The following is a 57,671-nucleotide window of genomic DNA, read 5'->3' on the forward strand; positions in this document are numbered from 1 at the left end:
GCCGAGACCCTCAAGCAGGTGGCCACCGAGATCCATTTCGCCAGGCGGACGGTGGGGAACCACTGAGCAGCCGCCGAGACGCGGTACGAGCCGGTCACGGTGGTGCGCCCGAGGCTGAGCGGCTCCTATGCTGCGGTAATGGTCGATCCCCGCTACATCGGCGTGTTTCACGAGGTGGTGCGCACCGGTTCCTACACGGCGGCGGCACGTAGTCTCGGCTACAGCCAGCCCGCCGTGAGCCAGCAGATGCGTGCTCTGGAGCGAGCGCTGGGGACTCCGCTGTTCCTGCGCGCGAGCGGGGGGCTGGAACTCACCGAAGCGGGCCGCATCCTGGCCGGACACGCCGACTCGGTGGTCGAGGACCTCACCGCGGCCGCGAACAAGATCACCGCGGTTCGCGAGCTGCGCCGTGGCAGCGTCCGGCTGTGTGCCTTCCCCAGCGCCAGCGCCACGCTGGTGCCCAGCGCGGTCGCGCGGATCACGGCAAGCCACCCTGAGCTGCGCATCCAGCTCAGCGAGGCCGAACCCCCCGACTCACTGGAGGCGCTGCGTCGGGGGGAGTGCGATGTCGCGCTGGCTTTCAGCTACCCCGACATCGAGGAGCCCGCCGGGAACGACATCACGGGGACCGACGTGCTGGACGACCCGATGGTGGCGGTGCTGCCGGTGGCGCACCCGCTGGCCGAGCGCGAGTCGGTGGCGCTGCGGGAATTGGCCGGACAACGCTGGATCGCGGGTTGTCCGAGATGCCGGGACCACTTCCTGCGTTCCTGCGAGAGCGCGGGGTTCGAGCCGGACGTCGCCTTCACGACGGACGACAACCTGGCGGTGCAGGGGCTGGTGGCCGCGGGGGTGGGGATCGCGTTGATGCCCTCGCTGGTGCTTTCCTTCCTGCGGCACCCCGATGTGGTCGGCATACCGGTGGAAGGACTGCGTCCCCGCAGGGTGACGGCCTACGCGTTGTGGGAGCAGCACCGGATACCGGCCACCGCGTTGTTGCTGGAGACGTTCGGCGGACTCGGTGCGGAGATCGTCGCCGAGGGGTGAGCGGTGCGACCGCGTTCACGCCGGTCCTCGGCGGTTCCCGTGGCGCCCGCCCTGTCCCCGGTCCCCGCCGCTCCTCGTGGGGTTCCCTCGGTTCTCGGTAGTGGTGTGGATCATGCTTCCTTCCCGGCGCGGTGCCCGTTCCGTGCGGCTATAAGCCCGGTTAGCACCCGCCAAAGAATTCGGTGGTCGACCGGGGACCGGTCGGCTGTGCATGGTTTCGACATGACCACCATGCGGAGCGAGCTATCGAGCCCTCGGCTGACCGAGCTGACTGACGTGATCCGTGACCGCGTGCGCGCCGGAGTGAACCAGGCCCACACCGCCGACCTGGTAAAGGAGGCGCTGCGGCCGTTCCTCGACGTTCCCGGGCTGCTCACCGAGGAGCAGCGACGCGGCGACCCGGAGCGCTATCTGCAGCACGTGCTGCACGTGGAACCGGACGCGAGTTTCTCCGTGGTGGCGCTGGTCTGGCTGCCCGGACAGCAGACCCCGGTACACGATCACGTCGCGTGGTGCGTCACCGGCGTCTACCAAGGGGCCGAGAGCGAACAGCACTACCGGGTGCGCGAATCCGAGCAGGGCGCCTGGCTGGTTCCGACGGAGCTGGTCACCAACCAAGTGGGGGAGACCTGCGGATTCGCCCCTCCCGGGGACATTCACCGTGTCCGCAACTGCGGCACCGGAACGGCGATCTCGCTGCACGTCTACGGCGCCGACATCGGAGAGCTGGGCACCAGCGTGCGGCGGGTCTACGAGCTCCCGGTGCACGAGTGATCGGAGTTTTCCGGTCGGGTTGTACGGCTGTTCGCACGGCGAAACCTCCCGAGGTGGGGTGAGCGGAGGGCTGCTCCGGTGGCCCACCGGTCGCCGGCCTCAGGAGCGCAACGCGCGCAGTGCCTCCCGGACGTGCCCGGCTGCCTCGCGCAGCGCGTCCGAGGCGCTTTCGACGTCCACCTCGCCCAGCAGATGGACCAGGGCGGTCTTGAGGTCGCCTCCCGCTCGGTGCAGCGCGGGCTCGCAGGTTTCCGCGGGCGCCCCCGTGGCCTCGCACAGGATCCGTACGGTGCGTGCCCGCAACTTGGCGTTGGTGGCCACCATGCTGACCATCAGGTTGGAGTAGGTGCGTCCCAGCCGGATCATCACCGCGGTGGAGAACGAGGTCAGCACCAGCTTCTGGGCCGTTCCCGCCTTCATCCTGGTGGAGCCGGTGATCGGCTCCGGTCCGGTGTCCACGGTGATCGCCGTGTCCACCGCTGCCGCGGCCCGCCCGTGCGGGTTGGAGGAGACCAGACCGGTTCCGGCGCCGAGCGTGCGCGCCGCTTCCAGCGCACCGAGCACGTAGGGCGTGTTCCCCGAGGCGGCCAGGCCGAGCACGAAGTCGTTCGCGGTGGCGTCGCGCTCGATCGTGCTCGCTCCGGCGGCGTCGTCGTCCTCGGCGTTCTCCACCGCCTCGCGCAGCGCGGCTTCGCCCCCGGCGAGATGAGCCACGAACCAGCCCTCCGGCACGTTGAACGTCGGGACGAGTTCGGCGGCGTCCAGCACGGCCAGCCTCCCGGAGGTGCCGGCGCCGACGTAGTGCACCCTGCCGCCGGATTCCAGCGCCTTCACCGCGAGGTCCACGGCGTGCGCCAACTCGGGCAGTGAGCTCCCGACGGCTTCCGGCACCGAGCGGTCCTCGGTGTTGAGCCGTTGCAGCAGGTCGAGCGTGTTGAGCAGGTCGATGTCCGTGGTGCGCGGATTGCTCCGTTCGGTCGGCGACTCCCCGGGCGTGGGGTGGCCACCGCGATCGGCGGACCACTCGGTTCGGGAGTCCCGGGGCGCACCGTTCCGGCTCACGGGCTGTCCTCCCGGTGTCTGCGCTTGTCGGGCCGCACCCGCAGTCGGTGGTTGCCGACGGCCTGAGAAGTCGCCTGCAGCGCTGTCTTGGCGTCTTCGATGTGGCGCTGCGCCACCCCCACGAACAGGCAGTCGATCACGGTCAGCTGGGCGATCCTGCTGGCCATGGCGCCTGACCTGTAGGTGGTTTCGCGGGCGGCCGTGGTCAGTACCAGGTCGGCGATCTCGGTCACCGGGGAACGTTCGAAGTTCGTGATCGCGGCCGTGGTGGCGCCGTGGGTGCCCGCTTCGCGCAGCACCTCCACGGTTTCGGTGGTCGCGCCGGTGTGTGAGACCCCGAGGGCCACGTCGCCGGGCTCCAGGATGGCCGCCGAGGTCAGCGCGTTGTGCGTGTCCGGCCAGGCGAAGCAGGTCAGGCCGATCCGGTGCAGCTTCTGCTGCAGGTCCAGAGCCACGAACCCGCTCGCCCCGACTCCGTAGACGTCGATCCGGCGTGCCCGGGCCACCGCGTCCACCAGCGAACGCAGCGCGGTGACGTCGAGCTGCTCCGTCGTTTCCTCCACGGCACGCGCGTCCGCGTACCCGATCTTGTCGACGATCTGGCCGAGGTCGTCCGTTTCGGAGATCTCGCTGCCCAGGTCGCGGTCCCTGCTGGTCGTGCGCGCGGTCTCGGCGGCGAGCGCGATGCGGAGCTCGGGGTACCCGCTGACCCCCACGGCCTTGCAGAACCGGGTGACGGTGGTCTCGCTCGTCTCCGCCGCCTCGGCGACGTCGGTGATGCTGCGGTGCGCGATCGAGTAGGGGTCGGCCAGCACTATGCGGGCCACTCGCTGCTCGGCGCGCGCCAGGCCGGGCAGCAGCGAACGAATCCGGACGAGCGGGCTGTGCTCACCGGATTCGATGCCGGATTCGTCTGGAGTGGCCATGTGGGAAAGTTACTAACATCACTGTTGCTCGGTCAAACGGAGCGGTGGGCGGGAACCACGTACACCACCATCAGACTAGGCCACCGGGGGCGGTTTCCGCCGCCTTTTCGGGATGATTACCGGAAGCAGCGGCTACGGCGCGGTGAGGTTCTCCGAGTGTTCTCACACGACCGGGGCGGATGCTGGTCAACGCCGCGACGGCCGCTGCGGCTCGGGGACTCACGCGGTGGCTTCCGGTGGGCACGGCGTTCCCTGGTGGTGGCGCAGGCGCCAGTCGTCGCCCTGCCTGAGCCACACCGAACTGCGAATGGTCTTCACTTCACCCCGGTGTGCCGTGTAGGTGAGCAGGATCGTGTCGGAGTCGATCCGCGCCGGTCGAAGTTCCGTGGCCGTGATCCGTTCCGAGCTGTCGGAGCCCGTGGCAGTGGTGATCGTATCCCGGTCCCACACCGCTCCGGAGGCGCCGAACTCGGTGAACTCCGGGTGCAGCAGCGCGCGAACGGTTTCCGGATCGTCGCGCACGCGGGGCTCGAGCAGTTCCAGTTCGTGCGCGACGACCTCGTCGAAATCCGTTCCGGGATCCACCATGCGCGGAGCGTAGATGGCTCCGCCGTCGCCGGTCGAGCCGGTTCCACCGACGTGCGCCCGCTCCGCGCTCACATCCGATCAGTTCTCACATTCGGGTGGTGTGCTGCGGCTCCACGTAGACGATCACCCGGTGATCACCCGGCTGGTCGTAGGGGTACTCGTCGGCGTCCATGTACTTCTTCGCCATCCGGTTGATGAACGCACGGTCCGGGTCGTCCTCCACCCGGGCGACCCTGCCGCGAACCTCGATGTAGCGGTAGGGCTGTTCCGGGTCGAGTGCGGAAATCGCCAGTCGCGGCTCCCGCTGCAGGTTCCGGTACTTCTGGCGCGTGGTGGTCTGACTGAACTTGAGGTACTGCCCGTCCCAGTCGATCCACACCGGACTGGTGTGTGGTTCTCCCTTCGGTCCGATCGTGGCGATGTGCGCGAACGAGCGCTTGTTCAGGATGTCCTCTAGGTCCTCCGGAATCACGGACAAGGCCTTTTCCCTCCTGCCGGGTGAACACGGTCGACATCGGGCACGCTATCGCGAAATCACGCCGGGTGCCCGCATCGAAAAGCTCCGTGTTCGACCCGTTCGAAGGACTCGGCCTTTCCCGGTGGATTCCCGCGACGAGGCGGCCGGCGGCCCCCGACTCAGCGTTGTGCCACCAGGAACCCCGATCCGCGCAGCCTGCTCGCCTCGGCCTCGCCGTCGAGCACCGTCCGGCCCCCGGCCGAAAGCCTGATGCCGTCCAGATAGACCCCCCTGCCCACGTACCGTTCGTCCGGCACGAAACGCCACCGCACCAGCGTTCGCCCGGAACGCCCCTCCGGAACGGTGCCGCGCACCCGCCACCAGGCGCGGTGACCGGAACCGGCCAGTTCGGTCACGGGATGCCTCGGGGATCCCGGACCTCTGGTGTGCAGCCGCACCGGGTGCCAGGAGGTCCCCTCGTCGTCGCTGTACTCCACCAGCAACCGGTCGGCCCCGTCGGTGTCCCGCTGGGTGTCCACGAACGCCTCGAACGACACCCGCAGCCGCCCGCCGGTCGCCACGGAATCGGTGGTCAACGTGGTTTCCGCCTCCGAGGCTCCACCGCCCGTGAACCAGGCGGTCGGGCCGCGCCGTGGCTCCACGGCCATGGAGCGGGCCAGGCCCTGTGCCAGTGCCACCCGCGCCGGGTTGTTCGACCCCCACTCCCGCGAGGGGTGGACGCGGTTGGTCAACAGGATCGCCATCGAGCGTGACCGCGGATCGAGCACCATCGACGTCCCCGTGTACCCCGTGTGCCCCGCGCTGCGAGGACCGGTCAGCCCCGCCATGTACCAGCGCTGCGCCAGCTCGAAGCCGAGGCCGTGCGAGTGCTCCGGGAACTCGGTGTTGTAGTCGGTCAGCATCAACTCCACGCTGCGCTCGCGCAGGATGCGCTCGCCGTCGTAGCTTCCCCCGTTGAGGATCGCCTGCCCGAGCACGGCCAGGTCCTCCGCCGTGCCGAAAATTCCCGCGTGTCCTGCTATGCCTCCCAGTGACCAGGCGTTCTCGTCGTGCACCCCGCCACGCACCATGCCGCGGGGCGGATCGCTCTGGAACTCCGTGGCCGCGATCCGGCGCAGCTTGGAAGACGGTGGCAGGTAGCCCGTGTCGGTCATGCCCAGCGGTTCGGTGATCCCCCGGGAGATCACGCTGTCCAATCGCCGTCCGGTCACCCGTTGGAGCAGCTCACCGAGCACGATCATGTTCGGGTCGGAGTAGTTGTAGGTGCTGCCCGGCTCGGCGACCGGTTCGAGGTTCATCACGTGCGGAATCCGCTGTCGTTCCGGCAGTTCCCACAGTTTCACCACCGACTGCAGTCCGGAGGTGTGGGTCAGCAGCTGGCGCACCGTGATCTCCGACTTGCCGTGGTTGCCGAACTCGGGCAGGTACCGCGCGACCGGTTCGGTCAGCTCGACGTGCCCGGCCTCGACCTGCTGCAACACCGCCACGGAGGTGAACAGCTTGGTCATCGAGGCGAGATCGAAGATCGTGTCCGGGGAGGTTCTCTCCTGGCGCCCCGCGGGAAGTTCGGTGCCCGCGCCGTCGGCGTAGCGCAGTTCGTATCCCACCGCCTCGTGGCTGACCACCATGCCGTCGTGGGCCAGCAGGCTCACCGCGCCCGCGTACATCGGTTTCTCCCGCTCCGGAGTGGATTCGCTCCACTCGGCCAGACGAGCGGTGGCTTCCCGGATCGGTGCGGGCGCCAGCCCGGCCCGGCGGGGGGTGGCGTCGCGCAGGCGCGTGTCCGCGGCGGAGAATCCCTCGTGCGGCAGATCGAAGCGTCCGCTCGACCGCACTCCGGGCGCGGGCGCGGAAGCGCAGGTCGTCACGGTCAGCATCGACAGCAGTGCCGTCACCAGCAGCGGGTTGCGCATCCTCACCTCACGGCGCTGGAACTTCATCGACTCGGTTCCCGTGTTCGGTCGGTGGTGTGTGGTCCCCTGTCCGGTGCTTGCTCCCCTGTCCGGTGCTTGTTCCCCTGCCGGTTCCTGCTCCACTGCCGGGTCCCCCGTGATGCCGGTTCACCGGTAGAGCAGGTAGGGCCGGCGTCGCCGCCGGAAATCGGCCAGCTCTTCCTCCCAGGCCCCGACGACGTCGGCGGTGTCGGCGCCCGCGTCGATCATCTCGCGCAGCCGGGCGGATCCGGTGAGGTTGTCGATCCAGTGGTCCGAGCGCCACCCGAACGCGTCCGGATAGAGCCGTCGGGCCTGCACGAGCATCCGCACCGCGGTGCCGATCGCGTCGAACTCCGCCTCCCCGGTGCGGTAGAGCTGCACTCCGCCACAGGTCTTTCCCCGGTGCTTGGAGAAGGTCGGCACGAAGTGGGTCTCCCGGAAGTAGGCCCCGGTCGTGCCCTCCGAATTGAGTCGTTCCGCCCAGCGCCGGTCCACTCCGGGCGCGCCGATGATCTCGAAGGGTCTGGTGGTTCCTCTGCCCTCCGAGAACACCGTGCCCTCGAACATCCCGGTACCGGGATAGACCAGGGCGGTGTCCGGTGTGGGCATGTTCGGGCTCGGCGGTATCCACGGCAACCCGGTTTCGGTGAACGAGTGTTCCCGGGACCAGCCGGACATCTCGACCACGTCCAGCCCGGGGAGTCGCTCCTTCTCCCGCTCGGGCAGGAACTCGGCGTCGAACATGCGTGCCAGCTCGCCGACGGTCATGCCGTGTTGCTGTGCGATCGGCAGCTCACCCACCCCGGAGGCGAACTCGGGATCGAGCACCGGCCCGGCCGCGCGCCCGCCCAGCGGGTTCGGCCGGTCCAGCACGGTCAGCGGCACCCCAACCCGCACTGCCGCCCGCATCGCGGTGTACATCGTCCAGACGTAGGTGTAGAAACGCGTTCCGACGTCGGCGATGTCGAACACCAGCCGGTCGACCGAGGCCTGCCGCAGCATCCCGGCGAGTTTCGCCGTGTCCGCCCCGTAGGTGTCGTAGACCGGTATCCCGGTTCGGGGATCGGTGTAGTCACCTTCCGAACCGCCCGCCTGCGCGGTGCCCCGGAAGCCGTGTTCCGGGCCGAAAACGGCCACCACCTCGACGCCCTCGGCGGAGTGCATCTCGTCGACGATGTGTGGCAGCCCCGCCCGCGGCCGGGTTACCACGGAAGTCGGATTGGCGATCACGCCGAGCCGGGGGCCGCGGAGACGTTCCCATCCCGCGGCGGCGAGTTCGTCGGCTCCGGTCCGTACCGGTCGGCGGCCGGCTCCTCGCCCGGAGTCCCGTTCGGAGTCCTGTTCGGTACTGGCGGCCGATGCCCCGGTGAGCCCGAGCATCGGAGCCGTCACTGCGGAGGAGAGCAGGAACCTCCTGCGGTCAAGTTCACCCAACTCGCTACCTCACCAGGTGATTCCGTGGCCGAACGGATAACGCGGTGCGTCGGGGCGGTCCGGATCGGGGACCGGCACCGGCAACTTGCCCGAGGGGGACACCACACCGAACAGCACTCTTGTCAGGGATCGCATCGACACCTGCCGGTAGGAGTAGGTGGCCAGCCAGGTGCCGATTTCGTCGACGCAGGCGGCGTCGTAGGGGTCGCGCACCGCCACTGCGATCACGCGGTCGCCCGCCCGGCTCAACGAGCGGAGCAGCTCGCGTTGCGCACCGCCGGAGTCCCGCCAGGCACCGTTGGTCAGCACGATCGTCACGTCGTGTCGTTCGGCGCGGTCGGCCGCCTCGCCGATCAGTCGCTCTTCCGGGGATTCCCCGGTGTGCAGCGTTTCCGTCATCCGATGCTGCCGCCGGACCTCGGCGGCCAGTTCGGCGGTGGTTGTTTCGCCCCACCCCGTGACGAACACGCTTCCCACCGCTGTCCGCAGTGGCAGCAGGCCGGTGTCGTCGCGCAGCGCCGTCACGGAGTCGTCGGTGATCCGCAGCGCCTGCCGCCGGTGTGAGGCAGTGCCGACCGTCCGTTCCACCTCCGCCGGGTCCACCAGGGGGGTCGAGACCGTCCCACGGCGGTCCTTCATGCTCAGGATCCGCAGTACGCTGTTGTCTATGTCCCGTTCGGCCAGCCTGCCCGAACGCACGGCATCGGTCACCGCCCCGATCGCGGCGGAGAGGTCTCCCGGCATCAGCAGCTGATCGGCGCCAGCCTCCAGCGCCAGCACGGGAACGTCCTCGGCGGGGTGGAGCTCGTGCACTCCCGCCATCCGCAGCGAGTCGGTGACCACCACCCCCTGGAAACCGAGTTCCTCGCGCAGCAGCCCGGTGAGAATGCGGTGCGAAAGCGTCGCCGGTTCTCCGGAGGGGTCGAGTTCGGGGAACTTCAGGTGCCCCGTCATCACCGCGTCGGTGCCCTCGTCGATCGCGGCTCGGAACGGCGGCGCGTCCAGCCGTCGCCACTGCCGTTCGTCGTGGTCGATGACTGGAAGGTCGGTGTGGCTGTCCACGCTGGTGTCGCCGTGACCGGGGAAGTGCTTGACGGTGGCCGAGACGGTGTTTCGCGCCGCTCCCGCGCGCTGGTAGCCGCGTATCTGGGAGCGGGTCAGTTCCGCGGCCAGTTCCGGTGAGGAGGCGAAGGAGCGCACCCCGATGACCGGGTTCTCCGGATTGACGTTGACGTCCCCGACCGGCGCGAAGTTCTGGGTGATGCCCATGGCGCGCAGCTCTCGGCCGGTGATGCGTGCCGCCCGCTCCGCCGCGCCCGTCTCGCGGGCCGCGCCCAGCGCCATGCTGCCGGGCAGTACCGTCGCGGGTTCGTCTATCCGGGTGATGGCGCCCTGTTCCTGGTCGGTGGCTATGGTCAGTGGAATCCCGGCCCCCGAATCCAGCGCGGCCCGCTGCAACCCGTTCGAGAGTTCGGCGATCTGCCGGGGCTCCCGCAGGCTGTCCGTCCAGGAGAAGTGGATGACGCCGCCGAGCCCGAACCGCCGTACCACCTCGGCGGGGGAGCCCACCCCGTACTCCGTGCGGTTGGTGGGGTGGTCGGTGTCGGCCGTGGCCCCGTACACCACCGTCACGAAGAGTTGCCCCACCTTCTGCGGTAGCGACATGTTCCGCACCGTGCGGCGGGCCCAGTCGGTCGTCCCCGTCAGCGGTGGCCGGTCGGTTCCTGCCGCATCGAACGTGCCCGGGGGGTGCTGTCCGTTTCTCCCGTCGGCGGCGGCCAGGGTGCCCAGCGTCGCCGTTCCCAGCGCGACAGTACCGAGCTGCCGCCTGCCGAATGTCGCTGCCACGAGGGAGCTCCCGTTCCACGGAACTTGGATTCGCCGGTGGCGGCCGTCGTTGGTTCTGGGACGCGGCGGAGAACCGAACGCATGGGAGAACCGTGAGTGTCCCACCGGATACCGGATCGGGGTGTAAGTTACCCACGGTGTGTGAGGCGGTCAACGCTACGCGCCGGGCTGGTGACTTTTCGGGTGAGTGGTTCCAGCCCGCACGACTCGGCCAGGGCAGGACTCGCCCGCGGCAGGACGTGCCAGGATTCGATCCCCGGACATGATGGTGGCGCCCGCCAGTTCGACTGACGAGCGCCACTCTCCCGGCGCGAACCTGCGGGTTACCAAGCGTGTGCTAGTTGTCGTATCCTGCGGGCTCGGCGCCCGGCGTCCCGGTACGCAACCCTGAGAACGACTTTGCCTTTATTCAGCGGCTGCGCGTGGGTTCCCGCCATCGCGCCCGGAGCCCCGTCGGGAGGACGCTGCTTCTCCTCCGCAACGTCCCTGGCCAACCAGGGTTCCGTACTTCCTTTTTAGACCGCGCGGCGAGCTCTCGCAAGTCCCGGAGCGAGATCCTCTCCCGGGATCGGGCCAGGTGGGTGGGGAAGGCGACGCGTCGGGGTCGGGCGCTCCCCCAGCGGTGCCGGCGGCGATCCGGCTCACGGGTTGGGCACTCGGCCACCGACTTCACCGCTTCGCGTGCCATCGCCGCCACCACAGCCCGTAAACCACTCCGGCGGCGACGACGCCCAACGCCACGACGGTGGTGGTGACGGTGGTCGCGGACGGAGTGGGGAACCGTGCCCGCAGCGACACCGGGTGTTCGAACACCAGCGCGGGCCAGCCGCGCTGCGCCGCCTCCTTGCGGAGGCCCCGGTCCGGGTTGACCACGGTCGGGTGGCCCACCAGCTCCAACAGCGGCAGATCGGTGAGCGAGTCCGAATAGGCGTGGCACTCCGACAGCCGGTACCCCTCCCGCTCGGCGATCTCGACCGCCGCGCGTGCCTTCTCGGCGCCGGTGCAGTAGAACTCCAGCTCGCCGGTGTAGCGCCCGTCCTCGATCCGCATCCGGCTGCTCGCCCAGTTGGTGACGCCGAGCAGCCGGGCCACGGGGGCCACCACCTCTTCGCCGGACGCCGAGAGCACCACCACGTCGTCGTCCTCGGCGCGGTGTTCGGAGATGAGCTGGGTGGCTTCCCGGTAGACCAGCGGATCCACGATGTCGTGCAGCGTCTCGTCGACGATCGCGTCGACCTGCTCGACGTCCCACCCGGCGCACAGCGAGGTCAGGTGCTGCCGCATTCGTTCCATCTGGTCGCTGTCCGCGCCCGCGAGCATGAACATGAACTGGGCGTAGGTGCTCTTCAGGACTGCCCGACGGTTGATCAGCCCTTCCCGGAAGAACGGTTTGCTGAACGCGAGCGTGCTCGATCGGGCGATGATCGTCCTGTCCAGATCGAAGAACGCCGCCCCGCGTCGTTCGCGGTTCTCGGGAGCATGCTGGGTCACCCCGTCAGCATAAGAGCCGTCGCGCCGGGAAGCGTTCCAGTCGGTTCGAGGAGCTCGCGAGCCGTTCCGAGCTCGTCCACCGGTCCGGACGGCCGTCCTGGAGTCGGCCGCGAACGAGCCGTGGCGGTTAACTCTTTCGGGTGAAATTGCTCCCGGCTTCGAGCACGCAACGTACAGATGCAGCTGCATGTGAACGGTTCGATTAGTCCGAATGCAGGTTTTCAGTCCGCTACATTCCTCCTAATGGACGCAACGCGTCCGTTCGAGGGTGAGCGATACAGTGGGGAGGTCCGGTACACCGGACAGTTCAGCCCGACCCCCCGGGGCTGAACCACTGGCGGCCCTCGTCCCTCCCCCCTGGCGAGGGCCGCCCTTCTTTCTCCGATTCCGTGGTTCCTCGGTTTTGTCCACGAGGCCCCCGCTCGTCCACAGCGCCTCGATCTCGTGCTGGCGCACCGGCCCCACCCGGCCACACGGTGGACGGGACAGGGATGTGGACAAGGTGAACGCGGCGGTCGTTGTTGGCACCGAGGGAACTCGCCGTGCCCCGGGCAACACCGCTATCGGGGGTGCCAGTGGGATGCCGGAAGACGCGGAGCAGGGTCGGGAGAAGCAGGGCCGGGAGAAACACGGCCGGACGGGGCAGGGCCGGACGGGGCAGGGCCGGACGGGGCAGGGCCGGGCGAGGTCGGGGGGCGCGGTACCGGCTCACGCGGTGCGGGCGCGTGGGACGCCGGGAGAACCGCTGATCGTCACCGACGACCCGGGGCTCGCCGAGGAACTGGCCGGAGTGGCCGCGGCCGCGGGCTGTGAGCCGCGCCGGGTCGCCACGGCACGGGAGGTGGGTGGGTCCTGGCACGAGGCTCCCGTGGTGCTGCTGGATACCAGGGCGCTCGAGGAGTGTTCGGCAGTGGGGCTCCCACGGCGCCCCGGGCTGATTCTGGTCACCGCTCGGGCGGAGCCGGAGTTCTGGCGAGCCGCCTTCCGGAGCGGGGCGCAACACGCCGTCGAACTGGTTTCCGAGGAGCAGCGTCTGGTGGGGCTGCTCACCGAACTCACCGAGGACGTCCCAACCCGGGAGGGAAGCCTGCTGGCGGTGCTCGGCGGCAGCGGCGGCGCGGGGGCCTCGGTACTGGCCGCCGTCACCGGCGTGCTCGCCGCTCGCAAGGGCGGCCACTGCACGTTGCTCGACTGCGACCCACTGGGCGGAGGTCTGGATCTGCTGCTGGGGGAGGAACACACTTCCGGGGTGCGGTGGTCGGAACTGTCGCTGGGCACCGGGAGGTTCACCGCGGCGGCGCTGCGGGAGGCCCTGCCCTCCCGGCGGCTCGGTTCCGGCGAGATCGCCACCCTGAGCTGTTCCAGGGAGGACGTGCCGCGCGGCATGACACCCGAGTCGGTGTGCGCCGTGCTCGACGCGGCCCGCAGAGCCGGTCAGACCGTGGTGTGCGACCTGCCCCGCGTGCAGAACGAGTCCACCCTGGCTGTGCTGCGTCGCGCCGATCTCACGGTGCTGGTGGTTCCGGCCGAGATACGTGCTTGCGTCGCGGCGGGCGGAGTGCTCGACGCCGTCCGGGACGCCGTGCCCGGACAGCTGCGAGCGATCGTGCGGGGGCCGTCGCCCGGAGGATTGCGTCTGGTGGACATTCGCAGAGCCCTGGGGTTGGAAGTGCTCACCGCGATGCGAACGGACCGTGGGCTCACCGCGCTCATCGATCGGTTCGGATTGTGTGCCGTTCGGCTCGGTGAGCACCGGCCACCGGTTCGGGCGGGCAGGAAACTGCTCACCCTGCTGGACGAGATCACCGGCGAAGCCTCGGGAACGGCTGATCGGTGGGAGTTCTTCGGTCGGCACGGCCGTTCCCCGCTGCGGTTCGCTTGCGGTGCTACCGGCGGGGAGGATCGTCCGATTCGATAGCTCTACACGGCGAACCCCGTTTTACGTTTCGTGTTCGGCTTTTCGGTGCTCCCGCTTCGCGTGGACGCGGAAAGATCACTGAAGTGCGCGGTCAAAATCGCGCTTCTTTTCGGTTGCGATTCGGGATACCCGACCGCGGAACACCGTGATGGTTCCCGAGGTCGAAATTCGACACGAGTGTTGTGCCGGATCCGCCTCGCAGCGGTGGTGTCGACGATTTCGCGGTGCTCCCGGCGCGCCGCGTGCCCGACTCTCGGTTCCGACCCACTTCCGGGCCCCGGTTCTCCTCGCGAGGGAGCCCTCACCGCGAGCCGGTACTCTGCACCAGCGGCGAAACGCGCTCACCGCTCCGTATCGAACTGAGCACGCGCCGGTGTCCGGCAGTGTCCCCCGTGTTCGGTCACGGTGTTTTCCCTGCTCTTCCCCGATTTCCCCCAGGTGGATCCGTGTCTTGTGGGCTCTCCGCGGACACCTTAGCTCCGTTCGCGACGGTTCGCACGATGGAAGGAATCGGTACGGTATCGCTCTCGAGTGCGGGGGCTTTCGGGCGCCCGGTTCTCGGAGTGCGTTCCGGCCCGGGGGATTGTCGATCTTCGAGGAAGATTCTTTTTGGTTGATGTCGAATTTGACCCGGCAAAGTTCGGGGTAATACCGGTAAACTCGCCGAAGAGTTCTTGCGCGAAGGCCGCGAATGCGACGAGGGGTGCCGTGTTCCGTGGCCACATGCTCGTGGATCCCTTCCGGGGCCACGACTATTTCGGACAGTTGTCGGGAGGAGGTTCGCGGTGTCCGAGTCTTCCAGCTCCAGCCCGCGACCCATGGACGTCACGATCGCCGAGAGTGTTGTTCGTACGGCTACCGGAACCGTGGATTCCGAAATGGTGGACCAGATCGCCAGAGTGCTGGCTCGTCACTCCGCGTTCAGTTCCGAGCTCGCCGATACGGCTGCCAGGGGAATGCTCTCGGCAGAGGAAGTCAGCGCCGCGAGTGCGCGTGCACACGAAGTGACCGAGCGCGAGATCCAGCGTGTGCTCGCCAGCGCGCGGGCGCACGAGACGGATGCTCCGGTGCCGCCGCAGCCGCGTGGCAGGCCGGCAGTGGAAACCTACGAGGAGAGCTACGAATCGGAGCCCTCGTTGCCCGCGCAGACCGCGGCGGCGATGTTGGGAGTGCATCCCTGACCGGGCTTCTTCGCTCCGGTGGTCGGGTGCCCCTCCGGGCGGCAGGTCCGGCCCACCGCGGCACTTCGCGGTCGATTCGCGACTGTGGACCGATGTTTCAGTGCTCGGGCTGGTGGATCCGGGACGAGAGCGCGTCGATCGCGTCGTCCAGTTCCGCCAGCCGGAGGCGGAGGGTCGCGGCGAGCCGCGGATCCTCGGTTTCCTCCAGTGTCGCGGCGAGCTCGCCGTAACGGGTCAGCAGCGCGGCGATGTCGTTGCCCGATGTCTCCCACCCCTGCTCGTTCAACTTGACTCCCACCCTTTTCGCGTGAGTTTCGCCGACCCCGCGTGGACCCCGTCGGTACGGCACGGGTCCCCGAAGTCCGGCTTCGGTTGTCGTAGCCCGCGGCCGGATTCCTCGTCGCCGGCTCCGTTGCCGGTTACCCGAACCGAGCGCCCGTCATTCCCTCCCGGACACGTGTCCGTTCGCCGACCGTGCGGAACCGGTGTTTCGGGAGTTCGTTGCTCGCCATCGCTGTGTGCCGTGAAGAGTCCTAACACGAATGGCCTAACGGTGCCATGCGACTCGGGCTTCGCGACCCCGTTGCCGCTGACTCGGCAGCGGTGACTCCCGCGCCGCTCGGTCCCGTCCCCGGCTGGGCGGCGACCGCTTGTCCACAACAGACCCGTTTTTCCCCAGGGAGCGAGGTTCGGGATTGGCGCCGGGGCCGTATCGGAGCAGCGTGATCGGTGCGGACGACGACGCGGTGCGGGTAGTTCCCCGGCCGCCGAACCGAACTGAGGTGGGAACGATGCCGCTGTCCACCGAGCGAGGCTCCACCACGGACTCGCCCACACCCTGCTCCGAGCTTGTGGACGAGGATCTCGTGAACCGGGTACGGGCACGTCTGGTCTCCGAGGGTGGCGACCTCACCGCACACGCCATAGCCGTTGCCGTACGTGAGGAGGCCGGGGCTCCGCTCGGTGACGGCGAGGTTCTCCGCACGATCCGCAGGCTCCACCGCGACTTCCTGGGGACCGGACCGCTGGAGTCGTTACTGCGACGTTCCGACGTCACCGATGTGCTGGTGAGTGGTCCCGAGGAGGTGTGGATGGACCGCGGTTCCGGCCTGGAACGTGCCGGGGTGAGCTTCGCGAGCGAGGAGGAGGTGCGCAGGCTCGCCCAGCGTCTGGCCCTGGCCGCGGGCCGCAGACTGGACGATGCCCAGCCCTGGGTGGACGGGTGGTTGCCCGAGAGCGTGGCGGGCACCACGGTGCGGTTGCACGCGGTGCTCGCTCCCGTGGCCGCGGACGGGACGTGCGTTTCGCTGCGAATTCTGCGACCCGAGGTGCACGATCTTGCGAGTCTGTGGCGACTCTCGACGTTCGACTCCGAGACCTGGTCGTTGCTTCGCTCGATAGTGGCCGCCCGCCCGGCCTTTCTGGTCACCGGAAGTACCGGCTCCGGGAAGACGACACTGCTCGGCGCGCTGCTGGGGGAGGTGCCCGCCACCGAGCGCATCGTGTGCGTGGAGGAGGCACGGGAACTCAACCCGGTGCACCCTCACGTGGTCCGGCTGGTGGCCCGGCCGCCGAACATCGAGGGCAGCGGACAGATACGGATGAACGAACTGGTGCGGCAGGCGTTGCGCATGCGACCGGACCGAATCGTGGTGGGAGAAGCGCGCGGTGCCGAGATCCGGGAGCTGCTCGACTGTCTCAACACCGGTCACGAGGGCGGCGCCGGCACGGTACACGCCAACTCGCCCGCGGAGGTCCCGGCACGACTGGAGGCGCTGGGGGCGCACGGCGGTATGGGTCGTCGAGCGCTGCACAGCCAGCTTCTCGCAGCGATCCGGGTGGTGCTGCACATGCGTCGTACCGCCCACCGTGGCAGACACCTCGCGGGGATAGGCGTGCTGCATCGGGCCGGTTCGGAGACCCGGGTGCGGCCGGCCTGGGAAATCGAGTCCGGTTGGGGACCGGCACGTGGACAACTGCTGGACCTGCTCGCGGCGGGAGCGGAGCGGGCCGAATGTTGACCTCGCCACCTGTCCAGGGGACACCGGCGGTCCCGATGTCCGTGGTGCTCGCTTCGGCGGCGTTGCTGCTCGGTTGGCCCGACCGAGCGGCCGTGAACAGGCTGGCGCTGCTGCGTGGTCCGGTGGGTTCCGCTTCGCGCTCGTGGCCGCGGCCGATCCTGCCCGTTCTCGGTCTCGGCGGCGTGGTGCTGCTCGTGTCCGCAGTGGACCTCACGGTGATCCTCGTCCTCGTGCTGCTGGCCGCGCTCGCCGAGCGACACCGCAGGTGGCGGGCGCGCTCCGCACACCGGCTGCGGGTGTTGGAAGCGCTGGTAGCGGGACTGCGGGTGCTGGTGAGTGAACTGGAGGTGGGAACGCATCCCTACGCCGCCGCCGAGAGTGCCGCCGCCGAGAGTGCCGCCGCCGAGAGTGGTGCCGCCGAGAGTGGTGCCGCCGACAGCACGACCGAGGTGAGCGGGTTTTTCACCGACCTCGCGAACTCGGTGCGCCTGGGAGGACTCCCCGACCGGGAGTTCGGCAGCGGACCGCTCTCCGCCGAGCTGCATCGGGATACCGCCCGGATAGCGCGTCGCTGGCGGCTCGCCGAGCGATACGGCGTTCCGCTGGCGCGCTTGCTCGAAACCGCTCAGACGGATCTGGAGCATCGGCTCCGGGCAGAGCGGGACGTCGAAGCCAAGCTGGCCGGGGCACGGGCCACCGCCGCCGTGCTGCTCGCCCTGCCCGCGCTCGGACTCGCGCTCGGGCAGGCGAGCGGAGCCGGGGCCCTGGCCGTACTCACGACCACCCCGCTCGGACACGTCCTGCTGCTGTCGGGAACCGGTTTGCTGTGTGGCGGCGTGCTGTGGGTGCAGCGACTGACCGACAGGGGAGCACGGCAGTGACCCCGGCCCTGTCGATGACCCCGGCCCTGTCGATGACCCCGGCCCTGGCGATGATCCCGCCCCTGGCGATGCTCGACCCACCGGTACTACCGCTGGTGAGCGTGGCGCTGCTGCTGCTGGGCAACGGATCCACCGCTCGGAGGCTGCGTGGCGTGCTGCCCCCGCACCGGACGACCGGTTCGCGGAACGCGTCCCACGCGCCGGGTGCCGGACGCGGGAAGGTCGGCCGTGTGCAGCCTCGCTCGGCGTCGCGGCAGGTGCTCCCGATCGGACTCGGCTCGGCGGTCGGGACCGGCGTGCTCCTCGTACTGCTGGGTTCGCACGGCCCTGCCGTGGCCGTGCCCGTTGCGCTCGGCGCGGGTGCGGCGGCGGTCCGGGGGTGCCGCCTCGCGCTCGGTCGTGGACGCAAGCCGAACCCCACTCCGCCGACTCGGGTGGCAGCGGGTTGTGAACTGTGGGCCGCGGGACTGCGGTCCGGGTTGCCGCCGACGGCCCTGTTGCACGAGATGGCAACCGAGTTCGAGACCCCCGCGGCCGACGGACTCCGCGAGGTCTCCCGAGTGCTCGCGCTCGGGGCCGATCCGGATGCCGCCTGGGAATCCGCCGTGGCGCAACCGGATACCGCCGAACTCGCCAGGGCGGCCCGTCGCAGCGCGGGCAGCGGCAGCGGCCTCGCGCGAGTCGCCGAGCAGCTCGCCGCCCGACAGCGAGCAGCAGCACGGGAAAAGGCGCTGGCCGATGCGGAGCGAGCGGCTGTCCGGGTGACGGCACCGCTGGGGCTGTGCTTTCTGCCGTCGTTCTTCTGCCTCGGCGTGCTGCCGATCGTGCTGGGGATGGTGCAACGGCTCCAGGGCCACTGGTGAGCGGGCCCCCGCTCGAAGGCGGGACGAGCTCGGAGTTCCGGGCGTGAACCCGCTCGAACGCAACGCTCGGTCCATGCGGATCGAGCACGCGGAGGAATCGAACCCCGGTTACCCGAAAACCTCCGCTTACCGGAAAACACCGATGTTCGACGAAACGGAGGGAGAACATGACATCGATTCGACGAGCGTGCCGGCATCCCCGCGCGGTGCCGTTCCGGAGGATCCGGGCCGGATTCCCCCGGCGTCTCCGAGGCGTGCTGCGCGGGGAGTCCGGCATGAGCACGGCTGAGTACGCGATCGGCACGCTGACCGCGGCGGCTTTCGCCTCGGTGCTGTACATGCTGGTGACCAGTGACTTCGTCACCGAAGCGCTGACCTCGCTGCTGCGGCAGGCGCTGTCGGGGCACTCGCGTTGACCGGCGCTGGTTCGGGCGGTGCGGTGCGCGTCGAACGCGACGCCGAACCCGCTTCCGCCCCCGACGCCGGAAGCGTGACCGTGGAAGCCGCACTGGGAATCTGCTCGGTGGTGGCCGTTTTCCTGCTGGTGCTGGGGGCGATCACGGCCGTTTTCCTCCAGCTCCGCTGTACCGATGCCGCTGTCGAGGCTGCCAGGCTGCGTGCCCGTGGGGACGTCGTCCGTGCGGAACGAGCCGTGGAACGCGTCGCCCCGGACAGCGCGCGGCACCACACCACCGTCGCGAACGGATACGTGACGGTCACCGTCGATGTTCGGCCGCTCGGAAATGTCCTTCCGATCCGGCTGCGCGCTCGTGCGCACGCGGCGCTCGAACCCGGCGTGGCAGGCTCGGGCACTCCGGAAGGCGGGCGGCACGAGGCCCCGAGCGGCGTTCCGGAGGCTCCGGGATGAGTTCGGTGGGACGCGTTCGCTCCGGTGGTGACTCGGGTGACGAGGGCAGCGCCACGGTTCCGGCCGCGGTGCTGACCTTGGCGGTACTCGCGGCGTGCTGGCTCGGGGTTCAGTTCGGTGCGGCGCTCGTTGCCGGTCATCGGGTTAGTGGCGCGGCCGATCTGGCGGCCCTGGCAGCGGCCGCACACAGTCACCAGGGGCGCTACGCCGCCTGTTCCCGCGCGGAGGAGGTGGCACGGCGGATGAACGTCGTGCTGCACGAGTGCCTGCTGCACGGCAGGCGGGCACGGGTCCGCACCGAACTGGAGATCCCCGCGGCACCACCGGGAATCGGGCATGTGAGCGGGCGGGCGATGGCCGGACCGGTCGACGATCGGCGGGACTGATCGAAGCCTCCCGTTCACCGCCGCGGTGCCGGCTGCAGCGGCGGGCTCCGGTGCGAACCAGCGGTTCGGCGAGCACGGCGTCGAACCGGACGGAGAACCGGCCGTGCCGAACGCGGCGTCCACGGGGGAATTCGAACGCGTCCTCGGGAGTGCGGTTCGTCCGCTTGGCGCGGAAACCGTCCACTTCGTGGAGACCGCTCGTCACGCGACGAGTGGTAGCGACGGGACCGCTCGTTACCGCTTCGAGTTCGGCCGCTCTGTTATCCGGATCACGCTCGTCGCCTTTCGGTGACCGGTCGTCGACGCGGGGGTGTACGAAACGCCTTCGCTTGCCGTTATTTGGGGATACCAGCGCGGAACAAGGAGGCGTGACGAAATGGATTTGGCGACGGAAGGTTGGCGCAATGCCTTCCGGATCGAGCTGCGGGTGCAGGTCCTCGAACTGGCTTCGCACGGCTGGCCGGTGTTTCCGGGGAGCTACCCCTCGGCCGATGGATGGGTCGGTGGCGAGAATTCGCCCGACGAGACCGGGCCCGGGCCGCTTCCGGTGCACCGCGACTGGCGGGGCCTGCTCCGCGCCGACGCCGACGACGTCGCCGGTTGGTGGACGGCGCAGCCCTACAGCGTGCTGCTGGCCACGGGGGACGGGATCGAGGCGATCGAGGTGGACGCGGACCTCGGACGTCGGGCCGCGATCGCGCTGCGCGCCCTGGCAACCCCCACACCGATCGCCGCCACTCCGCACGGCCGGTGGTACTTCTTCACCGAGGCCGGTCAGCGGTTGTCCGAGGAGCTGGCAGCGGCGGACGGCGTGCGACTGCACGCGGCGGGTAGTTGGCTGCCGTTGCCGCCCTCGACCTTCCCGAACGGGGTACTGCACTGGCGGGTCAAGCCGCAGCTCTGCGGCTGGCGGCTTCCCGAACCGGCCCACGTCCAGGACGCGCTGCTCACCGGGCTGCACCGGCTCCACGGCGATCGGGTGCTCACCGCCACGGGCTGACCGAACCACGGACTGCGGGGCCGGCACCGAGTGCCGGGGCTTCGTCGCCCCGGTTCGCCGGGGTGCGGTGGCGGAGACTTCCCGCCCCGATCCCGGCCCCGCGGTTCCATAACAGAATCCGGCGGTGCTGGAGGTCAGGCCGGTGCGACATCGGTCCGCTCGGCCAGCAGCACGTCCAGTACCGCCACCGCCCCCGCCTTGTCCAGCGGTTCGTTGCCGTTGCCGCACTTCGGCGACTGAACGCAGGACGGGCAGCCGGCCGAGCAGTCGCAGGCCACGATCGCCTCCCGCGTGGCGGCCAACCACGGGAACAGCGCGGCGAAACCGCGATCGGCGAACCCGGCACCCCCCGGGTGTCCGTCGTGGACGAACACCGTCGGCTCCCCGGTGTTCGGATGCAGCGCGGTGGACACTCCGCCGATGTCCCATCGGTCACAGGTCGCGAACAGCGGTAGCAGGCCGATCGCCGCGTGCTCGGCAGCATGCAGCGCGCCGGGGATGCGCGCCGGATCCAGCCCGGCGCCCCCCGGTGCGCTGCTCACCAGCAGTTCCTCGTCGAGGCTGTACCACACCGCCCGCGTGCTCAGGGTTCGTTCGGGTAGGTCGAGCGGCAGCTGATCCAGTACTTCTCCGCTGGGCATCCTGCGCAGATACCCCGTCACCCTGGAGGTGACCTCCACCTCGCCGAGATTGATCGACAATCCGTGCGACGTTCGCCGCTGCCGCTGAGTGCGCAGCACCGCGATGTCGGTTTCCTCGCGTGGTGAGGTGTTCCACTCCGGATCCTCGGCGTGGACCAGTGCGATCCCCTCATCGAGGTCCAGCTCGTCCACCACGAACGATTCGCCCTGGTGCAGGTAGACGGCTCCCGGGTGGACGAGACCGTGGGCCGATTCCGGATCCACCGTTCCCAGCAGTCTGCCGGAGTCACTCTCCACCACGGCCGTCTGCTGCCCACCCGAGCCGCGCAGTTCCACCGAGCGGTGCGGTGGTTGCCGTGCCGTCCAGTACCACCCGTTCCGGCGAGCGCGGAGCTCGCCGGCCTCGGTGAGCCGAGCCACGCTCTCACGTGCCGTTTCGCCGCCGAACTCCTCCAGCGCCCGTTCGTCCAGTGGTAGTTCGGCCGCGGCGCAGGCGAGGTGCGGCCGCAGCAGGTGGGGATTGCCCGGATCCAGCACCGTGGCTTCCACCGGACGGTCGAAAACGGCCCCCGGATTGTGGGCGAGGTAGGTGTCCAGCGGGTCGTCCCTGGCCACGAAAACGACCAGCGCCCCGTCGCCCTCGCGCCCAGCGCGGCCCGCCTGCTGCCACAGCGAGGCCAGTGTCCCCGGGTAGCCCGCGATGACCACCGCGTCCAACCCGGAGATGTCCACCCCGAGTTCCAGTGCGCTGGTGGTCGCCAGGGCACGTAACTCACCCGAATGAAGCGCGCGCTCCAGTTCCCTGCGTTGTTCCGGCAGGTAGCCGCCACGGTAGGCGGCGACTCGGTTCACCAGCTCCGGCGCCACCTCCCGCAGCGAGCGCTGCGCCCCCAGCGCCGCGAGCTCGGCCCCGGTGCGGGAGCGTACGAACGCCAGGCAACGCGCCGACTCGATCACCAGATCACTCATGATCCGCGAGGTCTCCGCCCCGGCGGAGCGTCGAACCGGTGCCCCGTTCTCACCGGTGACCTCCTCCAGCAGCGGTGGTTCCCACAGCGCCATGGTGCGCCCGCCGCGCGGGGAACCGTCCTCGGTGACCGCGTGACAGGTCCGACCGGTCAGGGTGCCACCCAGTTCGGCCGGTGCTGCGACGGTGGCCGAGGCGAGCACGAAGACGGGGGCGGCCCCGTAGTGTTCCGCGACACGGCGCAGCCTGCGCAGCAGCAACGCGATGTGCGAGCCGAAAACACCCCGGTAGGTGTGGCACTCGTCGACCACGATGTAGCTCAGGTTCCGGAAGAACCGGGCCCAGCGCGAGTGCCGCGGCAGTACCCCGTGGTGCAACATGTCCGGGTTGCTGAACACCCATCTGGCGTGTGCCCGTACCCAGTCCCGCTCCGTTCCGGGGGTGTCACCGTCGTAGGTGGCCGGTCGTATCCCGGGCAGGTCGAGTCCCGCGACCGAACGCAACTGGTCGGTTCCGAGTGCCTTGGTGGGCGAGACGTACAGCGCGGTGGCGCGGCTGTCGAGGTCCAACCGGGTCAGCACCGGAAGCTGGTAGGCCAGCGACTTGCCGGAGGCCGTGCCCGTGGCGACCACGACGTTCTCCCCGCTGTGCGCGAGTTCCGCCGCTTGTAGTTGATGGATCCAGGGACGCTCCGTCCCGCGGGCGCGCAGCGCGGCCACCAGCCGCTCCGGTGCCCAGTCCGGCCACTCGCCGTACCGGGCGGGGCGTTCGGCGAGATGTTCGACGTGGCGCACCGGGGACTGCTCGGGTGGGGTGCCCGCCAGCACCCGGTCGAGCAGCCGGTTCCCGCCGGTCGCTCCGTACGCACGGTCGCGTCCCGTTGAACTCACGCTCCGAGCCTCGCACAACCGGCCGTCGGTGGTGCGCGCAGTGCGAGTTCCCCGGGTTGGTGCTCGGGGCGGCTCCGCCGGGCTACTCCTCGGGCGAGTCCCCGGTCAGCTCGCGGGCCGGCTCGCGTCCCGAGATCCGGAAGGCCACGCCGAGCGATCCCCCGTGCGGCCCACGCTGTGCACGGCTCCCGTGCCGATCTCCATCGCTTCAGTCGCCGCACCGTCCCCCTGAACGGGTGATCGTCCGGATGCCTTGATCGATCCATGGTGGAAGAATGCGCACTCCGGAACGAGCGGAAGATCACAAAGTGAATCGAAGCACTTTGCATGGAAAGGGTCGCGGATGCCGCGTACGGGGCGGGGCAGCACCGCTCGCCTCGGTGGGACACCGGTGTCCGAAGCCGGATCCGAAGCTCTCCGGCACGTGACCCGAGCACAACCGAGGAGGACGAATGTCCCTGCTCAACGTTGCCCGGTCCGGGTGGGCCGCGAGCACCGGACCGCGGCCCGCGCCACCGGGGGGTGAATTCGCGAACACGGCGGCGGAATCGCGAGCCGTGCCGCACGGCGGTCACGTCCTGGCTCAGGAGCCGTCGTCCCTGCTGCGGCTCGACGCCGCCGATTACACGATCGTCGGAATCGTACTGGTCATCGCACTGGCCGCTCTCGTCTTCGGCTATGTGCTCATCCGGGAGGTGCTGGCGGCAGCCGAGGGATCCGAGCGGATGCGCGAGATCGCCCGAGCGGTGCAGGAGGGTGCCTCGGCCTATCTCAACCGCCAGTTCCGCACCCTGGCGTTCTTCGCGGTGGTCGTGTTCCTGCTGCTGTTCGCGCTCCCCGCCGAGACACCGGCACAGCGAATCGGCAGATCGGTGTTCTTCCTGTTCGGCGCGGCGTTCTCCGCCGCCATCGGCTATCTGGGCATGTGGTTGTCCACGCGGGCCAACCTGCGTGTCGCCGCGGCGGCCAACGACCCGACCGCGGGCAGAACCAAGGCGATGCGGGTGGCGTTCCGCACCGGCGGGGTGGTCGGCATGACCACCATCGGCCTGGGACTGTTCGGCGCCGCGCTGGTGGTGCTGGTCTACGCGGGGCAGGCGCCACGCGTGCTGGAGGGCTTCGGATTCGGTGCCGCGCTGCTGGCGATGTTCATGCGTGTGGGTGGCGGAATCTTCACCAAGGCGGCCGACGTCGGTGCCGACCTGGTCGGCAAGGTGGAACAGAACATCCCCGAGGACGATCCGCGCAACGCCGCCACGATCGCGGACAACGTGGGTGACAACGTCGGCGACTGCGCCGGGATGGCGGCCGACCTGTTCGAGTCCTACGCCGTGACCCTGGTGGCCTCGCTGATCCTGGGAACGGCCGCGTTCGGCACCAAGGGACTGCTCTTCCCGCTGATCGTGCCCGCCATCGGGGTGATCACCGCCGTGATCGGCGTCTACATCACCCGGGCGCGCAGCGGTGAGAGCGCGTTGCTCGCCATCAACCGCTCCTTCTACATCTCGGCCGCGATAGCGGCCGTGGCCTGCGCGGTCGCCGCGCTGCTCTACCTGCCCGGCTCGTACGCCGAACTGAGCGGAGTGCCGCCCCAGATCCTCGACCTCGGCGGCAACCCCGCCGTGGTCGCGCTCGTCTCCGTGATCATCGGCATCGCGCTCGCCGTCGTCATCCTCAAACTCACCGGCTACTTCACCGCCACCGAGCGCAAGCCGGTACGCGACGTCGGCAGGTCCTCCACCACCGGTCCCGCCACGGTGATACTCACCGGCTTCTCGGTCGGCTTCGAGTCGGCCGTCTACACCGCGCTGGTCATCGCGGCGGCGGTCTTCGGGGCCTTCCTGCTGTCCGGCTCCATCTCGGTGGCGCTGTTCGCGGTCGCGCTGGCGGGTTGCGGTCTGCTGACCACCGTCGGTGTGATCGTCGCGATGGACACCTTCGGCCCCGTGGCCGACAACGCGCAGGGCATCGCGGAGATGTCCGGCGAGTTCGAGGGCGAGGGGGCGGCCGTGCTCACCGAGCTGGACGCGGTCGGCAACACCACGAAGGCCATCACGAAGGGCATCGCCATCGCCACCGCCGTGCTGGCCGCCACCGCGCTGTTCGGCTCGTACCGCGACGCGATCGGCAGCGCACTGGCCGAGATCGGTGCGCAGCTCACGGTCGGCGAGTTCCTGGTCTACGCCCCGAACGTGCTCGTCGGGATCGCCATCGGTGCCGCCGTGGTGTTCCTGTTCGCCGGGCTGGCCATCAACGCGGTCTCCCGGGCGGCGGGAGCGGTGGTGCACGAGGTGCGCAGGCAGTTCTCCGCCAAACCTGGGATCATGGACGGCTCGGAGCGTCCCGAGTACGGCCGGGTGGTCGACATCTGCACCAGGGACTCGCTGCGGGAGCTGGCCACTCCGGGGCTGCTGGCTGTCCTCGCGCCCATCGCGGTCGGCTTCGGGCTGGGGGTCGGGCCGCTGGCCGGCTACCTCGCCGGTGCGATCGCGGTGGGAACCCTCATGGCGATCTTCCTGGCGAACTCGGGCGGTGCCTGGGACAACTCCAAGAAACTGGTCGAGGACGGCTACCACGGCGGCAAGGGGTCGCCGGCCCACGAGGCCACCATCATCGGTGACACGGTCGGCGACCCGTTCAAGGACACCGCCGGTCCCGCCATCAACCCGTTGCTGAAGGTGATGAACCTGGTTTCGGTGCTGGTGGCACCCGCCGTGGTCACCGTGACGGTGGGGGTCGACGCCTCGCTCGGGCTGCGGATCACCATCGCGGTGGTCTGCTTCCTCGTGATAGCCGCGGCGGTGATCTCCTCGAAGCGGAGGAGCACCGCCATCGCCGAGAGCTCCGGGGACGAGGTCGTCAACGGCGCCAAGTGATTTCGGAACCGTGACCACCTCGTCTTCCGTTGTTACTTCCGTGGCGGAGAACCCGCGGCGGTGCCGATGGCGAGGGCGGTTGGAGTTCGCCCTGCGTCGATGAACCGGCGATTTCGCGGGAAATCGACGCCGCCCGGAAGCTTCGTGCCGGTTCCCCGGCCCGGTTCCGGTGATCGTGTGCTCTGGCGCCCGGCGTGCGCTGGACTCTACGATCACCGGAGTGGGCCAGCTTTCGTTCTTCTCGGCCGAGGCGCGGCCCGCTCGTATCGCCGATCTGGCAGGTCTGCTCTGCGGCCACGGCCAGGTGACCGGTTTCGGGCGCGGCACCGCCGCGCGCCTGTCCGTCGTGCTCACCGAGACCTGGCGGGCCCGCGCACTGCACGAGATGTTCCGGGCGCGGGGCGTCCCCTTGGAAGTCTCCCGAGCCGAGTGCGGTGAATCGCTGCTGCGGACCTCGTTCCGGGCAGATCTGACCCAGCTGGCGGCGAATTGGTTACACGGCGCGGTAAAGTCGGTGCCGAACGGATTCAACCCGGATGGTTCGGCGCTGCGCGTCTGGACGCTCATCGCGGGCGCCCCCACCGCTGGGGGGTATCTACTCGGGCTGGATCCGAGCGTGCCGGAGACTCACGAGCCGCTTGCTTCGTCACTCGGCCGTGCGGGCCTACCAGCCAGGACGGTCGGTTCGCCGGGTGCGGAGCCCGCGTTGCGGATCGTGGGCCGGCGTCGCCTGACTCGGTTGGCCGAGCTCGTCGGACCCGCGCCGAACGGCGCTCCTGGGGGAGCATGGCCGCTGTCGCCGTGAGTCGTTCGACACACCTCCTCGTGGGAGTCATGGCGGAACACTGCCGAGGTCGGGGACGTTCGGCCTGGTGAAGCGCGCGGAGCCGGGGCGGCGTGTGTCACGCTGTGCGTTCCCCGGGACGGCGAACAGGACCGGACACGGTGCACACTGACGGATCGGACACCTCCAGACGAGAGCAGGTAGGCGTGGCTGGCTCGACACGGACGAAGAAGGACGGCGCCAAGGGGCGCGCTTCTAAGGCATCCACCGGGAGCTCCGGCGGTCGGCGGCTGGTGATCGTCGAGTCCCCGGCCAAGGCGCGCAAGATCGCTTCCTTCCTCGGCTCGGACTACCAGGTCGAGTCGTCGCGCGGTCACATCCGGGACCTCCCGCGTGGTGCCGCCGACGTTCCCGCCGATTACAAGGGGCAGTCCTGGGCACGCTTCGGCGTGAACGTGGACAACGACTTCGAACCGCTGTACCTGGTGACCGACGACAAGCAGGACACGGTCGCGGAACTCCGGGAGGCGCTGTCCGACGCCGAGGAGCTCTATCTCGCCACCGATGGCGACCGGGAGGGCGAGGCGATCGCCTGGCACCTGCAGGAGACGTTGCAGCCCGCCGTCCCGGTGTACCGGATGGTGTTCCACGAGATCACCGAGTCCGCCATTCGCGCCGCCGCGGCCAACCCCCGCGAGCTCGACAACGACCTGGTGGACGCGCAGGAGACCCGGCGCATCCTGGACCGGCTCTACGGCTACGAGGTCAGCCCCGTGCTGTGGAAGAAGGTCATGCCGAAGCTCTCGGCGGGGCGGGTGCAGTCGGTGGCTACCCGCATCGTCGTGCAGCGGGAGCGGGAACGCATCCGGTTCGTGCCCGCCTCCTACTGGGACATCGCCGCCACGCTGCACACCGCCGACGACGAATCCGCCCGGCAGGGCGGCTTCGGTGCCCGGCTGGTCAACGTCGACGGCTCCCGGCTGGCGACCGGGCGCGACTTCGGCCCGGACGGCGAGCTCACCGGCGACGCCCTGGTGCTGGACGAACCGCGTGCCCGTGCGCTCGCCGAAGGGCTGGCCGACACCGAGCTGACCGTCTCCGCCGTCGAGGAGAAGCCCTACACGCGCAAGCCCTACGCGCCGTTCATGACCTCCACGCTGCAACAGGAGGCTGGTCGCAAGCTCCGGTTCTCGGCCGACCGCACCATGCGGACCGCGCAGCGGCTCTACGAGAACGGCTACATCACCTACATGCGTACGGACTCCACGACGCTGTCGGACACCGCGATCGCGGCGGCGCGGCAGCAGGCCGGGGAGCTGTACGGCAACGACTACCTGTCCGCGCAGGCCAGGCAGTACACCCGCAAGGTCAAGAACGCGCAGGAGGCCCACGAGGCCATCCGCCCCGCGGGGGAGAACTTCCGCACCCCGCGCCAGGTCGCCTCGGAACTGGACACCGACGGCTCCAAGCTCTACGAGCTGATCTGGCAGCGCACCATCGCCTCCCAGATGGCCGACGCCAAGGGAACGACCATGTCGGTGCGGGTCACCGGCACCGCCACGAGCGGGGAGGAGTGCACCTTCGCCGCCTCCGGTCGCACGATCACCTTCGCCGGTTTCCTCAAGGCCTACGTCGAGTCGGTGGACTCCGAGGCCGGTGGGGTCGCCGACGACGCGGAGTCGCGGCTGCCACGCCTCGTCGAGGGGCAGCGGGTCTCGGCGGGCGAGCTCGACCCGGACGGGCACACCACCAGCCCACCCGCCCGCTACACCGAGGCCAGCCTGGTCAAGGCCCTGGAGGAGCTGGGGATCGGGCGGCCCTCCACCTACGCCTCCATCATCAGCACCATCCAGGAACGCGGCTACGTCTGGCGCAAGGGTTCGGCGCTGGTTCCCTCCTGGATCGCGTTCGCCGTGGTGGGGCTGCTGGAGCAGCACTTCTCCAGGCTGGTGGACTACGACTTCACCGCCGCGCTGGAGGACGAACTCGACCGGATAGCCGAGGGTGCCCAGCAGCGCACCAAGTGGCTCAACGGGTTCTACTTCGGCGGTGACATCGGGCCGCAGGACTCCATCGGCCGTGCCGGGGGGTTGAAGAAGCTCGTCGGGTCCGGGGTGGAGGAGATCGACGCCCGACAGGTCAACTCCATCCCGATGTTCACCGACGACGACGGACGCACGGTCTACGTCCGGGTCGGCCGCTACGGTCCCTACCTCGAACGCAGCGCTTCCGCGTCGAGCGAGGGCAACGGCGAGTCGCAGCGCGCCAACCTGCCGGACGCGTTGCCGCCGGACGAGCTGACCCCCCAGGTGGCCGAGAAGCTGTTCGCCACCCCGATGGAGGGCAACACCCTCGGTACCGACCCGGAGACCGGCCACGAGGTCGTCGCCAAGGACGGGCGGTTCGGGCCCTACGTCACCGAGATCCTGCCGGAGGGCACCAAGACCAAGCCGCGCACGGCCAGCCTGTTCAAGTCGATGTCGCTGGACACGGTGACGTTGCAGGACGCGCTGCGGTTGCTCTCGCTGCCGCGCACGGTGGGGACCGATCCCGACACGGGGGAGGAGATCACCGCGCAGAACGGTCGTTACGGGCCTTACCTGAAGCGGGGCAGCGACTCGCGCTCGTTGGACAACGAGGAGCAGATCTTCACGATCACGCTGGAGGAGGCCCGCGCCATCTACGCGCAGCCGAAGCAGCGTGGTCGCAGGGCCGCGGCGCCTCCGCTGCGCGAGCTCGGCGAGGAACCGGACACCGGCCGGAACCTGGTGGTCAAGGACGGCCGGTTCGGCCCGTACGTCACCGACGGCGAGACGAACGCCTCGCTGCGCAAGGGCGACAGCGTCGAGGAGCTGACCAAGGAACGCGCCGTCGAGCTGGTCGCCGAACGACGTGCCAAGGCTCCCGCCAAGAAGGGCGGCAAGAAGTCCGGTAGCTCCGGCTCCAACGGCGGTAAGAGCGGCTCCAAATCCGGTGGCGGCAACGGTTCCGCGGGATCCGGCACCTCGGGCAGCGGCACCAAGAGCGGCACCGGCGGTTCGGGCGGCAAGAGCACCGCAAAGAAGTCCGCCACCGGCAAGGCGAGCGGCTCCGGAACCAAGAGCTCCACCAGCAAGAGTTCCACCAGCGGCACGAGCGGGAAGAGTCCGGCGAGCAAGGGTTCGGGCACCAAGAGCTCGACGACCAAGAGCTCGGGGAGCAAGAGCTCGGGCAGCAAGAGCAACGGCTCCAAGACCAGGAGTTCCGCGTCCGCGAGTTCGGAGGGGCAGCGAGCCGCGGATCGTTCCAACACGTGATCGGGTTTCGAGGTACCGGCGATGGCAAGCGAGACAGCGGCCCCGACAGCCGGGGCTGTCGCCGATCGAGAGTCCGAGGGCATCTGGGCCGAGGTCGTCGGCCAGCCCGAAGCGGTGCGTACCCTGCGCGAGGCCGCTCGGGCGGCGCGTGACCGGCTGGCGGGGCACGACAGCGGAACCGGGGCCATGACCCACGCCTGGCTGTTCACCGGTCCACCGGGTTCGGGACATCCCGTCATGGCCCGCGCGTTCGCGGGAGCGCTGCAGTGCACCGACCCGGAAACGGTCGGCTGCGGCGGCTGTGTCGCCTGCGAGACGGCACTGGCCGGGACGCACGCCGATGTCACCACGGTGGTCCCGGAAGGTCTCTCGATCTCGGTTGCCGAGATGCGTTCGCTGGTGCAGGCGGCGGCCCGACGCCCCAACACCGGTCACTGGCGGGTCGTGCTCATCGAAGACGCCGACCGGCTCACGGAGGGCGCGGCGAACGCGCTGCTCAAAGCGGTCGAGGAACCTCCCGCGCGCACCGTTTTCCTGTTGTGCTCCCCCTCGGACCATCCCGCCGACGTGCCGGTGACCATCCGCTCCCGGTGCCGGGGCGTGCAGCTGCGCACCCCGCTGACGGAGGCGATCGCCGAGGTGCTGCACCACCGGGAGGGTGTGGAGCGGTCCATGGCCGACTGGGCGGCCTCGGTGTGCGGCGGACACGTCGATCGCGCTCGTCGGCTGGCCACCGACCAGCAGGCCAGGGAACGCCGCGAGGCCGTGTTGCGCATCCCGTTGGGGCTGCGCGGGCTGTCCGAGGTCTTCAGCGAGGCGAGCGGTCTGGTCCGCGCCGCCGAGACCGAGGCCGGTGAGGCCAACCAGTCGCGCGACGAGGCCGAGAAGGAGGAGCTGCGTACCGCGATGGGGGCAGGTGGCACCGGCAAGGGGACCTCCTCGGCCACCAAGGGTGCCAACGCGGCGTTGAAGGAACTGGAGAAGAAGCAGAAGGCCCGCGCCACCCGGTCACAGCGGGACGCGCTGGACCTGGCGTTGGTCGATCTCGCCGGGTTCTACCGGGACGTGCTGGCTCTGGGCTTCGGGGCCGAGGTGCCGCTGAACCACCCCGACTTCGCGAACCAGGCACGCAGGGCGGCCGCGGAGTGGACCTCCGAGACCGCCCTGCGCCGATTGGAGGCGGTGCTGCGCTGCCGGACCGCGCTGGACCGCAACGTCAAACCGATCATCGCCGTGGAGGCGTTGGCCGCCGAACTCCACCGATGATCCCGGAGGCTCATCCCCGGCGGCGCGGCAGTGCCGCCACCAGCACCGCACCCAGCAGCAACAGGGCCGTTCCGCTCCAGAACAGCGGCACCGCGTGGTAGGCCCCCGAGGTCTTCGCCAGCGGCGGGGAGTCGCCCCCGCTCGCAGGTGGGGTGGTGCTCGTGGGCTGGGTCGAGGTCGAGCAGTCGACCCCACCCTCCGGCGCGTTCGCCCTGGCGAACTGTTCACCGAACGAGATCTGGGCGAGTGCGCTGGAGAAGCCGAGCAGCTCGTTCGGCAGGATCTTCAGGTCCAGCAGCCGTGCCCCGGCGCGTACCGCCGTACCGTCCTGCTGCTTGGTCAGTTCACCGAGACTGAGCCGCAGCACACCGATATCCAGTACGTTGGGCTCGTCCGAGTGGCCCACCAGCGGAACGTCGGAGTCGAGTCCCGAGGTGGGCAGCGGGATACCGATCGGAAGTTCGAACTCGGGGTTGGCCGCGTCCAAAGTGAACAGTTCCTCGCCGCCCCGGCTGATCCGCAGTACCGGCGCGCTGTAGTCCACCGCGGACGTCTTCGGGTCGCCGGTCGCCGTCGCGGTGAGGGTCGGTTGACTGACGATGTCGATGCGCAGTTCCTGCGAGGTCCCGGCGAACAGCCGGATGCTGGCGACGTCGAACCGCGAGGTGGAGCGGACCGCCTTGTTGGCCTGCCCCGGCACGTCCACCAGCCGCACGTTGGAGCGGGCGTGCATGATCTCGGGAACCCGCAGCAGCGAACCGGACGCGTCGGAGTCGCCGGCACCTCCCAGCAGTCCCCCCAGTCGCTCGAGCGGCCCGGCCAGCCGGTTCAACCCGTCGCGCAGCGCCCCCGCATCGGCTGCGGCGAGTTCGCTCGTCCCGCCGGAGACCTTCTCGGCGAGCTCGTCCTCCTGGCTCTGCAGCGAGGGCAGCACGTTCAGCGCCGAGACGCTCGCCAGGGTGGTCTCGGCGTCGGCGATCGGTTTCACGCAGGGGCCGAGTTTCTCGTCCCAGCGGGCATGCACGTTGCCCTTCAGCAGGCCGAGGTCGAGCAACTTGTCCAGTGGAGTGGACGGTGGTTCCAGACCTCTGGTCCTGGGGTCGGCGTGATCGGGCACCGCGGTCTGTGCCAGCGAGCCGGGTAGCGCGGGTGCGTTGCCTCCCACCGCGAATCCGAACGGTGCGGACTCCGCGATCGCGTGCTCCTGGGCGAGGTAGGCCTTCGAGTCGGCCTTGGCCGTTGCCAGGCCCATCCCGGTTTCCACCAGCGCCTGCCTGGGCAACTGCTCGTCGAACTCGGGCGCGTCCAGGATCGACTCGCCCGGCACCGCGTTCGGCAGCACCCGCAGCAGGCCGATTCCGGTGCCCGCCTCTGCCACCACCGGCCCGGGAACCGGGTTCTCCGGCTCGCCCCGTCCGGGGGGCTGCCCCGGGATCTCGGGGGAGGGGGTGGGGGTTTCCGGGGGCGTGCTCTGCGCGGTCGCGGCGGGAAGGCTCAGACACGCGACGGCGAACGAGACGGCGGAACAGATCGCGATCCGGTGGACAGGGGGTATGCGCATCCAGCACCTTCCGGTATTCCCGTGATCGTCATCACTCCACCTTTCAACGAGCCGGGGGGCTGCGGGTGACGTTCACGTACCCGCTACACTTGTACGCGGTTTCGCCGCCTTAGCTCAGTCGGTCAGAGCGACGCACTCGTAATGCGTAGGTCAGGGGTTCGACTCCCCTAGGCGGCTCCACCGGTGACCGGCCGTTTTCCGCCATGCGGGAGACGGCCGGTTCTCGTTTCGGCCCGATTCTCCTCGTCGCTCGCCCCGCGATTTCGCGAGAAATCGACACTGACCGCAGCGGGTGCTTCCGAATACCCCGTGATGTCGGGGCTCCCCGATAGCTTCGGCCCATGACCGAGCAACAGCAGAGCCGCGCAGTCGAGATCCCGTTCGAGGTCCTGGAGTGGGACGAGTCCGTTTACGAGGAACCGGAGGAGGGCCCCAAGCTCTCCCGCATCTCGATCCGTAAGCGGTACCGGGGCGCGCTCGACGGCACGGGCACCGGCGTAGTGCTCACCGCGGGAGGAGCCTCCGGCGGGGGCTACGTGATCTCCGAACGCTTCGAGGGCACGCTCGACGGTCGGCACGGTACCTTCGTGCTGCAGCACGGCGGGCTCGCGGACGGTACGGAGCAGCGCACCTACGGCACCATCGTCCCCACGTCCGGAACCGGGGAACTCACCGGCGTGGCGAGCCGCTCCGTCGAGTTCGAGCACGGCCTGCTCCGGCTGGAGTACACGCTCTGATCCAGCCCCTCGCCGCCGGGCCCGACGGGAGGTCCACCGTCGTCGAGCCGAGCGAAGAGTGGCACTGGGCACACCCTCCTGACATTGGGCACACCGACCCGAGGGCGGGATCGCCGGGGTGTCGGCACCGACATCGCGCCACCCCGGCACCTAAGGTTTGCCCATGGCGGATGAGCACGGGACGACCGTTTCGAGGATGGCGGCAGGCGCGCTGTTCGTCGCTCCCGGCGGAGAGGTGCTGCTCGTCCGCAAGACCTACGGCAACCGGTGGGACATCCCCGGTGGTTACGTCGAGCCCGGTGAGTCACCCGCGCGGGCGTGCACCAGGGAACTGGTCGAGGAGCTGGGGATTCGGCGGTATCCGAGTCGGATACTGGTCGTGGACTGGGCCCCCACCGACAGCGAGCCCGACAAGCTGCTCTGGGTGTTCGACTGCGGTGAGCTGGCAGCCGACGAACAGCGCGTCCGGCTCGACTTCGACGAGCTGGACCACTGGGAGTGGGTTCCGGTGGCCGAGCTCGACGAGTACCTGATCCCGAGGCTGGCCCGCAGGCTGCGTGGGGCCCTCACGGCTCGTGAGCTGGGTGGGACCGTCTATCTCGAACACGGCGAGCCGGTGCTCGGGGAGTAGCCGCACACCGGGGTAAGGCACCGTACACGTCTACGTCGCGGGCTTCCGCCACGTCTCGCCGGAACCGTGGCATTGACTTCGAGCGCGCTCGAAGATCTAGATTCACCGCGTTACCGAACGGGAGTGGGCGGATGAGCTTCATCGAGGTCGAGCGCGAGTACCTGCGGGGGCAGCTGCTGGGCAGGCTCGCCACGGTGGGAGACGACGGAACGCCGCAGGTCAGACCGCTCGGTTTCCGGCTCAACGAGGACGGAACCATTGACCTGGGTGGCCCGAGGGTCGCTTCCACCAAGCGGTACCGGAATGTGTCGGAGAGACCCCGCGTCGGGTTCGTGGTGGACGACATGACACCCGACGAGCCGGGGAACGTGCGGCCGGGGATGGGCCGTGGTGTGGAGATCCGGGGGCTGGCGCGGACGCTGCGGGTGGCTGATCCGCCGGGTGAGCCTTCGCTGGCTGGGCCGGACATCATTCGCCTGTACCCGAAGCGGATCGTCAGCTGGCACATCGATCCGGAGAATCCCAACGGTTACGCCAGGAACGTGTGAGCGGCGATCAGCCGCACATTCGCGCGCTCGACGCCGCGTCCCGCGAAGCAACGGAGGAGACGACGTGCGGATCTCGACGGTCGAACACCACGTGAGTGACCTCGCGGCGGCGGTGGCCTTCTACCGCGATCTGCTGGGGCTGCCGGTCTCGTACGACGAGGGTTCCGCCCGCGTCACGCTCGGTTCGAGCGAGTTGTGGCTGACCCCCGGACCCGCGACCGCGGCGGCACACCACCTCGCCTTCGACGTCCCAGCGGAGAACTTCGACGCCGCGGTCTCGTGGTTGGCGGAGCGCGTGCCGCTGCTGCGCTCCGCCGATACCGGCGAACACGAGATCGAGGGCCCCGCGGGCTGGAACTCGCGTTCGGCCTATTTCACCGGTCCCGACGGCGAGGTGCTGGAGTTGATCGCCCGGAGGCGGGTGCGCCACCGTCCGGCGCCTGAGGGATTCGGGCCCGAACACATCGCCTCCATCAGCGAGGTCGCAATCGCGGTGGACGACGTATCCGCCACCGCTGCCGAGCTGGGGCGTCGTTTCGGCCTCACCTCGTTCGGGCCGAGTTCTGAAACCTTCGGTCCGGTGGGTGAGGAGGCGGGATTGCTGATCCTGATGCGGACCGGGCGGGCAATGGCGCCCGACCGGGTGAAGCACAGTGCACCGTTGCCGCTGACGGTGTGGTTGGCGGATGTGGGCACCGCCGGGAAGTTTCGACCGAGTGACGCCTGCACGGTGGTCATCGATTGATCGGCCGTGGCGGCGGTGAGCTCCGTGAGTGGACCACTGGCGCGGGCGTCCTCCCGTGAGCCCCCTGCCTCCGCTCGGGCGTCGCGAGCGGGCCACTCGGAAAATGCGAGTGATTTACACAGAACATCGCTCCGGAAAACGCGAAAAGCGTTCCCAACGTTGCCCGTCGAGTGTGGTCGAAACTCCGGACCTGCTCCACTTGATACTTCTTCGGGATGAATTCGGAGGTCGGAATATTTCGTTTTCGGCTGTCGGTTCGTTCGGGGGAGTGCTGTCGGTTTTCGGGGGTGCTTGGTGGTGTTTTCGCTGTACAGGTAATATGGCGCCTTCCGGTTTGACGGTTTCGGATGGCACGTGCCGGCGGGTGGCTCGAACGGGGGTGGAATTGTCGTGATCCTGTGAGGGTGCTACGGGTGCTTTCTTTCGGGGCCTATTCATTCCGGCTGCCCAATGTGTCCTCTGTTCGTGCGATAAAGCGACTGGGTGATGTTTTTCGGGAAGCGCTGTTGCTCTCGCTCCCAGTGGGTGATGCGCGGTGGTCCGATCGTGGGGGCTCGGCGAGATGCGGGGAGATGCCGCCGGCGCGGGGAGATGTCGCCGGGTGGAGGTGTGTCGTCCTCGTCGTGGCGATCCTGACGTGGATTGTGTGTCCACTGTGGACTTATTGTATGTTTCCCCGTGTCCGTGCGAAGTACGCCATGTGCCGGGGGTTCGTGTCCGTGACTCGCCTGACCGCGCGGCTGGTGTCTCGTGGATGATGTGACGGGTCGGTGACTGCCGGTGAACGGTGTCGATGCCGCTCTGCGGGGGACTGAATGCGTAGCGTTATTCGACCACTCTGGGCGTCACTCCGTCAGCCGATTGCAGTAACGCTGTTGAGCTATTTCGATCACAGTGACGCCGTGAAGGGATCGTGTGATGAGCAGTACCGAGGTCAGCACGGGGATTGTCGGGGGAGGTGTGCTCTCCGCCGAATCAGACCCCGATGACGTCGCTCGACGTATCGCGGACCTCTCCGAACAGGTGCACCGGGCGCTGCTGTTACGACGCCTGTTGGCGGTATGGGCGCTTCCCGCCAATGTGGCGCTGGTCGCGTTGACCGTGAGCTGGTTCGCGTTGGGCTGGAGTCCGGGATGGAAGCTGTCGACACTCGTTTCGGTGATTCCGATGATCTCCGTAGTGGGGTCGGCCTTCCTGCTCTACCGGCAGTACTTCAAAGTACGCGATATGGCGATCGAACTGCGCGAACTGAACCAGGCTCGGCGTGAGCAGTCACTCGACGACGTCGGCTCCGGCGGCGACCTGCTGGCGGCGCACAAGCGCTACCGGGCCTACCTGCCCGATGCGATTCGTGCTTATCGCAGGCAGGCCCGGCGTCTTCGTCGTGCGCACAACGCCTTGCAAGTCGTGATCATTTCCGGCGCGATCGTGACGTCGGTGATCGCGGCGATCTCGGTCACGATGGCCGACGTCCGTTGGGCCGTGGTGGGGGTGAGCCTGCTGGTCGCGTTGACCGCCGCGTTGTCCGGCTTCGCCAAGTACCGTGAACGGGGGGTCAACCTGCAGCAGACCGCGGACGCGTTGGAACGTGAGTACCATTCGGTGGAGCTTCGGGTCGGCAAGTATCGCCGGTTCGACAGCGAGCAGGCCGCTTACGCGGAATTCGCCCACGAGGCGGAAGTGTTGCTGGACGAACACGCCAAACGTCAGCAGCAGGTCGGCCCGGCCATGTTGCCGGACGCCCTCGTGTAGGTGCCGGGTCGCGGTCCGCCGAACGTTCCGTGACCCGGCTCGTGCTCGATACGGTGTGCGACGAAAATCTATAGCTCGATCGTGTTAGTGCTCGTATTTTTCGAGGCTTTACGGCAATTTTCGTTACTCGCCGTGCGAGAAAACCGCTACTAGGGTTCGCTGAATCGTGTTGAGAGTGGTTTCCGTAGTCTTTGCCCGGCGTGGGGGACAGTTACCTGTGCAGAGAGGAACCAAGGCGATGAAACGCACTCTTACCACGGTGACCGCCCTGGTGGCGGGAAGTGTCGGTGCCATCGGCTTCGCGGGTACCGCCGCCGCGGATGCCCCGAAGCTGCCCGCCGAGCTGCCGGTGGACAACAACGTCGCCAAGACCACTTACCACACCGCCGCTACGCTGCATTCCGCGCAGCAGGCCATCGGCGATGTCGTGCCCTCCGAGGGGCTCCCGGCTGCGGCCCGCTCCGCCGAGGCCACCGACGGTGACCCGCTCGCGGAAGCCGTGCAGCACGGTCACATCTCCGGTGAACTGCTCAACGAGGAGCAGCTGAACGGTGCCCCGGGCGAGATGCTGCAGAACCCGTCCCAGCAGGCTCAGCAGGAACAGCAGTCCTCGACTCGTCCCGCGCCGAGTTCCAGCAGCAACCTCGCTGGGCTGCCCGTCGGCGACGTGATCAGCGGTATCGCCGGCTGAGCGGTGCTCCGTCGCCACGGCGACGACCCGACAGGGGCGACGACATGACAGGAAGGTCCCCGCCGAGCGATGGCGGGGACCTTCCTGCTGTCCCGCTCTCTCGGGGCGTTCCTTCGGCGCTTCCCGCGCCGGACGCCCACCGCTCGGCCCGGCCGCTCGTGGCTTCCACCGCGCCCCTCTCCCGGTGGGCTTTCCGGGGGTGCGGGTGATCGCCCGAGATCAAGGGGAGCCGCTCACGCCCGGGTGGCGAGTTCGCCGCCGCGGGGAGCATCCCGACGAGCCGAACGGAAAGTCCGAAGGCTCAGTGGCCCTCCTCCTTGGCCCGCTCGTACGACTTCTTGATCTCCGCCTCGGCCTCGTCCCGGCCGACCCAGGTGGCGCCCTCGACGCTCTTGGCCGGCTCCAGGTCCTTGTAGACCTCGAAGAAGTGCTGGATCTCCAGCCGGTGGAACTCCGGCACGTGATGGATGTCGCGCATGTGCTCCTGCCGCGGGTCGTCGGCGGGCACACAGATGATCTTGTCGTCGCCGCCCTTCTCGTCGCGCATCCGGAACATGCCGATGGCGCGAGCGCTGATCAGGCAACCGGGAAAGGTCGGCTCCTGGATGAGCACGAGCGCGTCCAGCGGATCCCCGTCCTCGCCGAGGGTCTCCTCGATGAACCCGTAGTCGGCCGGATACTGGGTGGCGGTGAACAGCGTCCGGTCGAGACGGATACGGCCCGTCTTGTGGTCCACTTCGTACTTGTTGCGCTCCCCTTTGGGGATCTCGATCGTGACGTCGAAGTCCACGCGTTCCTCATTCGTCCTAGTGATGTTTCGGACGGCGATGGTGCCGTTCCCGGCCGTTGCTCGGGGAGTCCCCCGATCGCCCGCCCTGGGGCGGACCATCCGGCGTGGAGTCGGCTCGGAATGGATCGTGTCCGAACCGTTACCACCACCGGTGGAGTGGTGACTACAGCCTAGGAACCGGCTTTGAAAACCGCTCGCGGGGTCGGAAAACTCCAGCTCGCAGCGGGTGCATGCTCCGGCCGGAGTCTCCGGCGCCGTGCTCGCCGCCCGGCCGGTCCGGCCTGACGGGCGCGCACGACGACAGTCGACTGCGGTTCTCGGTAAGCGTTCCGCACCGTTTCCGGTGTGGCCTCATCCGTCACTCCCACGGACGCAACTAGTGTGGGACAAGTCAGCCGTTCCAGCCGCACACAGTGTGCGAGATCGCATTCGCGAGCCGGTGAGAGTCGCTAGGAGGAGCACTTGCCCGAACCCCAGGAATCACGGGGTGGGACGGGCGGTCGTGACGACGCGGCATCGTCCGCCGAATCCACCGGCGACTTCCCGACGGAGTTCTCCGAGGGCTTTCCGGATGCCGACCCGGCCGACAGCGCCTCGGATCCGAGCGACTCGTTCGAATGGCCCGCGGAGGATCCCGAGCAGCACGCCACCCGGTCGCAGACCGCCCACCCCTCGGAAGCCCAGTCGCCGGAATCCCAGTCGCCGGAATCCCAGCCGCCGGAATCCCAGTCGTCGGGTACACAACCATCGGCTCCCCGAGCGGATGAACCCCAGCGGGAGTCCGATCGGCAATCGCCGGAATCCGGGGAGGAGCTCTCCGCCTCGGAAGCTCCGCACAGCTCCTCGGAACAGGACGGGACCTCGGAGGAGCAGGAGACCGCCCAAGAGGAGACCCCCCGGCAGGAGACCGCTCAGCGGGAAACCGTCCGGCAGGAGACTGCCGAGCAGCCCTCGGAGACCTCCGAATCGGAACCGGAGTGGCCGGAGCAGGATCCCGCCGCGGTCGAACGTACCCAGCGTTTCAGCGCGATCCGTCCCACGGATCAGGATTCGGACCAGCGGGGGCGGAATTCGGACCAGCGGGGGCAGGAGGTCGGAGGGAGCCCGAACTCGGCCCCGAGCCCCGGCCCGGCTCCCGCCGCCGATCCGCCCACCATTCGGATGCCGCGGATCCCCGCCGGGGAGCCCCAGTGGCCGCACGCCGAACCGGACCCGGCAGCACACCGCGAGCGGCTGGAGCAGCGAACCGAGCGGTTCACCACCCAGCAGCGGTCCCACCACCCCCCGGGGAACTCCTCCGATGGCAACCAGGGTCCTCCCCGAGACAACCAGGGCCCTCCCGCAGGTAGCCGGCATCCCGGTCCCGGCCGCCCGGCCGCGCCCGCCGATTTCGGCATGCCGGTCGGCTCGCAGACGGCTCCAGCCCAGCCTCCTCGACAGGATCCCGGCCATGCCCGGGGTCGAGCGGCGCCGGGTGAGCCGGGCGCGGCTCCGCATCACCCGCCGGGCGGGGAATTTCCCCGAGGCGGGGAGTACGACGAGGCCGGGACCGTCGAACAGGAGCTGCTGCCCCGGCGGCAGGAGCAGGTCGCTCGGGAGGCCGGTTCGCACCGGGGCGGGAACGCTCCTCCTCCCGCAGCCGGTTCCCGGTCTGCCGAGGCGGCCCAACCCGGTGACCCCGACGCCCCGGATCCCGTCGACTCACCCCTCCGGGGAGACGAGCAGACCCCGAGCGCCGGCACCGCCGCACTCCTCGATCACGCCGAGGAGCACCAGGCCCCCGAGGAGCATCAGGCCCCCGAGGAGCATCAGGCCCCCGACGAGCACCAGGCCCCCGACGAGCACGGGGACCACGAGGACCACTACGGCGAGCTTTCCGAATCCGGTGCGGCCGCTCCCGCTGCGTCCGGTACCCACCCGCCCCGCCGGCGCCGCAGGAGACTCGTGCTCGCCGTGGTGGCCCTGCTCGGCGTGATCGCACTCGCCGCCGTGCTGGTGTTCCGCGGTTCCGGTTGGTTCGGCGACATGCTGAACCCCCGTGCGAATCCACCCGCCCCGGTCTCGTTGCGGCCCGATGTCAGGGGGTTGAGCAACTCGGCGCCCCTGCCGACCGCCCAGGGCGTCGAAGCCAAGCTGGAAGAGATCGCCTCGGATCCCGTGCTCGGCGACTTCGGAGCCGTGGTCCGGGACGCCAGGTCCGGCAGGACCCTCTGGGAGCGGAACCCCGGCCAGGGCCTGGTTCCCGCCTCCACCGACAAGCTGCTCACCACGTCCGCGGCCTTGCTGGCGATCGATCACGATTTCCGGTTCCGCACGAAGGTCGTTCGCGGCAGCGAGTCCGGCAGCATAGTGCTCGTCGGTGGCGGCGATCCGACGTTGTCCGCACTGCCCGAGGGTGAGAATTCGGTCTACCCCGGCGCGGCCAGGCTGGACGAACTGGTGGAGCGGATCCGTGCCACCACCTCCGGAGACATCGAGTCGGTCAAGGTCGACGTCAGCCGTTACAGCGGGCCGGGATTGGCCTCCAGCTGGGATCCGGCGGATGTGTCCAGGGGATATGTCGCCCCGATTCAGCCGGTGATGCTCGACGGTGGGCGGCGGGATCCCGAGAACAGGGTCAGCCCACGTAGCGACGAGCCGGCGCTGGACGCGGCCCGTGAACTCGCTTCCAGACTGGGAGCTCCCACTAGCTCGGTCAGCAGGACCACCGTCGACTCGGAGGCTTCCACCCTCGCGGAGGTCGAGTCGCCGCCGTTGCGGGACCTGGTGCGCAAGACCCTGCGGGACTCGGACAACGTGCTGGCCGAGGCCCTGGCACGGCAGGTCGCGGTCACCACCGGCAACGAGCCCTCGTTCTCCGGCTCGGTCGAAGCGGTCCGCACCGTGCTGAGCGAGCACGGGTTCGAGCTGAGCGGTGTCGACATCGTCGACGGCAGCGGGCTCTCCGCCGCCAACGAGCTGCCCGCCCGAATCCTGGGCTCGATAATGCGCACCGCGAGCGCTCCCGTCGAGAGCCCGGCGGGTCCTTCCGCCAGGCTACGTCCGTTGCTGACTTCCGTGCCCGTGGCAGGCGGGACCGGCGGTCTGGCCGGGCGCTACGACGGTGACGCCTCCGAGGGCAGTGGATGGGTCCGTGCGAAGACCGGAACGCTCACCGGAACCAACGCGCTGGCGGGGACCGTCGTCACCCGGGACGGCAGGCTGCTGGCGTTCGCGTTCCTGTCCAACGGGCGGAACCCCGTCGCCGTACGTCCGGTGATCGACGAGCTCGCGGCCGCGTTGCGCACCTGCGGCTGCCGGTGAGCCGGCTCCCCCGGAGCCGCCCGCCGCGCGTGGGCCGGGGCCCGGTTCCGGTTCCCCGTTCGCCGGTGGCGCGGGAAGTCGGGACGGTGGGAATTCGGGACGGGGGAAGTCACGGCGGGGGCAGCCGGGGTGCGAGCCGGAGATTCGCCGTGTGATGCCCCTGCGGGTACCGTCGGAAACGTGACTGTTCGTGCGTCCGCGCTGTCAGCGCCGCTACGTCGGGATTCGGCCAGGCATGCCCGACCGAGTCAGCAACGCCGGGACGGGCACGTCTCCGGCCACGGCAGCGGCGATGTAGTCGACTGGAACACCGCTGTCGCCACCGCGAGCAGGCTGCTCGGGCCCGGTCCGGAGATCTCGCGTTCCGAAGCCGACCACGTCGTCGCCGAGCTCCGCGATTTCAGCGTCACCGCCGAGACACATGTTCGGGAGCTGACCGGTCTGGGCGCCGACCTTCCGGTGGCTCCCGGCGATGTGGTGGACCGGCCGGGTTGGTTACGGGGTGCCACTCGTGGCCTGGCCGAGTTGACCGGCACCGCGCTCGCGGACGCCGGGGGCGAGGACCGGGAGGAGGTCAACCCGGTGCTGGCCGCCGTCAACAGTCGTGGTGCCGGGATGCAGGCCGGTCTCGTGCTCGCCTACCTGGGCACCAAGGTTCTCGGGCAGTACGATCCGTTCGTTCCAGCCGAGTCCGGTTCGGGCGACCGTGGCAGGCTGCTGCTGGTCGCCCCCAACATCGTCGCCGCGCAGCGCGCGCTCGGCGTTCCCGAGGACGACTTCCGGATGTGGGTCTGTCTGCACGAGTCCACCCACCGGCTCCAGTTCAACGCCGTTCCCTGGTTGCGCGAGCACTTCTCCCGCAGTATCGGCGAACTGTTCACCGAGATGGAAGGGTCCACCGGTGAGCTGTTGGGCAGGTTGCCCGCGGCGGCTCGTGAGCTTCGCGCGGCGCGGACGGGTGGGAGCGACACCAGCCCCGGCATGCTCGGCGTGGTCGAGCTGCTGCAGAGTCCACGGCAGCGTGCGGCGCTGGACCGGATTCTGGCCATCTCCACGCTGCTGGAGGGGCACGCGGATCACGTCATGGACGCGGTGGGGCCTCGGGTGGTGCCCAGTGTGCACACCATCCGGGAGCGGTTCACCCAGCGCCGGGCGGGCGGAGGTCTGTTCGACCGGGTGCTGCGCAGCCTGCTCGGGGTGGACGCGAAGATCAAGCAGTACGCCAAGGGGGCCGAGTTCACCCGCAGGGTGGTGGATGCCGTGGGCATGACGGGGTTCAACGCGGTCTGGCAGGAACCGGAGAACCTGCCCACCCGCTCCGAGCTCTCGGACCCACCGGCCTGGCTGCGGCGGGTGCACGGCTGATCGGGCTCTCCTCCCGCGGGCGGCTTCCGTCGGGGTCGAGAACTCGACGGTCCCGCACCAGCACCGGTGGGCTCGCCCGCCGTCCGGTGGCGCGATAATCGGTCCGTGCCGCCAGCTCCCAGCGTCAGCGCCGTCCGGCTCGCCGTGCGACGGCTGCTCGACTCCGAACAGGCCGCTCGATACCGCGGTGTCCCGCTGGTGGTGGCCTGTTCCGGTGGGCCGGACTCGTTGGCCCTGGCCGCGGCCACCACCCATTTCGCGCGGCATCGGGACGTGCCGGTTCACGGTGTCGTCGTGGATCACGGGCTGCAGCCGGGTTCGGATCGGGTCGCCTCCGAGGCCGCGGATCAGCTCACTCGGCTCGGCTGCGCCGAGGTGGACATCGCGCGCGTCGAACCGGACGGGGTGGGTGGTACGGAGGCCGCGGCTCGACGTGTCCGCTACGAGGCGCTGCGGCTCCGGCGTCCCGAGGGGGCCCCGGTACTGCTCGGGCACACCCTCGACGACCAGGCGGAGACGGTGCTGCTGGGCCTGGGGCGTGGTTCCGGCGCGCGTTCGTTGGCCGGGATGCGCCCGCTGGACGGGCCGTGGGTGCGCCCCTTCCTGGGGGTGACACGTCGAACCACCGAACGGGCCTGCGAGGAGCTGGGGCTGCGGCCCTGGCGGGACCCGCACAACACGGATCCCGCCTTCACCCGGGTCCGGCTGCGTGCCGAGGTGCTGCCGTTGCTGGAGGAGGTGCTGCAGGGCGGGGTGGCCGAGGCGCTTTCCCGTACCGCCGTCCAACTGCGGGAGGACGCCGACGCGTTGGACGCGGTCGCCGCGGGGGTCCGGGAGCGGGTGGCCGACTCGTGGGGGCTCGACGCGCGTAGTCTTGCCGAGCACCCTCCCGCGCTCCGCAGACGGGTGCTGCGGGACTGGCTCTCCGGACAGGGCGTCCCTGAACTCAGCGACGCCCATCTGCGCGCCGCGGATGCCCTGGTAGGTGACTGGCGCGGGCAGGGTGGTCACGCTCTGCCAGGAAACTTTGCGCTGGTTCGTCGGCGTGGGACCCTTCTGGTGGAATGCGGGGGTCGCGGAACCGAGCAACGGTCGAGCGACGGGTGAACAACGACCCAATCGAGAGGGGAAGCCGGGCCGTGTACGACGGCGACATTGCCTCCGTGCTCATCACCGAGCAGCAGATCAACGACAAGGTCGGTGAGCTGGCCAAACAGATCGACGAGGACTACGGGGACCTCGCGGGGGGCGACTTGGTGCTTGTCGGTGTCCTCAAGGGCGCCGTCATGGTGATGACCGATCTCGCCCGCGCACTGCCCAGGCCCGCGCAGCTGGAGTTCATGGCGGTCAGTTCCTACGGCTCGTCCACCTCGTCCTCGGGCGTGGTACGCATCCTGAAGGATCTCGACCGGGACATCGCGGGCAAGCACGTGCTCGTGGTCGAGGACATCATCGACTCCGGGCTGACGCTGTCCTGGCTGCTGCGCAACCTCGCCGCCCGGGATCCGGCCTCGGTCGAGGTCTGCACGCTGCTGCGCAAACCCGATGCGGTACGGGTCGAGGTGCCGGTGCGCTACGTCGGATTCGACATTCCCAATGAGTTCGTCGTCGGCTACGGGCTGGACTTCGCCGAACGCTACCGTGATCTTCCGTACATCGGAAGTCTCGATCCGAAGGTTTACACCTCCGGAACGTGATCCGGTTTTTCGCTGGTGCCTTACCACGGGTACAACCGGGAGAGGACGGTGCGCCGCTCCCCGGTGTCCGCGAGTGACGGTGATCCGAGATCACGGTGATCGCTGGAATTGCGGGAGCTCACGGCGTACGGTCGACCATCGTCCGTGCGTTGTGTCACCGAGCGAGGGGGCCGCTGGAACTAATCCGGTGCATGGGCCGTTGGAACGCCAGGGGCGGGTACCCTGGGTTGCCGGTGAAACGACTCGCGCAGTTCGACGCTGCCGCGAGCGGTACGCTGGGCTGAACCGGGGGTGGACGTTGAATGGACGCCCGCCACCACCCGACGTGACAGTCAGGGAGGGTCGAGGCCGCTCGGCGGCCGCAAGTGAATGGACCGAAAGCGCCTGCTCCGCAACCCGCTGCTGTGGCTGTTGGCGGGGTTGCTGCTGATTTATGCCTTCAGTGTGCTCTTCGACGACACGCGTGGCTACACGGACGTGTCGACCTCGAAGGCGCTGCAGCAGATCTCGCAGGGCAACGTAGCCGAAGCCACGATCGAGGACAAAGAACAGCGGGTCAGGCTGACCCTGAACGATGGCGTCCAGGTTCAGGGCAGCAACCGGATCCTCGCCAAGTATCCGACCGGTTCCCAAGAGGACATCGTCAATCGGATCGAGCAGTCCGGCATCTCCAACTGGAACACCGAGGTGTCCCAGAGCTCCATCTGGAGCCAGTTGCTCATCTACCTCATCCCACTTGGCCTGCTGGTCCTGCTCGTGATGTGGATGATGAACAACGCCCAGGGCGGCGGCAGCAAGGTGCTGAACTTCGGCAAGTCCAAGGCCAAGCAGTTCACCAAGGACATGCCCAAGACCCTGTTCGGTGACGTCGCCGGTGCCAACGAGGCCGTCGAGGAACTGCACGAGATCAAGGACTTCCTGCAGCACCCGACCAGGTACCAGGCGCTGGGGGCGAAGATCCCGAAGGGCGTGCTGCTCTACGGGCCTCCCGGTACCGGTAAGACCCTGCTGGCCCGCGCCGTCGCGGGTGAGGCGGGCGTGCCGTTCTACTCGATCTCCGGCTCGGACTTCGTGGAGATGTTCGTCGGCGTCGGCGCCTCCCGGGTCCGTGACCTGTTCGAACAGGCCAAGCAGAACGCGCCCTGCATCGTCTTCGTCGACGAGATCGACGCGGTCGGCAGGCAGCGCGGTGCCGGTCTCGGCGGTGGCCACGACGAGCGGGAGCAGACGCTGAACCAGCTGCTCGTCGAGATGGACGGTTTCGACTCCAGGGGCGGGATCATCCTGATCGCGGCCACCAACCGTTCGGACATCCTGGACCCGGCGCTGCTGCGTCCCGGCCGGTTCGACCGGCAGATCCCCATCGCCCCGCCCGACCTGCGCGGCAGGCGCGCCATCCTGAACGTGCACACCCAGGGCAAGCCACTGGCCCAGGACGCCGATCTCGACGGGCTGGCCAAGCGCACCGTCGGCTTCTCCGGTGCCGATCTGGAGAACGTGGTCAACGAGGCCGCCCTGCTGACCGCACGGGAGAACGCGCAACTGATCACCGGTGCGGCCCTCGAGGAGTCCGTGGACCGGGTGATCGGTGGTCCGCGCCGGAAGAGCAAGATCATTTCCGAGCGGGACAAGAAGATCACCGCGTATCACGAGGGCGGTCACGCGCTGGCCGCCTGGGCGATGCCGGATCTGGAGCCGGTCTACAAGCTCACGATCCTGCCGCGAGGCAAGACCGGAGGGCACGCACTCGTCGTCCCCGAGGACGACAAGGACATGATGACCCGTTCGGAGATGATCGGTCGTCTGGTGTTCGCCCTCGGTGGGCGTTCCTCCGAGGAACTCGTCTTCCACGAGCCGACCACCGGTGCCTCCAGTGACATCGAGCAGGCCACCAAGATCGCGCGTGCCATGGTCACCGAGTACGGCATGACTGCCCGCCTGGGCGCCGTCAAGTACGGCAAGGAGGAGGGCGATCCCTTCCTCGGTCGTTCGGCGGGGCAGCAGCCGAACTACTCGCTGGAGGTGGCCCACGAGATCGACGAGGAAGTGCGCAAGCTGATCGAGGCGGCGCACACCGAGGCGTGGGAGATCCTCAACACCTACCGGGACGTGCTCGACAACCTGGTGCTCGAGGTGATCGAGAAGGAGACGCTGAACCGCACCGATCTGGAGCGCATCTTCGCCGATGTGGAGAAGCGCCCCCGGATCACCGCGTTCAACGACTTCGGTGGGCGCACCCCCTCGGACAAGCCGCCGATCAAGACTCCGGGCGAGCTCGCCATGGAACGGGGCGAACCCTGGCCGCCGCCGATCAACGAACAGCCCGCACCGGCGCCGATCGGAGCCGTCTCCGGCTCCAACGGGTACGGGCCGCAGCAGCCCGCGGGGCAGTACGCTCCCGAGGGCCAGCAGGGACAGCCCTACGGCTACCCGTCGCAGCCCGCACCGGGGCAGCAGCCCTACCCGCCGCAGGGTGCGCAGCCGCCGCAGGGTGCGCAGCCGCCGCAGGGTGCGCAGCCGCCGCAGGGTGCGCAGCCGCCGCAGGGTGGGCAGCAGCCGCAGGGTGGGCAGCAGCCACCGCAGGGACAAGCTCCGCAGGGTGGTCAGGTTCCGCAGGGAGTACCGCCCAACTACGGGGCCCCTCCCGGCTGGACCCCCGCCACCGCCCCCGGTGGACAGTCCGGCTACCAGCCGCAGCAGGGTCAGCCCCAGCAGGGCCAGCCCCGGTACAACGGTTCTCCCGCCTGGGAGCAGGGCGCCGCGCCGCAGGGCCAGGGCCCGGCGGAGCAACCCGGCGCTGCCGAGCAGTGGACCGAGCAGATCCAGCAGAATCAGGATCAGAACGGTCACCAGCCTCGCTCGGGTTCCGCCGACGCGGAGACGCCCGCTTCCGGCACGGAACAGCCGGACGCGGGCAACCAGCAGAACTCCGAACGGAATTCCGAGGGTGACCCGGATTCCGGCAACGAGAACGGGACCGGTCCCAACAGCGGCCGGTGACCGCGGACTGCAGTGGAACGAGGCACCCGGCTCGCTGAGCCGGGTGCCTCACCGCTGTGGAGGGGAAGACACGTGACAGGTCAGGGCGTGCCTATCGGGCCGGACGCTGAGTTCGGCTCCGATCCCGCCGAATTCGTCGAGGAGCATTTCGACAGGCCCCGCGCCGAAGCCGCCATCCGGGAACTGCTGCTGGCGGCGGGTGAGGATCCCGAACGCGACGGGCTGCGGGAGACCCCAGCACGGGTGGCCCGCGCCTACGAGGAGTTGTTCACCGGGCTCTACACCGACCCGGACGAAGTGCTGGACCGGACGTTCGACGAAGCCCACGAGGAGCTCGTGCTGGTCCGGGACATTCCGATGTACTCGCAGTGCGAGCACCACCTGCTTCCGTTCCACGGAATGGCCCACATCGGTTACATCCCCAACGAACAGGGGAGGGTCACCGGACTGTCCAAACTCGCGCGGCTCGTCGATCTGTATGCCAAGCGCCCGCAGGTCCAGGAACGGTTGACCTCGCAGATCGCCGACGCACTCATCCGCAAGTTGGAACCGCGGGGAGTGATCGTCGTGGTCGACGCGGAGCACCTCTGCATGGGGATGCGCGGTATCCGCAAGGCCGGCTCGACCACCACCACCTCCGCGGTGCGTGGCATATTCCGTTCCTCCTCGTCCTCCAGGGCCGAGGCGCTGTCGTTGATTCGGGAGAAGTGATGTCCGTTCAGCCGCCGGAACCTTCGCGCTGCCGCGTGATGGGAATCCTGAACGTGACCCCCGACTCGTTCTCCGACGGTGGTCGGTACCTGGATCACGCGGCCGCCGTGGCGCACGGGCTGCGGTTGCGGGAGCAGGGCGCCGACATCGTCGACGTGGGCGGGGAGTCCACCAGGCCGGGTTCGGAACGGGTCGACGCCGCCACCGAGAGCGAGCGGGTGCTTCCCGTCGTGCGGGAACTCGCCGAGGCCGGGGTCCCCGTCAGCGTGGACACCACACGTGCCGAGGTGGCCGCCGCGACCGCGCGAGCGGGCGCGGCGATGATCAACGACGTTTCCGGCGGTCTGGCCGATCCGGAGATGGCCGGTGCGATCGCCGACTCGGGGCTGCCCTGGATACTCATGCACTGGCGGGGCCACAGCAGGGACATGAACTCGCTCGCCGTCTACGAGGACGTGGTGGGTGAGGTCCGTGCGGAACTGTCCGGACGAGTCGAGGCTGCACTGGCCGCGGGTGTTCCGGAAGGCTCCATCCTGCTCGACCCGGGGCTGGGCTTCGCGAAGAAGGCCGAGCACGACTGGCTGCTGTTGCGACGGCTGGACACCTTCCTGGGAATGGGATTCCCGGTGCTGGTGGGAGCTTCCCGCAAGCGTTTCCTCGGCAGCGTGCTGTCCGACTCGGACGGAACTCCCCGTCCCGCCGCTGGTCGCGACGTGGCCACCGCGGCGATCTCCACCCTGGCCGCCGACCGTGGTGCCTGGGGAGTACGAGTGCACGACGTCAGCGGAACCACCGATGCGCTGAAGGTGGCCGCTGCCTGGCGCAACGGAGGTGAGATCCGTGGCTGACCGGGTAGGACTGACCGGCCTGCGGGTTTTCGGTTACCACGGTGTCTTCGACCGGGAGAAACGGGAAGGCCAGGAGTTCGTCGTCGACATCACCGTGTGGGTCGACCTCGGCGAGGCAGCCGACTCCGACGACGTCGAGCGCACGTTGCACTACGGGGTGCTCGCCGAACGCGCCGCGGCCGTGGTCGCCGGTCCCGCGCGGGACCTGATCGAGACCGTGGCGGCCGAGATCGCCGACGACATCATGAGCGACGGCAGGCCGCACGCCGCCGAGGTCACGATCCACAAACCCGACGCGCCCATCCCGGTGACCTTCGACGACGTGTCGGTAACCATCCGCCGTTCCAGCCGCGGCGGCAGAGGAGCGAAGGCCGCTTCGTCATGAGCAGGGCGGTGTTGTCCCTCGGTTCCAACCTCGGGGACAGACTGGAGCACCTCCGGCTGGCCGCGCGAGGACTGAGCGAGGTGCTGCTCGCGAGCTCCTCGGTCTACGAGACCGCTCCGTGGGGAGTCACGGACCAGCCCGACTTCCTCAACGCCGTCCTGCTGGTCGAGTCCGCCGCGGACGACGAGTGGGACTGGCTGCGCCGGGCGCAGCGCCTGGAACAAGAGGCCGAACGTCGCAGGGAGCGCCGTTGGGGGCCCCGTACCCTGGATGTCGACGTGGTCACCGTGGACGAGGTGTACAGCCGGGAGCCCGAGCTGTTGCTGCCGCACCCCGGAACTCCCGAGCGAGCGACGGTGCTGATTCCGTGGTTGGAGATCGAACCGGAAGCCACGCTTCCCGGCCACGGAGCGGTGTCCGAGCTGTTGGCCGCACTGCCGGAGGCGGAAACCGCGGGTGTTCGGCTACGCCCCGACCTGGCGTTGCGCTAGGAGCCTGCCCGAGAAGTGATCCAGGCCCCGTCTTCGGTTTCTCGTGCTCGGAGTACGGGTGGTTGTCGGGGCGCGAGGAAGACCCCGGACGAACGGGAAAGCCCCGGACGGGAGAGCACTGCGTGGCGCCGTACGTTGACGGAGCCGCCTCGCGATACGGACGGAGGACGGATGAGCTACACCAGGCCCCGCGAGCTCCTCGGCGCGGCGCTGCTCGCCGCGGTGCTGCTCTACGGTGTCGTGCAGCTCTCGTACGGATCGCTGCCGCCGTTGCCGGTGGCAGCCGGGGGCGTACTGCTGGTGGTGGCCATCGTGGACGCCGTACTGGCGATCGTGCTGCGTCCCAGGGCCAAGCACCGGAGCGGCTCCGAACCACTCGATCCGATGATGGCGACCCGGATCGTCGCACTGGCGAAAGCGTCCTCGCTGGCGGGCGCACTCATGGCGGGTGCGTGGGCGTCGATGCTGTTGTACCTGCTGGGCGAGGTGCGAGTGTTCGGCTCGGACACCATCGCCTCGGTGGTCGGGCTCCTCAGCGCCGCCGCGCTGATCGGCGGTGGGCTGTGGCTGGAGTGGGCCATGCGCAATCCCGATGAGCCGCAGGAGGACGACGACGATGAGGCTGAACGGTAACCTCGGAAGTTTTGCCGGTGTGGCCCTGTGGCGGAACCTCTGGCACGGCTCTCGCTGCGGGTGCCCCGACCTCGGGTAGCGACCTACACAACGTCGGGGCCGTCCTCGCGAGAGCCGCACCGGAGAACCCGCGGCGGTGCCGATTGCGGAGGCGGTGGGAGTCCGGCTTGAGCGCCCCGCCCGCCCGGCGATTTCGCGAGAAATCGACACCGCAGGGAGCCGCACTGCCTACTGGCGCGGCGATTTCGTGGGAAATTGACGCCGACCGGAGGGGTCCGGCTAGTGCCGTTTCCGGCGGATGAATACGTTCGGTGTGTAGTTCGTAGCGCGAAACGGTGACTTCGGGCGTTATGGACAATCCGTGCGGTTTCGCTGTGTGATCGCTCCGATTTCGGAGCGTCCCACCGGATTTCGAAGCGATAAACTCCGGGTACGGTTGGCCGCATGGCTGACCCGAGCGATTCCGAGTCTCGATCGCGAGGAGATCGAGCGGTGCTGCTGTGGCTCGGTACATCGGGTCTGGCCCTGGCCGCGACGGTCGTGCTGATCGTCGGCGACGACGTCCGGATGCTGCGGCTGGGAATCCTCGCCGCGCTGTGGGCGGCGCTGTTGTCGAGTCTGTGGGCAGGCCGGATACGTACCCGGTCGATGGAGCAGGACGAGCTGTTGGCCGAGCGACAGCGCTGCTACGAACTGGAACTCGAACGCGAGATCGACGCTCGCGAGGAGTACGAGACCGAAGCCGACAACGAGGCGCTGCGTCGGGTTCGGGAGGAGACCGATAACGAGGTCGCCGAGCTGCGTTCGGAGCTGTACGAGCTGCGTCGGCTGTTGAATCGTTCGCCTTCCGGTGGGGCCCACTCCTCGGCCGCGATGTCCGCTTCGGACTCCGCTCACCGGGATGGGGCCGGTTCCGTCGAGCACACGCACGGACCTCCCGAGTCCCGACCGCGGCCTCCCGAGCAGCCGAATTCCGAAGCCGCCGAAGCGCCTCGCCCGGCTGCTCCGGCGCCCGCCGCGCCGGGTGCACCCCCCTCCGGGGGGACCACACGGGCCGATGTTCCCGGTAGGGGAAGTGCTTCCGGAGCAGCGGCCCCTCCGGTTCATCCCGGAGGGGCGGATCCCGCTGCTCCCGCGGGGAGTGGTGCTTCATCGGCTACCGCGGAGCAGGCGGAGGGCGGGGCCTCCGCGAGTGGCGGCGTCCCGCCCCGGCGTCCGCCCGGGCGTCCCGGTGGACGTCCTCGAAGCGATGGTCCGTCCGCTTCGGGGCCGAAACCTCCTGCTGCTCCCGCCCCCGAACGCTCCGTCGAACCCGGTCGGCAACAGGCTTCTCCCGGCGCGCGGGAGCCCGGTTCGCCCGGCCCCGGTGCCGAGGTCGGTGCCGCCCCGCTGGCGTTTTCGGGTGAGGGGGAAGCGGTACAGCGGGAAGCCGCATCCCGCGGGGCCACCTCCCAGGCAGCGGCTCCTCCGACAGCCGCCCCATCCCCAGCCGCTCCACCCGCAGCCGCCCCACCCCCAGCCGCAGCCCGGGGAAGTGCGTCGAGCGGAGTCACTTCGCACGCGGCAGCGAGTGGTCCGGCCGGGCGCCCCGCCGCCCAGGGCGTGCCCGGCTCGGAGCCGACCCCCGATCAGGTCGGTGCGCAACCACCGCAGGCATCACCTCCCCCGACCGCCGATGCGCAACCACCCCCACCGGCCCCGGCCAAGCAGGACGCCCCGGCCCGTACCCCGGGACGAAGAACCGGCCCCGCCCGGCCACCGGGACGTCCTCGGGCGCGTGGCTCCGGTGGCGCCCCGGCCGGTGAGGAGGGGCCCGGCACGCGCCCGCCCGGTAGCGCGATGGGAGGGGCGCCGGGTGGACACGGCCCGCCCAGCGGGCCGCCGAACGACGCCGGGCCGGTTGAACGCCCGCAACAGACACCGCCCGCCGCCGTGCCTCCCGGGCCGGCGACACGAGCGTCCCGCCAGGGCGCCGCGGCGGGCGGTACGAATCGATCCGAGGACGGATCCGCACGATCGAGTGAGACATCGGGTCCCCCCGCCGGAGTGACACCTCCCACCGGGGAGCCGCACCCCCCTGCCGAGACGGCAACCTCCTCGGCGCAGCAGCCCCCTCCAGTGGGGGCTTCCGGCGCTCATACGCAGGGAACATCCGTCAACGATCTGCTGGCCGCCTACGGCAATTCCGGTGAGACGCGCAGACGTCGCCGCCGCGACGAGTGAGATCGCGGGCTGATTTCGGTATCGGCTGGTGCTGTCGGCCGGTGGCAGGCGGGCTTTATCGTTTCTGACGTGTCCAATCCTGATCTGTCGGGCGCCCGCAGGAACCAGACCTACAAGCACAGCGTCGTGGGCTGGCCCATCGCGGGTCTGATCCTGCTCGGTATGTGCGGCTTGACGATGCTCGGCATCGCGACCACGCGTGTGGGCTACCTCGCGGCCGTGGTGGGTGCGCTGGTCGCCCTGCTGCCGGTCGGCGTGGTGTTCGCCGCGATCGTGTGGATCGACCGTTGGGAGCCCGAGCCGCCGATGTTGCTGCTCGGCGCGTTCCTTTGGGGCGCCGGTGGTGCCACGGCATGTGCCTTCCTGCTCAACGACGCCATGACCGGTTTCGGCGAGATCCTGTTCAACGGCACCCTGCAGCAGCATTTCGCCCTGGTGGTCACCGCGCCGTTGGTCGAGGAGGCCGCGAAGTCGCTTTTCGTGGTCGCACTGTGGTTCCGCCGCCGCTCCGAGTTCAACGGCATGGTCGACGGCATCGTCTACGCGTCGTTGACCGCGGCCGGATTCGCCTTCATCGAGAACATCTTCTACTTCGGCAAGGCGTTCGCGCAGGCGGGACTGGGGGACATGAGTGGAGGAGTCGTGGCCGTGTTCGTGCTGCGCGGTGTGCTGGCCCCGTTCTCCCATCCGCTGTTCACCGCGATGGTCGGGATCGGAATAGGCCTCGCCACGCGTGCCCGCGGACCGAGAACGCGGGGACTGTGGCCGGTCCTGGGGTTCCTGGCCGCGGTGTTGCTGCACGCCTTCTGGAACGCGTCAACCACCCTGGGCGGGGTGCGTTTCCTGGACATCTACTTCGTGATCATGGTGCCCATCTTCCTGGGAACCGGTTGGCTGGTGGTCTGGCACCGCAAACGCGAACAGCGCATCGTGGCCGCGCAGCTGCCCGCGTTGCAACGGGCTGGGCTGATCGTGTCCAGCGAACTCGAAAAACTGGCCAGTCTCTCCGCGCGACGCGACTGGAAGCGCAGGGTGCGGCGGAACTCGGGGCAGGAAGCGGCCCGGTCCGTCCGCGACTACCAGATCGCGGTCACCGAGCTGGCCTTTCTGCAGCATCGGGCGAGCAGCGGAAACACCACGAGCATGGTGCGCAGACAACGCCGTGAGAAGCTGATCGAGGACCTGAAGACGGCTCGTCGTTCCGCCAGCGGCTCCCAGGAGGCGATCTACACCGAGCGGATCAGGATGGACGAACTGACCAGCATGAACGTCAAGCGTCCCAAGAAGCGCTGATTCGGGACTTCCCCTCGCGGGTTCCGCACGCCTCGGCGCCGATCGGCTCGGGCGCTCGGTCCGTGAAGAGCCGCGGGCCCGGACTCGTGAGCCGGCCGGGGGCGGGGCGGCCGCCCGTGTTCCGGTTGCCGGTCGGCCGGACTCGGTGGTTCGTGCGAGCGCCGGTTTCGCTGCCGGTTCCACTCCGGACCCGAAGATTGTGGTACTCGCCACTTCGGGCGAGTCCGCACGGTTGCGGATGCGTGGCTCTCGCCACCATGGGATCCCACCGGAAGTGTTTTCCGGTTACTCTCACGACGCTGTCCGGTACCCGGTACGGGACTGGAACGGTAGGAGGATTGGTCGACGTGTCCACTGACAGGCACGGTGTCCGTGGCCCGGGAGCGGACCCGGACTCCCCGCGCTCGGCCGCTGAAACGCGTCCGCGCCCCCGCCTTCGGGTCGGTGTGATCTCCGCGGGACGGGTCGGGAGTGTGCTGGGAGCAGCGCTGCATCGAGCGGGCCACGAGGTCGGGGCGGTGGCCGCCGTGTCCGACGCGGCGTTGAACCGCGTGTCGTCGCTGCTGCCCGAGGCCCCGGTTCGCCCACCCGACGAGGTCGCACGACAGGCGGATCTGGTGCTGCTGGCCGTGCCCGACGACGCGCTCGGTGGGCTGGTGCGCGGTCTGGTGCGCGCGGAGGCACTGCGTTCCGGCCAGATCGTGGTGCACACTTCCGGGGCACACGGTGTGGCGGTACTCGAACCCGCCGTGAGCGCCGGTGCGCTGCCGGTGGCGCTGCATCCGGCGATGACTTTCACCGGAAGGCCGGAGGACCTGGAACGGTTGGCCGCGGCCACCGTGGCCGTGACGGCTCGGCAGGACGACGCGGCGGGCTTCAGCGTCGGTGCGGCGCTGGCCGTGGAGCTCGGAGCCGAGCCGGTGCGGATCGCCGAGGAGTCCCGAAAGCTTTACCACGCGGCGCTGACGCACGGATCCAACCATCTGATCACCCTCGTCAACGAGAGCGCGCAGCTGCTGCGCGCGTCCGGTGTCGAGTCCCCGGACCGGGTGCTCGCCCCGATCCTGTCGGCCGCGTTGGACAACTCGCTGCGGTACGGGGACCGGGCCATCACCGGGCCGGTCTCGCGGGGTGACGCGGGAACCGTGCGGGACCACCTCGATGTGTTGGGCGAATCCGCGCCGGACGTGCTGTCCGGCTACGTACAGCTCGCGAAACGGACCGCGGAGCGTGCGGTGAGCTCGGGAATGCTGCGTGCCGACGACGCCGTTGGCGTCAACGAAGTACTCGACGGGGGGCGCTGATGAGCATTACGGACGAGCGGGGCGGTTCGGCGAGCGTCGGCGCCGGACCGGGGTTCACCCCCGACGAGGTCACCGTGCACCGACTTCCCGCGGAACTGGGCAAGGTGACACGTGCGCTGCGCCGCACCGGTCGCAAGATCGTGCTGGTGCCCACCATGGGGGCGTTGCACGAGGGGCACCTGGAGCTGATTCGCGCCGCTCGTCGCGTCCCGAACAGCGTTACCGTGGTCTCGATCTTCGTGAATCCGCTCCAGTTCGGTCCCGGGGAGGACTTCGACAGCTATCCGCGCACCTTCGACGAGGATCTGCGGGTCTGCGGACGGGAGGGTGCCGAGCTGGTGTTCGCGCCGAGCAGCCGGGATCTCTACGGCGACGATCCCCGGACGACGATCGAGGCGGGAGAGCTCGGGCGCGAACTCGAGGGCGCCAGCAGGCCGGGCCACTTCAGCGGCGTGCTCACCGTCGTCGCGAAGCTGTTCAACATCGTGGCCCCGGATCTGGCTCTGTTCGGTGAGAAGGACTACCAGCAGCTGGTGTTGCTGCGCCGAATGGCCCGCGACCTGAACTTCCCGACCGATGTACAGGGCATTCCGATCGTGCGCGAGCACGACGGGCTGGCGCTGTCCTCCCGCAATCGTTATCTCGGTGAGCGCGAGCGCGCCGCCGCGTTGACGTTGTCGGCGGCGCTGGCGGCCGGGGTCCACGCCGGTTCGCGCGGTCCGGAAGCCGTGCTCTCGGCCGCGCGCGAGGTGCTGGACACCGAACCGGTGGTCGAACTCGACTACCTGCGGTTGTGCGACCCCGAGCTGGGGCCAGCGCCGCACGAGGGAGAGGCGCGCCTGCTGGTCGCCGCGAAGGTGGGCGGCACCCGACTGTTGGACAACGCGTTGGTGGAACTCGGACCGTCCGACGCGGCATCGGAGCGGTAGTCCGTACCCGGTAGCTCGAAGCCTAAGGAGCAGGCATGTTCCGGACCATGCTCAAATCCAAGATCCACCGTGCCACGGTCACCCAGGCCGATCTGCACTACGTGGGTTCGGTGACCATAGACGCCGCCCTGATGGAGGCCGCCGACCTGTTGGACGGTGAGCAGGTCACGATCGTGGACGTGACCAACGGAGCCCGGCTGGAGACCTACGCCATCACCGGTGAGCGAGGTTCCGGGGTGCTCGGTATCAACGGTGCCGCCGCCCATCTGGTCCATCCGGGCGACGTGGTGATCCTGATCGCCTACGGCGTCATGGACGAGGCCGAGGCCAGGTCGTTCCGCCCGAGCGTGCTCTTCGTCGACGCGGAGAACCGGGTGGTCGAGCGTGGTGGCGATCCGGGGCACGCCCCCGAGAGGTCGGGGCTGGCCACTTCCGCGTTGGGAATCGCGAGTGTGCCGCCCGACTGAGGGGGAGGGCTTCCCCTCGCGGTGTGGAGCCGGTAGCCGCGCCGGGCCCGTCCCGCTCGGCCCGGTCGCGGGCCGGGGCGGGTGAGACCCCTCGTCCGGCTCGTTTCCGGTGGGTGCTCCGCGTGAGGCACCCATCGCTGTGCCAGC

The 57,671-nt window shown here is 69.4% G+C and carries 49 protein-coding genes and 1 tRNA gene (1 of these 50 cut by a window edge); 38 read left to right on the top strand and 12 right to left on the bottom strand.

The genetic code is table 11. The annotated features are described in order from the left end of the window. The 3 genes from BLR41_RS12260 to BLR41_RS12270 form a co-directional block, all read left to right on the top strand. Positions 1-66 carry the end of a prolyl oligopeptidase family serine peptidase gene (locus BLR41_RS12260; RefSeq protein ID WP_092628378.1) on the top strand. It extends 1,779 nt beyond the left edge of the window, so the window shows 66 of its 1,845 coding nt (coding positions 1,780-1,845); its start codon lies off the left edge, out of view; it ends in the stop codon at positions 64-66. A 72-nt stretch (positions 67-138) separates the two neighbouring features. After that, the gene (locus BLR41_RS12265; RefSeq protein WP_092628240.1) at positions 139-1,047 is read left to right on the top strand and encodes a LysR substrate-binding domain-containing protein; all 909 of its coding nucleotides are present in this window, start codon (positions 139-141) and stop codon (positions 1,045-1,047) included. Between the two features lie 222 nt (positions 1,048-1,269). Continuing rightward, positions 1,270-1,821, top strand: coding sequence for a cysteine dioxygenase family protein (locus BLR41_RS12270; protein ID WP_092628380.1), 552 nt, complete (start codon positions 1,270-1,272; stop codon positions 1,819-1,821). Positions 1,822-1,920: 99 nt separating this feature from the next. Here the strand turns inward: BLR41_RS12270 and murQ are convergent, their stop codons facing one another. From murQ to BLR41_RS12310, 8 genes are all read right to left on the bottom strand, one after another. Next, on the bottom strand, positions 1,921-2,883 hold the full coding sequence (gene murQ / locus BLR41_RS12275; RefSeq protein WP_092628241.1) for an N-acetylmuramic acid 6-phosphate etherase: 963 nt from the start codon (positions 2,881-2,883) through the stop codon (positions 1,921-1,923). Then, positions 2,880-3,809, bottom strand: coding sequence for a MurR/RpiR family transcriptional regulator (locus tag BLR41_RS12280; RefSeq protein WP_092628242.1), 930 nt, complete (start codon positions 3,807-3,809; stop codon positions 2,880-2,882). Before BLR41_RS12280 ends, murQ begins: the two co-directional genes overlap by 4 nt. Before the next feature lie 219 nt (positions 3,810-4,028). Then, positions 4,029-4,469 (bottom strand): nuclear transport factor 2 family protein, encoded by a 441-nt coding sequence (locus tag BLR41_RS12285; protein ID WP_245694093.1) that lies wholly within the window; start codon positions 4,467-4,469, stop codon positions 4,029-4,031. Between the two features lie 13 nt (positions 4,470-4,482). Next, positions 4,483-4,875 carry a PPOX class F420-dependent oxidoreductase gene (locus tag BLR41_RS12290; RefSeq protein WP_092628244.1) on the bottom strand — a complete coding sequence of 131 codons (393 nt, stop codon included), beginning with the start codon at positions 4,873-4,875 and terminating at the stop codon, positions 4,483-4,485. A 158-nt stretch (positions 4,876-5,033) separates the two neighbouring features. Further along, positions 5,034-6,815: a serine hydrolase gene (locus BLR41_RS12295; RefSeq protein WP_245694094.1), complete on the bottom strand. Its 1,782-nt coding sequence runs from the start codon at positions 6,813-6,815 to the stop codon at positions 5,034-5,036. Positions 6,816-6,935: 120 nt separating this feature from the next. Further along, positions 6,936-8,189 (bottom strand): exo-beta-N-acetylmuramidase NamZ domain-containing protein, encoded by a 1,254-nt coding sequence (locus BLR41_RS12300; RefSeq protein WP_092628387.1) that lies wholly within the window; start codon positions 8,187-8,189, stop codon positions 6,936-6,938. A 63-nt stretch (positions 8,190-8,252) separates the two neighbouring features. Further along, on the bottom strand, positions 8,253-10,091 hold the full coding sequence (locus BLR41_RS12305; RefSeq protein ID WP_218120094.1) for a glycoside hydrolase family 3 protein: 1,839 nt from the start codon (positions 10,089-10,091) through the stop codon (positions 8,253-8,255). A 669-nt stretch (positions 10,092-10,760) separates the two neighbouring features. Then, on the bottom strand, positions 10,761-11,582 hold the full coding sequence (locus tag BLR41_RS12310; protein ID WP_245694096.1) for an HAD-IB family hydrolase: 822 nt from the start codon (positions 11,580-11,582) through the stop codon (positions 10,761-10,763). A 580-nt stretch (positions 11,583-12,162) separates the two neighbouring features. Between BLR41_RS12310 and ssd the strand changes: the two genes are divergently transcribed. Further along, complete coding sequence (gene ssd, locus BLR41_RS12315; protein ID WP_245694097.1) at positions 12,163-13,500, top strand: septum site-determining protein Ssd; 1,338 nt, start codon at positions 12,163-12,165, stop codon at positions 13,498-13,500. Positions 13,501-14,285: 785 nt separating this feature from the next. Next, positions 14,286-14,681, top strand: a complete 396-nt coding sequence (locus BLR41_RS12320; protein WP_092628248.1) for a hypothetical protein — start codon at positions 14,286-14,288, stop codon at positions 14,679-14,681. Positions 14,682-14,778: 97 nt separating this feature from the next. On the opposite strand, the gene BLR41_RS12325 is transcribed toward BLR41_RS12320, so the two are convergent. After that, on the bottom strand, positions 14,779-14,967 hold the full coding sequence (locus tag BLR41_RS12325) for a hypothetical protein (protein ID WP_092628391.1): 189 nt from the start codon (positions 14,965-14,967) through the stop codon (positions 14,779-14,781). Positions 14,968-15,472: 505 nt separating this feature from the next. On the opposite strand from BLR41_RS12325, the gene BLR41_RS12330 reads away from it, so the two are divergent. The 7 genes from BLR41_RS12330 to BLR41_RS12365 all read left to right on the top strand — a co-directional run bounded on the left by BLR41_RS12330 (position 15,473) and on the right by BLR41_RS12365 (position 20,700). Further along, a complete protein-coding gene (locus BLR41_RS12330) occupies positions 15,473-16,702 on the top strand; it encodes a TadA family conjugal transfer-associated ATPase (RefSeq protein ID WP_092628393.1) in 1,230 nt (409 codons plus the stop codon). Beyond that, on the top strand, positions 16,696-17,583 hold the full coding sequence (locus BLR41_RS12335; protein WP_143013065.1) for a type II secretion system F family protein: 888 nt from the start codon (positions 16,696-16,698) through the stop codon (positions 17,581-17,583). Before BLR41_RS12330 ends, BLR41_RS12335 begins: the two co-directional genes overlap by 7 nt. After that, positions 17,580-18,446, top strand: coding sequence for a type II secretion system F family protein (locus tag BLR41_RS12340; protein ID WP_218120095.1), 867 nt, complete (start codon positions 17,580-17,582; stop codon positions 18,444-18,446). Before BLR41_RS12335 ends, BLR41_RS12340 begins: the two co-directional genes overlap by 4 nt. A gap of 275 nt (positions 18,447-18,721) precedes the next feature. Continuing rightward, a complete protein-coding gene (locus BLR41_RS24010; protein WP_245694098.1) occupies positions 18,722-18,862 on the top strand; it encodes a DUF4244 domain-containing protein in 141 nt (46 codons plus the stop codon). Further along, entirely contained in the window at positions 18,859-19,314 is a 456-nt protein-coding gene (locus BLR41_RS12350; RefSeq protein ID WP_218120096.1) for a TadE family type IV pilus minor pilin, read from the top strand. The genes BLR41_RS24010 and BLR41_RS12350 overlap by 4 nt, the downstream gene beginning before the upstream one ends. 5 nt (positions 19,315-19,319) lie before the next feature. Then, the gene (locus BLR41_RS12355; protein WP_218120097.1) at positions 19,320-19,700 is read left to right on the top strand and encodes an Rv3654c family TadE-like protein; all 381 of its coding nucleotides are present in this window, start codon (positions 19,320-19,322) and stop codon (positions 19,698-19,700) included. Positions 19,701-20,076: 376 nt separating this feature from the next. After that, positions 20,077-20,700 carry a bifunctional DNA primase/polymerase gene (locus tag BLR41_RS12365; protein WP_092628255.1) on the top strand — a complete coding sequence of 208 codons (624 nt, stop codon included), beginning with the start codon at positions 20,077-20,079 and terminating at the stop codon, positions 20,698-20,700. 134 nt (positions 20,701-20,834) lie between these two features. Here BLR41_RS12365 and BLR41_RS12370 read toward each other — a convergent pair whose 3' ends face one another. After that, positions 20,835-23,198, bottom strand: a complete 2,364-nt coding sequence (locus tag BLR41_RS12370) for a DEAD/DEAH box helicase (RefSeq protein WP_176797963.1) — start codon at positions 23,196-23,198, stop codon at positions 20,835-20,837. A 452-nt stretch (positions 23,199-23,650) separates the two neighbouring features. Between BLR41_RS12370 and BLR41_RS12375 the strand changes: the two genes are divergently transcribed. The 4 genes from BLR41_RS12375 to BLR41_RS12390 all read left to right on the top strand — a co-directional run bounded on the left by BLR41_RS12375 (position 23,651) and on the right by BLR41_RS12390 (position 31,420). Continuing rightward, entirely contained in the window at positions 23,651-26,074 is a 2,424-nt protein-coding gene (locus BLR41_RS12375) for a sodium-translocating pyrophosphatase (RefSeq protein WP_092628257.1), read from the top strand. 220 nt (positions 26,075-26,294) lie between these two features. Further along, positions 26,295-26,879 (top strand): hypothetical protein, encoded by a 585-nt coding sequence (locus BLR41_RS12380; RefSeq protein WP_092628258.1) that lies wholly within the window; start codon positions 26,295-26,297, stop codon positions 26,877-26,879. A 185-nt stretch (positions 26,880-27,064) separates the two neighbouring features. Then, complete coding sequence (topA, locus tag BLR41_RS12385) at positions 27,065-30,154, top strand: type I DNA topoisomerase (protein ID WP_176797964.1); 3,090 nt, start codon at positions 27,065-27,067, stop codon at positions 30,152-30,154. 21 nt (positions 30,155-30,175) lie between these two features. Continuing rightward, positions 30,176-31,420, top strand: a complete 1,245-nt coding sequence (locus tag BLR41_RS12390; RefSeq protein ID WP_092628259.1) for a DNA polymerase III subunit delta' — start codon at positions 30,176-30,178, stop codon at positions 31,418-31,420. Between the two features lie 10 nt (positions 31,421-31,430). Here the strand turns inward: BLR41_RS12390 and BLR41_RS12395 are convergent, their stop codons facing one another. Next, complete coding sequence (locus BLR41_RS12395; RefSeq protein ID WP_092628260.1) at positions 31,431-32,981, bottom strand: hypothetical protein; 1,551 nt, start codon at positions 32,979-32,981, stop codon at positions 31,431-31,433. Between the two features lie 103 nt (positions 32,982-33,084). Here BLR41_RS12395 and BLR41_RS12400 point away from each other — a divergent pair. The 7 genes from BLR41_RS12400 (at position 33,085) to BLR41_RS12430 (ending at position 38,085) form a co-directional block, all read left to right on the top strand. Continuing rightward, positions 33,085-33,161, top strand: a tRNA-Thr gene (locus tag BLR41_RS12400). A gap of 161 nt (positions 33,162-33,322) precedes the next feature. After that, positions 33,323-33,718, top strand: a complete 396-nt coding sequence (locus tag BLR41_RS12405; protein WP_092628261.1) for a DUF3224 domain-containing protein — start codon at positions 33,323-33,325, stop codon at positions 33,716-33,718. A 163-nt stretch (positions 33,719-33,881) separates the two neighbouring features. Further along, on the top strand, positions 33,882-34,349 hold the full coding sequence (locus tag BLR41_RS12410) for an NUDIX domain-containing protein (RefSeq protein ID WP_092628263.1): 468 nt from the start codon (positions 33,882-33,884) through the stop codon (positions 34,347-34,349). A 131-nt stretch (positions 34,350-34,480) separates the two neighbouring features. Further along, the gene (locus BLR41_RS12415; RefSeq protein WP_092628264.1) at positions 34,481-34,897 is read left to right on the top strand and encodes a PPOX class F420-dependent oxidoreductase; all 417 of its coding nucleotides are present in this window, start codon (positions 34,481-34,483) and stop codon (positions 34,895-34,897) included. 64 nt (positions 34,898-34,961) lie between these two features. After that, the gene (locus BLR41_RS12420) at positions 34,962-35,642 is read left to right on the top strand and encodes a VOC family protein (protein WP_092628265.1); all 681 of its coding nucleotides are present in this window, start codon (positions 34,962-34,964) and stop codon (positions 35,640-35,642) included. A 918-nt stretch (positions 35,643-36,560) separates the two neighbouring features. Beyond that, positions 36,561-37,394 carry a DUF4231 domain-containing protein gene (locus tag BLR41_RS12425; RefSeq protein WP_245694099.1) on the top strand — a complete coding sequence of 278 codons (834 nt, stop codon included), beginning with the start codon at positions 36,561-36,563 and terminating at the stop codon, positions 37,392-37,394. Between the two features lie 238 nt (positions 37,395-37,632). Then, positions 37,633-38,085: a hypothetical protein gene (locus tag BLR41_RS12430; RefSeq protein WP_092628266.1), complete on the top strand. Its 453-nt coding sequence runs from the start codon at positions 37,633-37,635 to the stop codon at positions 38,083-38,085. 301 nt (positions 38,086-38,386) lie between these two features. Here BLR41_RS12430 and BLR41_RS12435 read toward each other — a convergent pair whose 3' ends face one another. Then, complete coding sequence (locus BLR41_RS12435) at positions 38,387-38,875, bottom strand: inorganic diphosphatase (protein WP_092628268.1); 489 nt, start codon at positions 38,873-38,875, stop codon at positions 38,387-38,389. A 462-nt stretch (positions 38,876-39,337) separates the two neighbouring features. On the opposite strand from BLR41_RS12435, the gene dacB reads away from it, so the two are divergent. From dacB to panD, 15 genes are all read left to right on the top strand, one after another. Next, positions 39,338-42,178 (top strand): D-alanyl-D-alanine carboxypeptidase/D-alanyl-D-alanine endopeptidase, encoded by a 2,841-nt coding sequence (dacB, locus tag BLR41_RS12440; protein WP_245694100.1) that lies wholly within the window; start codon positions 39,338-39,340, stop codon positions 42,176-42,178. Positions 42,179-42,358: 180 nt separating this feature from the next. Then, entirely contained in the window at positions 42,359-43,543 is a 1,185-nt protein-coding gene (locus tag BLR41_RS12445) for a zinc-dependent metalloprotease (protein WP_092628269.1), read from the top strand. A 105-nt stretch (positions 43,544-43,648) separates the two neighbouring features. Further along, the gene (gene tilS / locus BLR41_RS12450; protein ID WP_092628270.1) at positions 43,649-44,650 is read left to right on the top strand and encodes a tRNA lysidine(34) synthetase TilS; all 1,002 of its coding nucleotides are present in this window, start codon (positions 43,649-43,651) and stop codon (positions 44,648-44,650) included. Positions 44,651-44,682: 32 nt separating this feature from the next. Beyond that, positions 44,683-45,240: a hypoxanthine phosphoribosyltransferase gene (gene hpt, locus BLR41_RS12455; protein WP_092628404.1), complete on the top strand. Its 558-nt coding sequence runs from the start codon at positions 44,683-44,685 to the stop codon at positions 45,238-45,240. Between the two features lie 369 nt (positions 45,241-45,609). After that, the gene (ftsH, locus tag BLR41_RS12460) at positions 45,610-48,240 is read left to right on the top strand and encodes an ATP-dependent zinc metalloprotease FtsH (RefSeq protein ID WP_092628271.1); all 2,631 of its coding nucleotides are present in this window, start codon (positions 45,610-45,612) and stop codon (positions 48,238-48,240) included. Positions 48,241-48,327: 87 nt separating this feature from the next. Then, on the top strand, positions 48,328-48,951 hold the full coding sequence (gene folE, locus BLR41_RS12465) for a GTP cyclohydrolase I FolE (RefSeq protein ID WP_342745373.1): 624 nt from the start codon (positions 48,328-48,330) through the stop codon (positions 48,949-48,951). Continuing rightward, positions 48,951-49,799, top strand: a complete 849-nt coding sequence (gene folP / locus BLR41_RS12470; RefSeq protein WP_245694101.1) for a dihydropteroate synthase — start codon at positions 48,951-48,953, stop codon at positions 49,797-49,799. The genes folE and folP overlap by 1 nt, the downstream gene beginning before the upstream one ends. Next, complete coding sequence (gene folB / locus BLR41_RS12475; RefSeq protein WP_092628273.1) at positions 49,792-50,184, top strand: dihydroneopterin aldolase; 393 nt, start codon at positions 49,792-49,794, stop codon at positions 50,182-50,184. The genes folP and folB overlap by 8 nt, the downstream gene beginning before the upstream one ends. Further along, the gene (folK, locus tag BLR41_RS12480; protein ID WP_092628274.1) at positions 50,181-50,675 is read left to right on the top strand and encodes a 2-amino-4-hydroxy-6-hydroxymethyldihydropteridine diphosphokinase; all 495 of its coding nucleotides are present in this window, start codon (positions 50,181-50,183) and stop codon (positions 50,673-50,675) included. Before folB ends, folK begins: the two co-directional genes overlap by 4 nt. Positions 50,676-50,846: 171 nt before the next feature. Further along, complete coding sequence (locus BLR41_RS12485) at positions 50,847-51,308, top strand: DUF3180 domain-containing protein (RefSeq protein WP_092628275.1); 462 nt, start codon at positions 50,847-50,849, stop codon at positions 51,306-51,308. A gap of 492 nt (positions 51,309-51,800) precedes the next feature. After that, positions 51,801-53,531 (top strand): DUF6779 domain-containing protein, encoded by a 1,731-nt coding sequence (locus BLR41_RS22515; RefSeq protein ID WP_143013067.1) that lies wholly within the window; start codon positions 51,801-51,803, stop codon positions 53,529-53,531. Between the two features lie 69 nt (positions 53,532-53,600). After that, positions 53,601-54,824 carry a PrsW family intramembrane metalloprotease gene (locus BLR41_RS12495; RefSeq protein WP_092628278.1) on the top strand — a complete coding sequence of 408 codons (1,224 nt, stop codon included), beginning with the start codon at positions 53,601-53,603 and terminating at the stop codon, positions 54,822-54,824. Positions 54,825-55,171: 347 nt separating this feature from the next. Beyond that, positions 55,172-56,128, top strand: coding sequence for a Rossmann-like and DUF2520 domain-containing protein (locus BLR41_RS12500; RefSeq protein ID WP_245694102.1), 957 nt, complete (start codon positions 55,172-55,174; stop codon positions 56,126-56,128). Continuing rightward, entirely contained in the window at positions 56,128-57,057 is a 930-nt protein-coding gene (gene panC, locus BLR41_RS12505; protein WP_092628280.1) for a pantoate--beta-alanine ligase, read from the top strand. Before BLR41_RS12500 ends, panC begins: the two co-directional genes overlap by 1 nt. Before the next feature lie 35 nt (positions 57,058-57,092). Continuing rightward, a complete protein-coding gene (panD, locus tag BLR41_RS12510) occupies positions 57,093-57,524 on the top strand; it encodes an aspartate 1-decarboxylase (RefSeq protein WP_092628281.1) in 432 nt (143 codons plus the stop codon). Positions 57,525-57,671 lie beyond the last annotated feature (147 nt).

This window comes from Actinopolyspora mzabensis (assembly GCF_900101095.1).
GTDB lineage: Bacteria > Actinomycetota > Actinomycetes > Mycobacteriales > Pseudonocardiaceae > Actinopolyspora > Actinopolyspora mzabensis.

Coding starts and splice junctions, on each gene's coding strand:
- BLR41_RS12265 (WP_092628240.1), top strand. CDS start 139: ATGGTCGATCCCCGCTACATCGGCGTGTTTCACGAGGTGGTGCGCACC.
- BLR41_RS12270 (WP_092628380.1), top strand. CDS start 1,270: ATGACCACCATGCGGAGCGAGCTATCGAGCCCTCGGCTGACCGAGCTG.
- BLR41_RS12280 (WP_092628242.1), bottom strand. CDS start 3,809: ATGGCCACTCCAGACGAATCCGGCATCGAATCCGGTGAGCACAGCCCG.
- BLR41_RS12295 (WP_245694094.1), bottom strand. CDS start 6,815: ATGAAGTTCCAGCGCCGTGAGGTGAGGATGCGCAACCCGCTGCTGGTG.
- BLR41_RS12300 (WP_092628387.1), bottom strand. CDS start 8,189: ATGCTCGGGCTCACCGGGGCATCGGCCGCCAGTACCGAACAGGACTCC.
- ssd (WP_245694097.1), top strand. CDS start 12,163: ATGCCGGAAGACGCGGAGCAGGGTCGGGAGAAGCAGGGCCGGGAGAAA.
- BLR41_RS12330 (WP_092628393.1), top strand. CDS start 15,473: ATGCCGCTGTCCACCGAGCGAGGCTCCACCACGGACTCGCCCACACCC.
- BLR41_RS12335 (WP_143013065.1), top strand. CDS start 16,696: ATGTTGACCTCGCCACCTGTCCAGGGGACACCGGCGGTCCCGATGTCC.
- BLR41_RS24010 (WP_245694098.1), top strand. CDS start 18,722: ATGAGCACGGCTGAGTACGCGATCGGCACGCTGACCGCGGCGGCTTTC.
- BLR41_RS12365 (WP_092628255.1), top strand. CDS start 20,077: ATGGATTTGGCGACGGAAGGTTGGCGCAATGCCTTCCGGATCGAGCTG.
- BLR41_RS12375 (WP_092628257.1), top strand. CDS start 23,651: ATGTCCCTGCTCAACGTTGCCCGGTCCGGGTGGGCCGCGAGCACCGGA.
- BLR41_RS12390 (WP_092628259.1), top strand. CDS start 30,176: ATGGCAAGCGAGACAGCGGCCCCGACAGCCGGGGCTGTCGCCGATCGA.
- BLR41_RS12395 (WP_092628260.1), bottom strand. CDS start 32,981: ATGCGCATACCCCCTGTCCACCGGATCGCGATCTGTTCCGCCGTCTCG.
- BLR41_RS12405 (WP_092628261.1), top strand. CDS start 33,323: ATGACCGAGCAACAGCAGAGCCGCGCAGTCGAGATCCCGTTCGAGGTC.
- BLR41_RS12410 (WP_092628263.1), top strand. CDS start 33,882: ATGGCGGATGAGCACGGGACGACCGTTTCGAGGATGGCGGCAGGCGCG.
- BLR41_RS12415 (WP_092628264.1), top strand. CDS start 34,481: ATGAGCTTCATCGAGGTCGAGCGCGAGTACCTGCGGGGGCAGCTGCTG.
- BLR41_RS12425 (WP_245694099.1), top strand. CDS start 36,561: ATGAGCAGTACCGAGGTCAGCACGGGGATTGTCGGGGGAGGTGTGCTC.
- BLR41_RS12430 (WP_092628266.1), top strand. CDS start 37,633: ATGAAACGCACTCTTACCACGGTGACCGCCCTGGTGGCGGGAAGTGTC.
- ftsH (WP_092628271.1), top strand. CDS start 45,610: ATGGACCGAAAGCGCCTGCTCCGCAACCCGCTGCTGTGGCTGTTGGCG.
- folP (WP_245694101.1), top strand. CDS start 48,951: ATGTCCGTTCAGCCGCCGGAACCTTCGCGCTGCCGCGTGATGGGAATC.
- folK (WP_092628274.1), top strand. CDS start 50,181: ATGAGCAGGGCGGTGTTGTCCCTCGGTTCCAACCTCGGGGACAGACTG.
- BLR41_RS12485 (WP_092628275.1), top strand. CDS start 50,847: ATGAGCTACACCAGGCCCCGCGAGCTCCTCGGCGCGGCGCTGCTCGCC.
- panC (WP_092628280.1), top strand. CDS start 56,128: ATGAGCATTACGGACGAGCGGGGCGGTTCGGCGAGCGTCGGCGCCGGA.
- panD (WP_092628281.1), top strand. CDS start 57,093: ATGTTCCGGACCATGCTCAAATCCAAGATCCACCGTGCCACGGTCACC.